Source organism: Cupriavidus sp. F041, from assembly GCF_057814235.1.
Genome location: NZ_JBVASY010000001.1, coordinates 3,343,462 through 3,398,111 on the forward strand (window position 1 = coordinate 3,343,462; position 54,650 = coordinate 3,398,111).

The 54,650-nt window shown below is 63.7% G+C and carries 52 protein-coding genes and 4 pseudogenes (2 of these 56 only partly in view); 26 read left to right on the plus strand and 30 right to left on the minus strand.

What is annotated here, in order from left to right; translation table 11 throughout:
- From ACZY0R_RS15355 to ACZY0R_RS15375, 5 genes are all read right to left on the minus strand, one after another.
- Positions 1–204: the 5' portion of a ferredoxin gene (locus ACZY0R_RS15355; protein WP_488859202.1), read on the minus strand. 120 nt of this gene lie to the left of the window's left edge; only the first 204 of its 324 coding nucleotides appear in the window; the start codon lies at positions 202–204; its stop codon lies beyond the left edge, outside the window.
- A gap of 27 nt (positions 205–231) precedes the next feature.
- On the minus strand, positions 232–597 hold the full coding sequence (locus ACZY0R_RS15360) for a 2Fe-2S iron-sulfur cluster-binding protein (protein ID WP_488859203.1): 366 nt from the start codon (positions 595–597) through the stop codon (positions 232–234).
- 83 nt (positions 598–680) lie between these two features.
- Positions 681–1,412, minus strand: coding sequence for an iron-containing redox enzyme family protein (locus ACZY0R_RS15365; protein ID WP_045243251.1), 732 nt, complete (start codon positions 1,410–1,412; stop codon positions 681–683).
- A gap of 186 nt (positions 1,413–1,598) precedes the next feature.
- Positions 1,599–2,531 carry an ornithine cyclodeaminase family protein gene (locus ACZY0R_RS15370; RefSeq protein WP_488859204.1) on the minus strand — a complete coding sequence of 311 codons (933 nt, stop codon included), beginning with the start codon at positions 2,529–2,531 and terminating at the stop codon, positions 1,599–1,601.
- 52 nt (positions 2,532–2,583) lie between these two features.
- The gene (locus ACZY0R_RS15375; protein ID WP_488859205.1) at positions 2,584–3,336 is read right to left on the minus strand and encodes a sulfite exporter TauE/SafE family protein; all 753 of its coding nucleotides are present in this window, start codon (positions 3,334–3,336) and stop codon (positions 2,584–2,586) included.
- Between the two features lie 322 nt (positions 3,337–3,658).
- Between ACZY0R_RS15375 and ACZY0R_RS15380 the strand changes: the two genes are divergently transcribed.
- The 6 genes from ACZY0R_RS15380 (at position 3,659) to ACZY0R_RS15405 (ending at position 10,220) form a co-directional block, all read left to right on the plus strand.
- Complete coding sequence (locus ACZY0R_RS15380) at positions 3,659–5,197, plus strand: hypothetical protein (RefSeq protein WP_488859206.1); 1,539 nt, start codon at positions 3,659–3,661, stop codon at positions 5,195–5,197.
- A gap of 215 nt (positions 5,198–5,412) precedes the next feature.
- Positions 5,413–6,144 carry an iron-containing redox enzyme family protein gene (locus ACZY0R_RS15385; RefSeq protein WP_045243251.1) on the plus strand — a complete coding sequence of 244 codons (732 nt, stop codon included), beginning with the start codon at positions 5,413–5,415 and terminating at the stop codon, positions 6,142–6,144.
- A gap of 83 nt (positions 6,145–6,227) precedes the next feature.
- On the plus strand, positions 6,228–7,688 hold the full coding sequence (locus ACZY0R_RS15390; protein ID WP_488859207.1) for an aldehyde dehydrogenase family protein: 1,461 nt from the start codon (positions 6,228–6,230) through the stop codon (positions 7,686–7,688).
- Positions 7,689–7,751: 63 nt separating this feature from the next.
- Entirely contained in the window at positions 7,752–8,231 is a 480-nt protein-coding gene (locus tag ACZY0R_RS15395; RefSeq protein WP_035867076.1) for a GlcG/HbpS family heme-binding protein, read from the plus strand.
- A gap of 234 nt (positions 8,232–8,465) precedes the next feature.
- A complete protein-coding gene (locus ACZY0R_RS15400) occupies positions 8,466–9,464 on the plus strand; it encodes a 2Fe-2S iron-sulfur cluster-binding protein (protein ID WP_488859208.1) in 999 nt (332 codons plus the stop codon).
- A 57-nt stretch (positions 9,465–9,521) separates the two neighbouring features.
- A complete protein-coding gene (locus ACZY0R_RS15405) occupies positions 9,522–10,220 on the plus strand; it encodes a GntR family transcriptional regulator (protein ID WP_488859209.1) in 699 nt (232 codons plus the stop codon).
- A gap of 8 nt (positions 10,221–10,228) precedes the next feature.
- On the opposite strand, the gene ACZY0R_RS15410 is transcribed toward ACZY0R_RS15405, so the two are convergent.
- Together ACZY0R_RS15410 and ACZY0R_RS15415 are read right to left on the minus strand one after the other, a co-directional pair.
- Complete coding sequence (locus ACZY0R_RS15410) at positions 10,229–10,750, minus strand: DsbA family protein (RefSeq protein ID WP_488859210.1); 522 nt, start codon at positions 10,748–10,750, stop codon at positions 10,229–10,231.
- Positions 10,751–10,852: 102 nt separating this feature from the next.
- Positions 10,853–11,113 carry a UBP-type zinc finger domain-containing protein gene (locus ACZY0R_RS15415; RefSeq protein WP_035859954.1) on the minus strand — a complete coding sequence of 87 codons (261 nt, stop codon included), beginning with the start codon at positions 11,111–11,113 and terminating at the stop codon, positions 10,853–10,855.
- A 263-nt stretch (positions 11,114–11,376) separates the two neighbouring features.
- Here ACZY0R_RS15415 and wrbA point away from each other — a divergent pair, with 263 nt between their 5' ends.
- Complete coding sequence (gene wrbA, locus ACZY0R_RS15420; RefSeq protein ID WP_488859211.1) at positions 11,377–11,997, plus strand: NAD(P)H:quinone oxidoreductase; 621 nt, start codon at positions 11,377–11,379, stop codon at positions 11,995–11,997.
- Between the two features lie 146 nt (positions 11,998–12,143).
- On the plus strand, positions 12,144–12,650 hold the full coding sequence (locus tag ACZY0R_RS15425) for a phasin family protein (RefSeq protein ID WP_488859212.1): 507 nt from the start codon (positions 12,144–12,146) through the stop codon (positions 12,648–12,650).
- A 203-nt stretch (positions 12,651–12,853) separates the two neighbouring features.
- Here ACZY0R_RS15425 and ACZY0R_RS15430 read toward each other — a convergent pair whose 3' ends face one another.
- Entirely contained in the window at positions 12,854–14,107 is a 1,254-nt protein-coding gene (locus ACZY0R_RS15430) for an NADH:flavin oxidoreductase/NADH oxidase family protein (RefSeq protein ID WP_488859213.1), read from the minus strand.
- A 155-nt stretch (positions 14,108–14,262) separates the two neighbouring features.
- Here ACZY0R_RS15430 and ACZY0R_RS15435 point away from each other — a divergent pair, with 155 nt between their 5' ends.
- A complete protein-coding gene (locus ACZY0R_RS15435; protein WP_488859214.1) occupies positions 14,263–14,931 on the plus strand; it encodes a TetR/AcrR family transcriptional regulator in 669 nt (222 codons plus the stop codon).
- Positions 14,932–15,049: 118 nt separating this feature from the next.
- Here ACZY0R_RS15435 and ACZY0R_RS15440 read toward each other — a convergent pair whose 3' ends face one another.
- Both ACZY0R_RS15440 and ACZY0R_RS15445 read right to left on the minus strand, forming a co-directional pair.
- Positions 15,050–15,889 carry an anti-sigma factor family protein gene (locus tag ACZY0R_RS15440; RefSeq protein ID WP_488859215.1) on the minus strand — a complete coding sequence of 280 codons (840 nt, stop codon included), beginning with the start codon at positions 15,887–15,889 and terminating at the stop codon, positions 15,050–15,052.
- The gene (locus ACZY0R_RS15445; protein WP_488859216.1) at positions 15,886–16,404 is read right to left on the minus strand and encodes an RNA polymerase sigma factor; all 519 of its coding nucleotides are present in this window, start codon (positions 16,402–16,404) and stop codon (positions 15,886–15,888) included. Before ACZY0R_RS15445 ends, ACZY0R_RS15440 begins: the two co-directional genes overlap by 4 nt.
- A 590-nt stretch (positions 16,405–16,994) precedes the next feature.
- On the opposite strand from ACZY0R_RS15445, the gene ACZY0R_RS15450 reads away from it, so the two are divergent.
- Complete coding sequence (locus ACZY0R_RS15450; protein WP_488859217.1) at positions 16,995–17,477, plus strand: DUF305 domain-containing protein; 483 nt, start codon at positions 16,995–16,997, stop codon at positions 17,475–17,477.
- Between the two features lie 11 nt (positions 17,478–17,488).
- Entirely contained in the window at positions 17,489–18,967 is a 1,479-nt protein-coding gene (locus tag ACZY0R_RS15455) for a YncE family protein (protein ID WP_488859721.1), read from the plus strand.
- Positions 18,968–19,166: 199 nt separating this feature from the next.
- Here the strand turns inward: ACZY0R_RS15455 and ACZY0R_RS15460 are convergent.
- The 4 genes and pseudogenes from ACZY0R_RS15460 to ACZY0R_RS15475 all read right to left on the minus strand — a co-directional run bounded on the left by ACZY0R_RS15460 (position 19,167) and on the right by ACZY0R_RS15475 (position 23,686).
- Positions 19,167–19,782, minus strand: a pseudogene (locus ACZY0R_RS15460) (uracil-DNA glycosylase family protein).
- Positions 19,783–20,018: 236 nt separating this feature from the next.
- Positions 20,019–21,094: pseudogene (locus tag ACZY0R_RS15465) on the minus strand (porin).
- Between the two features lie 375 nt (positions 21,095–21,469).
- Positions 21,470–22,393 carry a LysR family transcriptional regulator gene (locus tag ACZY0R_RS15470; protein ID WP_488859218.1) on the minus strand — a complete coding sequence of 308 codons (924 nt, stop codon included), beginning with the start codon at positions 22,391–22,393 and terminating at the stop codon, positions 21,470–21,472.
- 207 nt (positions 22,394–22,600) lie between these two features.
- Positions 22,601–23,686: a calcium:cation antiporter gene (locus tag ACZY0R_RS15475; protein WP_488859219.1), complete on the minus strand. Its 1,086-nt coding sequence runs from the start codon at positions 23,684–23,686 to the stop codon at positions 22,601–22,603.
- Between the two features lie 426 nt (positions 23,687–24,112).
- Between ACZY0R_RS15475 and ACZY0R_RS15480 the strand changes: the two genes are divergently transcribed.
- Together ACZY0R_RS15480 and ACZY0R_RS15485 are read left to right on the plus strand one after the other, a co-directional pair.
- Positions 24,113–24,538, plus strand: coding sequence for an OsmC family protein (locus ACZY0R_RS15480; protein WP_488859220.1), 426 nt, complete (start codon positions 24,113–24,115; stop codon positions 24,536–24,538).
- 188 nt (positions 24,539–24,726) lie between these two features.
- Positions 24,727–25,458, plus strand: a complete 732-nt coding sequence (locus ACZY0R_RS15485) for a BON domain-containing protein (protein WP_488859221.1) — start codon at positions 24,727–24,729, stop codon at positions 25,456–25,458.
- 79 nt (positions 25,459–25,537) lie between these two features.
- Here ACZY0R_RS15485 and ACZY0R_RS15490 read toward each other — a convergent pair whose 3' ends face one another.
- A complete protein-coding gene (locus tag ACZY0R_RS15490; RefSeq protein ID WP_488859723.1) occupies positions 25,538–26,548 on the minus strand; it encodes a GlxA family transcriptional regulator in 1,011 nt (336 codons plus the stop codon).
- Positions 26,549–26,790: 242 nt separating this feature from the next.
- On the opposite strand from ACZY0R_RS15490, the gene ACZY0R_RS15495 reads away from it, so the two are divergent.
- Together ACZY0R_RS15495 and ACZY0R_RS15500 are read left to right on the plus strand one after the other, a co-directional pair.
- Positions 26,791–28,050 (plus strand): glutamate carboxypeptidase, encoded by a 1,260-nt coding sequence (locus tag ACZY0R_RS15495; RefSeq protein WP_488859222.1) that lies wholly within the window; start codon positions 26,791–26,793, stop codon positions 28,048–28,050.
- A gap of 104 nt (positions 28,051–28,154) precedes the next feature.
- Positions 28,155–29,408, plus strand: coding sequence for a M20/M25/M40 family metallo-hydrolase (locus ACZY0R_RS15500; RefSeq protein ID WP_488859223.1), 1,254 nt, complete (start codon positions 28,155–28,157; stop codon positions 29,406–29,408).
- Between the two features lie 148 nt (positions 29,409–29,556).
- Here the strand turns inward: ACZY0R_RS15500 and ACZY0R_RS15505 are convergent, their stop codons facing one another.
- Both ACZY0R_RS15505 and ACZY0R_RS15510 read right to left on the minus strand, forming a co-directional pair.
- Positions 29,557–30,045, minus strand: a complete 489-nt coding sequence (locus tag ACZY0R_RS15505; protein WP_488859224.1) for a YybH family protein — start codon at positions 30,043–30,045, stop codon at positions 29,557–29,559.
- A gap of 26 nt (positions 30,046–30,071) precedes the next feature.
- Positions 30,072–31,058, minus strand: coding sequence for a zinc-binding dehydrogenase (locus ACZY0R_RS15510; protein ID WP_488859225.1), 987 nt, complete (start codon positions 31,056–31,058; stop codon positions 30,072–30,074).
- A gap of 194 nt (positions 31,059–31,252) precedes the next feature.
- Here ACZY0R_RS15510 and ACZY0R_RS15515 point away from each other — a divergent pair, with 194 nt between their 5' ends.
- From ACZY0R_RS15515 to ACZY0R_RS15530, 4 genes and pseudogenes are all read left to right on the plus strand, one after another.
- Entirely contained in the window at positions 31,253–32,125 is an 873-nt protein-coding gene (locus ACZY0R_RS15515; protein ID WP_488859226.1) for a LysR family transcriptional regulator, read from the plus strand.
- A 643-nt stretch (positions 32,126–32,768) separates the two neighbouring features.
- Positions 32,769–32,921: pseudogene (locus ACZY0R_RS15520) on the plus strand (LrgB family protein); the annotation flags it as partial.
- Between the two features lie 294 nt (positions 32,922–33,215).
- Positions 33,216–34,373, plus strand: a complete 1,158-nt coding sequence (locus tag ACZY0R_RS15525; RefSeq protein WP_488859227.1) for an MFS transporter — start codon at positions 33,216–33,218, stop codon at positions 34,371–34,373.
- A 250-nt stretch (positions 34,374–34,623) separates the two neighbouring features.
- Positions 34,624–35,538 carry a glutaminase gene (locus ACZY0R_RS15530; protein ID WP_488859228.1) on the plus strand — a complete coding sequence of 305 codons (915 nt, stop codon included), beginning with the start codon at positions 34,624–34,626 and terminating at the stop codon, positions 35,536–35,538.
- Between the two features lie 13 nt (positions 35,539–35,551).
- On the opposite strand, the gene ACZY0R_RS15535 is transcribed toward ACZY0R_RS15530, so the two are convergent.
- The gene (locus ACZY0R_RS15535; protein ID WP_488859229.1) at positions 35,552–36,190 is read right to left on the minus strand and encodes a LysE family translocator; all 639 of its coding nucleotides are present in this window, start codon (positions 36,188–36,190) and stop codon (positions 35,552–35,554) included.
- Positions 36,191–36,381: 191 nt separating this feature from the next.
- Here ACZY0R_RS15535 and ACZY0R_RS15540 point away from each other — a divergent pair, with 191 nt between their 5' ends.
- Positions 36,382–36,624, plus strand: a complete 243-nt coding sequence (locus tag ACZY0R_RS15540; RefSeq protein WP_488859230.1) for a hypothetical protein — start codon at positions 36,382–36,384, stop codon at positions 36,622–36,624.
- Positions 36,625–37,074: 450 nt separating this feature from the next.
- Positions 37,075–37,365 carry a hypothetical protein gene (locus ACZY0R_RS15545; RefSeq protein ID WP_488859231.1) on the plus strand — a complete coding sequence of 97 codons (291 nt, stop codon included), beginning with the start codon at positions 37,075–37,077 and terminating at the stop codon, positions 37,363–37,365.
- Positions 37,366–37,635: 270 nt separating this feature from the next.
- On the opposite strand, the gene ACZY0R_RS15550 is transcribed toward ACZY0R_RS15545, so the two are convergent.
- Complete coding sequence (locus tag ACZY0R_RS15550; protein WP_488859232.1) at positions 37,636–37,872, minus strand: type II toxin-antitoxin system Phd/YefM family antitoxin; 237 nt, start codon at positions 37,870–37,872, stop codon at positions 37,636–37,638.
- A gap of 66 nt (positions 37,873–37,938) precedes the next feature.
- Entirely contained in the window at positions 37,939–38,703 is a 765-nt protein-coding gene (locus ACZY0R_RS15555) for an SDR family oxidoreductase (RefSeq protein ID WP_045240158.1), read from the minus strand.
- A 197-nt stretch (positions 38,704–38,900) separates the two neighbouring features.
- On the opposite strand from ACZY0R_RS15555, the gene ACZY0R_RS15560 reads away from it, so the two are divergent.
- The gene (locus tag ACZY0R_RS15560; protein ID WP_488859233.1) at positions 38,901–39,818 is read left to right on the plus strand and encodes a LysR family transcriptional regulator; all 918 of its coding nucleotides are present in this window, start codon (positions 38,901–38,903) and stop codon (positions 39,816–39,818) included.
- A 378-nt stretch (positions 39,819–40,196) separates the two neighbouring features.
- Here the strand turns inward: ACZY0R_RS15560 and ACZY0R_RS15565 are convergent, their stop codons facing one another.
- Positions 40,197–41,228, minus strand: a complete 1,032-nt coding sequence (locus tag ACZY0R_RS15565) for an NAD(P)H-quinone oxidoreductase (RefSeq protein WP_488859234.1) — start codon at positions 41,226–41,228, stop codon at positions 40,197–40,199.
- A gap of 151 nt (positions 41,229–41,379) precedes the next feature.
- Here ACZY0R_RS15565 and ACZY0R_RS15570 point away from each other — a divergent pair, with 151 nt between their 5' ends.
- Positions 41,380–42,264 carry a LysR family transcriptional regulator gene (locus ACZY0R_RS15570; RefSeq protein ID WP_488859725.1) on the plus strand — a complete coding sequence of 295 codons (885 nt, stop codon included), beginning with the start codon at positions 41,380–41,382 and terminating at the stop codon, positions 42,262–42,264.
- Between the two features lie 196 nt (positions 42,265–42,460).
- On the opposite strand, the gene ACZY0R_RS15575 is transcribed toward ACZY0R_RS15570, so the two are convergent.
- The 3 genes from ACZY0R_RS15575 to ACZY0R_RS15585 all read right to left on the minus strand — a co-directional run bounded on the left by ACZY0R_RS15575 (position 42,461) and on the right by ACZY0R_RS15585 (position 44,953).
- On the minus strand, positions 42,461–42,994 hold the full coding sequence (locus ACZY0R_RS15575) for a cupin domain-containing protein (protein ID WP_488859235.1): 534 nt from the start codon (positions 42,992–42,994) through the stop codon (positions 42,461–42,463).
- Between the two features lie 511 nt (positions 42,995–43,505).
- Entirely contained in the window at positions 43,506–44,486 is a 981-nt protein-coding gene (locus tag ACZY0R_RS15580) for a Bug family tripartite tricarboxylate transporter substrate binding protein (protein ID WP_488859236.1), read from the minus strand.
- A gap of 8 nt (positions 44,487–44,494) precedes the next feature.
- The gene (locus ACZY0R_RS15585; RefSeq protein ID WP_488859237.1) at positions 44,495–44,953 is read right to left on the minus strand and encodes a hypothetical protein; all 459 of its coding nucleotides are present in this window, start codon (positions 44,951–44,953) and stop codon (positions 44,495–44,497) included.
- A 190-nt stretch (positions 44,954–45,143) separates the two neighbouring features.
- Between ACZY0R_RS15585 and ACZY0R_RS15590 the strand changes: the two genes are divergently transcribed.
- Positions 45,144–46,124, plus strand: coding sequence for a LysR family transcriptional regulator (locus ACZY0R_RS15590; RefSeq protein ID WP_488859238.1), 981 nt, complete (start codon positions 45,144–45,146; stop codon positions 46,122–46,124).
- Between the two features lie 525 nt (positions 46,125–46,649).
- Here the strand turns inward: ACZY0R_RS15590 and ACZY0R_RS15595 are convergent.
- The 5 genes and pseudogenes from ACZY0R_RS15595 to ACZY0R_RS15615 form a co-directional block, all read right to left on the minus strand.
- Positions 46,650–47,207 (minus strand): annotated as a pseudogene (locus ACZY0R_RS15595) (IS630 family transposase); the annotation flags it as partial.
- Between the two features lie 166 nt (positions 47,208–47,373).
- A complete protein-coding gene (gene ltrA / locus ACZY0R_RS15600; protein WP_488857409.1) occupies positions 47,374–49,158 on the minus strand; it encodes a group II intron reverse transcriptase/maturase in 1,785 nt (594 codons plus the stop codon).
- A 271-nt stretch (positions 49,159–49,429) separates the two neighbouring features.
- The gene (locus tag ACZY0R_RS15605; protein ID WP_488859239.1) at positions 49,430–49,846 is read right to left on the minus strand and encodes a helix-turn-helix domain-containing protein; all 417 of its coding nucleotides are present in this window, start codon (positions 49,844–49,846) and stop codon (positions 49,430–49,432) included.
- Between the two features lie 119 nt (positions 49,847–49,965).
- Positions 49,966–50,730, minus strand: a complete 765-nt coding sequence (locus ACZY0R_RS15610; RefSeq protein ID WP_488859240.1) for an NYN domain-containing protein — start codon at positions 50,728–50,730, stop codon at positions 49,966–49,968.
- A 19-nt stretch (positions 50,731–50,749) separates the two neighbouring features.
- Positions 50,750–52,471 carry an IS1634 family transposase gene (locus ACZY0R_RS15615; RefSeq protein ID WP_488859241.1) on the minus strand — a complete coding sequence of 574 codons (1,722 nt, stop codon included), beginning with the start codon at positions 52,469–52,471 and terminating at the stop codon, positions 50,750–50,752.
- Positions 52,472–52,513: 42 nt separating this feature from the next.
- Here ACZY0R_RS15615 and ACZY0R_RS15620 point away from each other — a divergent pair, with 42 nt between their 5' ends.
- Positions 52,514–52,864, plus strand: coding sequence for a DUF6788 family protein (locus ACZY0R_RS15620; protein WP_488857120.1), 351 nt, complete (start codon positions 52,514–52,516; stop codon positions 52,862–52,864).
- A 332-nt stretch (positions 52,865–53,196) separates the two neighbouring features.
- Here ACZY0R_RS15620 and ACZY0R_RS15625 read toward each other — a convergent pair whose 3' ends face one another.
- Entirely contained in the window at positions 53,197–53,739 is a 543-nt protein-coding gene (locus tag ACZY0R_RS15625) for a DUF2726 domain-containing protein (protein ID WP_488859242.1), read from the minus strand.
- Between the two features lie 338 nt (positions 53,740–54,077).
- Here ACZY0R_RS15625 and ACZY0R_RS15630 point away from each other — a divergent pair, with 338 nt between their 5' ends.
- Positions 54,078–54,650 carry the 5' portion of a hydrolase gene (locus tag ACZY0R_RS15630; protein WP_488859243.1) on the plus strand. Its footprint extends 114 nt past the window's final position, so the window shows 573 of its 687 coding nt (coding positions 1–573); its start codon is at positions 54,078–54,080; its stop codon lies off the right edge, out of view.

A 54,650-nucleotide genomic window follows, 5' to 3' on the forward strand; every position in this document is an offset into this window, starting at 1 on the left:
GGCCGGCGCCTGCCGGCTGGCGGCATCGGCATCCTGGCTGGATTCCTCGATCACCTTCACCTTGACCGGGTACGCCATTTCGGCGATGACGAAGTGCGCGGTCTTGCGGCCGTAGAAGAGATAGTCGTATGCCTCGACGGCCACCAGCCCCTCGACCAGTTCGGTCCTGAATTGCCCCGGTTTGCTGCTGAGTATCACGTACATGACTGCGCTGCCTGGTGGTTGCTGGTGTTACTGCGGACTGGCCGCGATGCTGGCTTGCGCAACGTTCGCTACGCTGCTCGCCGTGGCGTTCTCCACTGGCAACTCGTCCTGGCTGAGTTCGATGTCGTGCTCCAGCCAGATCTGGCAGGTCAGGCGATAGCCCTGTTCCAGCCGCTCGCCTAGTTGCTTCTTTTCCTTCCAGTTCGGCGGCGGCAGGTGCTCGCCGCCGGCGATCACGCGGCAGGCGCACTTGGAGCATTTGCCCATGCCGCACTCGTAGCGCAGGTTCGGATAGGGAAACTGCTTGATCCCCGCGCGCACCACCAGGTTGGTGCTGGGCTTGACCTCGTCCTCGAAGGTCTGGCCGTTCTTGTGAAATACGACTTTCGGCATACAACGTTTCCGCAAGCGGTCTGTGAGGGGGCGGCCGGTGCAATGGGCCCGGCCGCGCTTTATTGCGCGCTCTGGCGGCCGCCTCAGGCGGCCATGCCGAGTTCAGGCAGGGAGATCTCCTGGGCGACGTAGTCGTGATAGAGCGCGGTGGTGTAGAGCAGGCGCATCTGTGCGCCGATCTCGCAGATTTTCAGGCAGCGCTGCTGCAGTTCGGGCGTGTCGGCGTGTTCCAGCACGATCTGGTAGCCGCGTTCGCCGTGGATTTCATCGGAGACGATGTGCAGGTCGAAGAATTCGACTTCCTCGTCGGTGAAGCCGTATTTGTCGCGCAGGGTCGGGGTCTGCTTGCGGTAGATCGACGGCACCTGGGACTCCAGGCCGACCACCAGGCCGGCGACGGCGACGATCGGGTCTTCGCGCATGGCCACGGCGTAGCACCAGCTTTGCAGGCCACGGGTGGTGGCGGACATATTGTCGGGGTCGATCACACGCTCGCGGGTGGTGCCGCAGGCTTCAGCAAAGCGGATCAGCAGGTCGGTATGGCGGTCGCCGCCGATTTCTTCCTCATACATATTGGCCAGCAGGAAGTCCTTGGCTTCGGTGAAGCGGTCGGGGGTGCGGGCGTAGATGTAGGCGAGGTAGTCGGCGAAGGGGCCGACGTAGTGGTAATGGTTCTCGGCCCAGCGCGCGAGGTGGTCGCGGGAGAGCTTGCCGCTGGCCCAGGCCACGCTGAAGGGGGCCTTGTTGGCGCTCTTGCCCTTGATGGCGTTTTCAAGGGCGGCACGGAAATCATCACGGTTCATCAGTTCGGCCATTTTGGGGGGGCTCCTGTGGGCAACGAGTTCAAGGTTTGGGGACTGCGTGGCGTGGTCCGGGGGTCAGGGCCGCAGAAACCAGCCGCATCCGGAATCTCTGTGAATATTGTATACTATCTACAGTTCTGCGAAAGGGGTTTTGAGCCAAACTTGCCAAGGCGAGCATTCGCGCACCCGGCCTTGCGCTCACGCGGCTCTGGCTTCACCCGCCGCGGCGATCTGCCTGTAGGCGAAGCCCGCCAGCGCCACGTCTTCCAGCCCGACCCCCACCGACTTGTAGATCAGGATGTCGGCGTTGCTGCCGCGCGGCTGTACGCGGCCGGTGACCACATCGGCCAGTTCGACGACCTTGTCGTCGGGTAGCGCGGCCGGATCGGCCAGCACGATATCGCCGGCTTCGCGCATCGATTGCGGGCGCCATTCCACCACTAGCTTGCTGGCGCGCGAGAGCGCCACATCGTCCAGTTCGCGAGTGTGCGGCAGGCTCGATCCGATCGCCGCGACAAAGGCGCCGGGCTTGAGTGCTTGGCCGGAGAACAGCGGCGTAGTGGAGCGTGACGCGGTGACCACGATGTCGGCTTGCGCCACAGCCTGGTCCGGTTCGGCGAAGGCGACGGGGATGCCGCACCACTGCGCCAGGCGTTCGGGCGTGGCGGCGTCCGCATACGGGTCGGACAGCAGGATGCGCTTGAGTGGCAGGGTGGCGGCCAGTTGGCGGGCATGTTGCACGCCTTGCGTGCCGGCGCCGAACAGTGCGAGCACTTCCGCGTCCGGCCGGGCCAGGTGGCGGGCGGCCAACACCGAGCAGGCCGCGGTGCGCAGCCGGGTAATGGCGCCCGCATCGAAGGAGGCCAGCGGCCGGCCGTCCTCCGTCGAGAAAATCAGGATGACAAAGGAAAACTGCCCCTTGATGGTGGTGTAGACCTTGGCGCCCGCCACCTGCTGCTCGGGAATCACCGCCCCGAGCGTGGACAGCTTGACGCCGCCCGCCTCGGTGCGGATGCGCTCCTGCATGGCAGCCTTGCCTTCGCCAAAGCTGCGGAAGGCGTCCAGCATCACTTGCTGGGCGTCGGCGGCGCTGACGTGGCGGTCGATCATCTCGTCGGTGATATGCAACATGGTGTGTTTCCTGGATTAGCGGGAACGGAGGGGAGATTCCGGGTGCGGGGTTTCAGGCGGGCAGGGCAAGCTTGACCAGCACGCCGATCGCGCCGGCGGTGCACAGCGCCAGCAGCAGCTTGCGCACGGCCTTGGCCGAGTAGCGGTTCTTGAGGCGGTTCGAGACGGCAAAGCCGATCAGCAGCATGGGCGACAGGCTCAGGCTGAGCCAGAGGTCGCTCAGCCCAAAGCGGCCGGCGGCGGACAGCATGGCCAGCGAGAAGGCCGCACCGGCGCAAAGGATGCAGCCAATGGTGGCGCGCAACTGCGGCGGCGGCAGATGCTGCATGACGATGGCAAAGGGCGGGGCGCCAGCCGAAGTGACAGTGCCCATGAAGCCTGAAGCCGCGCCGGCGACGGCCATGTTCAGCCCGGAAGCCTGCACCCGCCAGCCCCGCAGGCTGAGCGCCACCGCGGCCAGGATCGACAGCGCGAACACCAGCGCCAGCAGTTCCGCCGGCAATTGCGTCATCGCAGCGACTGCCACCACCGTGCCGGCGGCGCGGCCCAGAAGGGCATTGGCCGCCGTGCGCCAGGCAATGGCACGGAACTCGCGTAGCGCACCAAGCAAGGAGACGAGGCCACCCATGGCGAGCAAGGGGCCGGGTGCCAGTTGCGGGAAGAACAGCACCGCGACCGGCGCCGACACCATGGAGAAGCCGATCCCGCCTACGCCCTGCAGGCAGGCGCCCACCAGGATCAGGGCGCCCATCATGCCGAATTGCCAGGCCGTTACGCCGGCGGGAAGGAGGATGGAAATCGTCATGTATGTCTTGTGTGACGCCTGCGGAATGGATCGGTTGGGAGCGTCTGCACGCCGCTGCCCGCGAATTTATTGGTATACAGTCTACATAAATTAAGGCAAAAAGGCATCCATTGCGGATTTCCTGTCAACACCGGCTCCCAAAAGGTGCCTGAAATCCCGCTTATGGCGCTGAAATATAAGGGTTTGCACCGGTTTGGGGGGATTCCCTACCCCAATAAGATTCTGCTTGTTTTGATCTAAGTTAAGAATATAGTATACGTTAATGGGGCAGCCATAGCCCCAGACACGATGGTCTCTACAGATAAAGATCCAAGGGGAATTCATGCAACAGGAAGTGGTGATTGGCGCGGCACACTGGATCTACCTATTGGGCGTGGCGGTGATCGTCCTGACCATGATCCTGCGGGCCAACGTGGTCGTACCGTCGATTCTTGGTACGTTCCTGGTGGTGTTCGCACTGACCGGCAGCCCGGTCTCTGCACTGGGAGGGGTTTTTTCGGCAAGCCTGGTGGCGGCCAAGGAGTTGTTCAACATCTTCCTGGTCATCGCCTTCATGACAGCGCTGCTCAATTCGCTGAAGACGCTGCGCTCGGATATCCGGATGGTCGAGCCGTTCCGGCTAGTGATGAAGAACGGCCATTCCGCCTTCTTTATCCTGGCTGGCATTACCTATGTGATTTCGCTGTTTTTCTGGCCCACGCCGGCGGTGCCGCTGGTTTCCGCCATCCTGCTGCCGGCCGCGATCGCCGCCGGACTGCCGCCGCTGGCGGGCGCCATGGCCATTGCCATAGCCGGGCAGGGCATGGCGCTGTCGTCGGATTATGTGATCGGCGTGGCGCCGGGCATCAGCGCCAAAGCCGCCGGCGCGGCGGTCAGTGCGGTGGTGGTGGCCGACCGTGCGCTGGTGCTGTCGATCATTACCGGCGTCATCGCGCTGACGCTGGCGTACCTGTCGATGCGCAAGCACATCGTGCCGGCCAGCGGCAGCCTGCTGACCAACTGGCAAGCCCGCGCAAGTGGCGCCAACGAGCGCTTCGAGCAGTCCGGCACCTTCGACAAGGCTGAGATCGCGCGCGGCACCGAACACGACGAGCCGTTGGCCACCGATTCCAATATCGAGCGAAGCCTGGCCATGGTGGCGTTGCGCCGGGTCAAGTGGTCGAAGTGCTTTGCCGTGGTGACGCCGCTCGCGTTCCTGGCGGTGGTAGCGGTGATGGTGGTGCCCAAGATGGGCAGCGGCCTGCCGGAACTCAAGGGCGGCGATGCTGCCGCGCTGGTTGGCGGGGTCGCGGCGGTGCTGATGATGCTGGCCACGCTGGCCGCCGAAGGCCCCCGCAAGATGCTCGACGTATGCCCGGAGCACATCACGGACGGCTTCGTCTTCGCCTTCAAGGCGATGGGCTCGGTGTTGCCGATTGCCGGCTTCTTCTTCGTCGGCGCCGGCGAGACCGCGGCGCAGATCCTGGGTGTCGGCGCCGGCAAGGCGCCCAGCCTGCTGTTCGAGCTGATCCAGGCGTACCAGCACATGATCCCGGACAACCACGTGCTGGTCGCCTTCGGTGTGCTGCTGGTGGGCATGATCACCGGCATCGACGGCTCCGGCTTCGCTGGCCTGCCGCTGACCGGCACGCTGGCCGGCGCGCTGGGTCCGGTGGTGGGCTTCGATTCCGCCACCCTGGCGGCAATCGGGCAGATGGGCGCGGTGTGGACGGGCGGCGGCACGCTGATCGCCTGGTCCTCGCTGATCGCGGTGGCCGGCTTTGCCCGCGTGCCGGTGCTCGACGCGGTGCGCGCCTTGCTGGTGCCGGTGCTGATCGGGCTGGGCGTATCCACCGTTTGCGCCATGTTCCTCTGGCGGTAGCGCCACCGCGCACGACGAAAAACGAGGCCTCCCAAAGCCTCGTTTTTTTATTCCCGAAAGAGTTGTATACCGTCCACACAAAAGCGGTAGATAGTATACAATAAGATTCAAGGTATCGGACTTACCGGGTTGGGCTGTCTAGCCCGCTCACCTCTCCGGACCACGCCACGCAGTCCCCAAACCTTGAACTCGTTGCCCACAGGAGCCCCCCCAAAATGGCCGAACTGATGAACCGTGATGATTTCCGTGCCGCCCTTGAAAACGCCATCAAGGGCAAGAGCGCCAACAAGGCCCCCTTCAGCGTGGCCTGGGCCAGCGGCAAGCTCTCCCGCGACCACCTCGCGCGCTGGGCCGAGAACCATTACCACTACGTCGGCCCCTTCGCCGACTACCTCGCCTACATCTACGCCCGCACCCCCGACCGCTTCACCGAAGCCAAGGACTTCCTGCTGGCCAATATGTATGAGGAAGAAATCGGCGGCGACCGCCATACCGACCTGCTGATCCGCTTTGCTGAAGCCTGCGGCACCACCCGCGAGCGTGTGATCGACCCCGACAATATGTCCGCCACCACCCGTGGCCTGCAAAGCTGGTGCTACGCCGTGGCCATGCGCGAAGACCCGATCGTCGCCGTCGCCGGCCTGGTGGTCGGCCTGGAGTCCCAGGTGCCGTCGATCTACCGCAAGCAGACCCCGACCCTGCGCGACAAATACGGCTTCACCGACGAGGAAGTCGAATTCTTCGACCTGCACATCGTCTCCGATGAAATCCACGGCGAACGCGGCTACCAGATCGTGCTGGAACACGCCGACACGCCCGAACTGCAGCAGCGCTGCCTGAAAATCTGCGAGATCGGCGCACAGATGCGCCTGCTCTACACCACCGCGCTCTATCACGACTACGTCGCCCAGGAGATCTCCCTGCCTGAACTCGGCATGGCCGCCTGATCCCGCCCCTGGACGGAAAAGCAGCATCGCATTGGCATTGGACGGTCCCGCCCGGGGCCCGACCGGATAAAGGCTTCGACATCATGGCAGTGGCAAAGACAGACGAATTCACCAACTACATCAACGGCGAGTGGTCGAAGAGCGCCAGCGGCCGCACCTTCGACAACGTCAACCCGGCCGACACCGGCGACATCGTGGGCCGCTTCCAGGCCTCGACGGCGCAAGACGCGCAGGCCGCCGTGGCCGCCGCCGCGGCCGCGTTCGACGCGTGGAAGAAGACGCCGATCACCAGGCGCGCCAGGATCCTCAATGGCGCCGCCGATTATCTCGAAGCACACGCCGACCAGATTGCCGAGGAACTTACGCGCGAAGAGGGCAAGGCGCTCAACCTGAGCAAGGACGAAGTCCTGCGCTCGGCGCAGACTATCCGCTTCTACGCGGTGGAGGGGCTGTCGTTCTCAGGTGAGACCTATCCCCAGGACGATCCCGACATGATCGTCTACAGCCAGCGCGAGCCGCTGGGCGTGGTGACGGTGATCTCGCCGTGGAATTTCCCGGTCTCGATTCCGGCGCGCAAGATTGCCCCGGCACTGATTGCCGGCAACACGGTGGTGTTCAAGCCCTCGTCGGATGCGCCGCTGAGCGGCTATCGGCTGGCGCAGGCTTTTGTCGAAGCCGGCATCCCCAAGGGCGTGCTCAACTTCATCACTGGCCGTGCCGGCGACGTGGGGGCGGCGATCACCGAAGCACCGGCGGTGCGGGCGATTTCCTTTACAGGCTCCACCGCGGCCGGCCAGCACATCCATCGCTCGGTGTCGCTGAGCACGCGCACGCAGATGGAGCTCGGCGGCAAGAACCCGCTGATCGTGATGGAAGACGCCGACCTGGACCGCGCCGTGGATCTCACCATCAAGGGCGGCCTGTCGCTGAGCGGACAAGCCTGCACCGGAACCAGCCGCGTGCTGGTGATGGCATCGGTCAAGGCAGCCTTTACCGAGAAGCTGCTGGCCAAGGTCAGGACGCTGAAGATCGGCAGCGGCATGACGCCGGGCATGGACGTCGGCCCGCTCGCCACGCGCAAGCAGCTCGAGACCGTGCTCGGCTTTGTCGAGGCCGGCAAGGCCGAAGCCACGCACCTGTGCGGCGGCGACCGTCTGGGCGGCGAGCAATACGACAAGGGCTTCTATGTCTCGCCGGCGATCTTCACGGACGTCACGCAGCAGATGCGCATTGCCCGCGAGGAAATCTTTGGGCCGGTGATCGCCATCATCGAAGCCAGCAGCTACGCCGACGCCATTACCAAGGCAAACGACACCGAATACGGTTTGTCGGCCGCCATCGTGACCAGCAACCCGCGTTATGCGCACGACTTCGCGCATGACATCCAGTCGGGCACGGTCAAGATCAACCGCACCACTACCGGCAACCTGATCAACGCGCCGTTCGGCGGGCTCAAGCAATCCAGCACCTCCACCTTCCGCGAGTCGGGCCGGGCAGGGCTGGAGTTCTACACGCAAATCAAGACCGTCTACCGCGGCTGCTGAACCAGCGCGCCCGCAAACCAACCGGCATTCACGCAGCATTCACGCATCAAGCAGGAGCAGGACATGAGAAAAGCCATCAAGCTGGAACTGAAGGAAGCCCGTCACATGGTGGCGGCAGCCATCCGCAAGTCCGAGGAAATCGGCGTGCTGGAATCAATCTGCGTGGTCGACGACGGCGGCTACCCGCTGGTGCTGGAGCGTATGGACGGCGCACGCATCACCGGCCCGCAGATTGCCTGGAACAAGGCCTTCACGGCCGCCGGCCACAAGCGCTCGACCCACCTGTTCAACCAGGCGCCGAACGGCCCCGCGCTGCCGGGCAATGAGGCCTTCGGCATCCAGTGGAGCTTCGAGGGCAAGTTCGCGGTGTTCGTGGGTGGCTTCCCGATCGTGGTCAACGGCGAAGTGATCGGCGGCATCGGCCTGAGCGGCGGCAATGGCGAGCAGGATACCGCCGCTGGCGTGGCAGCGCTGCAGGCCCTGCAGGAACTGCTTGCCGGCGACGACCTGAAGGTGCTGGCCGAAGCCGATATCAAGAAGTAAATCCAGAATCCAGCGACAGCCGGCAAATCACGCGACGCGAAGCGAGCCGTCAAGGTGTACCAGGCCGGATCCCGAGGGGGTGTCGCCCCATCCGGCGCGCCTTCTTTGCCTACTTTCTTGGCAAGCAAGACAAGAAAGTAGGTCGCCCCCCGCAGGGGGGGTGAAACTGCCTTTGACATTAGGTTTTAGGTTTTAGGTTTCGAAGTCCATATCCCCACGCATTCCGAGTCAGCCATGTCCTACCGCATCCATCTCCTCGAATCCCAGCAATCGTTCGAAGCCGGCGCCGGCGAAACGGTGCTGGACGGCGCCCTGCGCGCCAATGTGCAGATGGCGCACGACTGCCGCTTCGGCGGCTGCGCCACGTGCCGCGTCAGGCTGGTCGAAGGCGCGGTGGCCTATGACGAGTACCCCATGGGCCTGACCCCGGAAGAAGAGGCCGAAGGCTTTGCGCTGGCATGCCAGGCCCGGCCCACCAGCGACCTGGTGATCAGCACAGCGCGGCCTGGCGAGCCATGCGCCGAGCCCGCGCGGCACACCGCCGTGATCCGCAATATCGCGCCGCTCAGCGCCGACGTGGTGCACCTGACGTTGGAACTGCCGCAGGCGGAAACGCTCGACTACCGCCCCGGCCAGTACCTGAAGATCTTCACCGGCGACGGCATCGCGCGCAGCTTCTCGATGGCGTCGGTGCCCAGGGACCGCACGGTGGACCTGCACGTGCGCCGCATTCCCGGCGGCTACTTTACCGAACGCCTGCTGGCCAGCTTGCGCTCGGACGACCAGCTCGACGTGGAATTGCCTCTGGGCGGCTTCTATTTCCGCAAGGACGACTATCGTCCGCTGGTGATGGTGGCCACCGGCACCGGCCTCGCCCCGATCAAGAGCATCCTCGAATCGCTGATGGACGATCCGGACTGCCCGCCGGTCTCGCTGTACTGGGGCATGCGCACCGCGGCGGATCTCTACATGCACGAGCAGATCCAGGAGTGGGGCGCGCGTCTCTACGATTTCCAGTATGTACCGGTGCTGTCGCGCGCGGACGATGCATGGAGCGGACGGCGCGGCCACGTGCAGCACGCCGTCGCCGCCGATCTGCCGGACCTGTCCGAACATGCGATCTACCTGTGCGGCTCGCCGGACATGATCCGCGACGCGCGCGAGACTTTCCTCGCGCTCGGTGCCAGCGGCGCGCATATCTACGCGGACAGCTTCACCTTCCAACGCAGCTGAACCCTTGCGCGCATGGCGGGCCAGGCGCTCGCCATGCCGCGCGGCCATATGACGAACATGTCCGACCAATCCGGCAGTGTTCCACCGGGCGCCAATCCGGCGTTCTCCGGCAATAACCTCGGCGCGCGCCATTCACCACTGTTCGCGCAGGTAACCGACACGCTGCGCCAGCGCATCGTCGGCGGCGTCTACCGCCAGGGCGACCGGCTGGTGGAGCACACACTGTCGGCCGAGCTGGGCGTGTCGCGCGTGCCGGTGCGCGAAGCGCTGCGCGCGCTGGCGGCCGAAGGGCTGGTCAGCATCGAGCCGCGCCGCGGCGCCTCGGTGGCTTGCCTGTCGGAGCATGTCGCCAGGGAAATGGTCGAAGTGCGCGCCACCCTAGAGGGCCTCAACGCCAGGCTGGCCGCGCAGCGGCGCGACCCGCGGCTGGTCGCCGAGTTGCAGGAGGTCCTGCGCCAGGGCAGCGCGGCCGCCAGCGAGGACGAGGCCGAGCGCCTGCTCGCGCTCAACTTCCGTTTTCATGAAGTGCTGGGCACCATCGCCGCCAACAGCGTGCTGCAAGATATGATGCGCTCGTTGCGTGAGCGCACCGGGCTGGTATTTGCGCCGGCCCACCACCTGCGCGCCCAGCAGAACTGGGACGAGCACGCGCAGATCCTAAGGGCAGTGATTGCCGGCGATGCCGATCTTGCATCGCTGCTGGCCACGCGGCACGTCTATAGCGCCGCGGAGTCGGCGACGCCCGCCGGCGGCTAGTCAGCCCCTCAGCCGTGCAGCGCGGCGGCGATGGCGTGGTCGAGATGCTCCATTCCGAAGGTCACGTCCTGTATCACCCCGTTGACGAAGAAGGCCGGCGTGCCGCGCACATGGCTGGCGATGCCGCTCTGTTGGTGCTCGCGGACGCGCTGGAGGTAGGAGTGGGACTTCATGTCGTAGTCATAGCGCTCAAGATCCAGTTCCAGCGCGGCGGCGTACTGCCGCAAGGCCGCGGGCTTGAGTCCGTGATGCTGCTCGAACATTTGCTGGTGCATAGGCCAGAACTTGTGCTGGGCCCCGGCCGCCTCGGCCGCTTCGGCGGCGCTCTCGGCCTGCGGGTGCCAGGCGGCCAGCGGGAAATGGCGGTACACAAAGCGAACGCGGTCGTGGTAACGGCTGAGCAGGATCTTCACGCCGCCATAGGCCAGGTGGCAATACTGGCATTCGAAGTCACCGTACTCGACCACCGTGACGTGGGCCGCTGCGCGCCCCAGTACGTGATCGGTCTGGTTAACGGGAGTCGACAGCATGGGATTCTCCTTCCGGGATTGGCGTGTCTGGACTGGCTTGCGGCAGCGCCTTCATTGCCTTCATCGCCTTCAGCGGCGTTGCCGCGCGTTGGCCGACGCTCTTCAAGGGATGAACAGCTTGTCGATATAGCACCATCGCCAGGATTCGCCCGGCTCGAACGACTGGATCACCGGATGCTCGGTGGCGAGGAAATGCCGGGTGGCATGCCGGTTGGGGGAATCGTCGCAGCAGCCGACGTGGCCGCAGCACAGGCACAGGCGCAAGTGCACCCATTCGTCGCCGCTGCGCAGGCATTCCTCGCAGCCGCTTGCGCTCGGAGTGACAGGGTGGCTCAGCGCAAGATGCGGACACGCCGTCGTCATCGCGAATCTCCCTCGTTGACGCAGGCCCGGCAAGCCCGTGCCGCGCGGCACGGGGACATCCCAGGGTCTTTCATTGTAGGCGGCGCGGGTGCGAAGGGAAGGGCGGCGCCGTCGCGCGGCGCGCTGTCGTCGCCTAGACTCAAGCGGATGGGCGGCACGCATACCGTCTGTGCGCGCCCCGCGCCGGCGATGATCGGTGCCGGCTACTTCTGTTGCGGACGTCCTCGGGGCGCCTGCCCCTTCCTACATTCAGGAGCATTGTCATGACCTGCAAGATTCAAGTGGTCTTCTACAGCATGTACGGACACGTCTACAAGATGGCCGAAGCCGTGGCGGCAGGCGCGCGCGAAGTTGACGGCGCCGAGGTGGCGCTGCTGCAAGTGCCGGAACTGGTGCCAGACGCCGTGCTGGAAAAGAGTGGCGCCAAGGCCGCCCGCGCGGCCTTCGCCCATGTGCCGATGGCCGTGCCGGAAAAACTGGCCGATGCCGATGCCATCTTGTTCGGCACGCCCACGCGCTTTGGCAATATGTGCGCGCAGATGCGCAACTTTCTCGACCAGACCGGCGGGCTGTGGATGAGCGGCGGGCTGGTTGGCAAGGTGGGGAGTGTCTTTACCAGCACGGCGACCCAGCATGGCGGGCAGGAAACCACCATCACCAGCTTCCACACCACGCTGTTGCACCAGGGGATGGTGATCGTGGGCGTGCCGTACATCGAGGCCCGCCTGCTTGACATGAGCCAGATCACCGGCGGCACGCCTTATGGCGCGTCTACCCTGACCGCGGCCGATGGCTCGCGCCAGCCCAGCGAGAACGAACTGGCGATCGCGCGTTACCAGGGAAGGCATGTGGCTGGCATTGCCGCGAAACTGATGGCGCGCTAAGCGCGGCTGCCGGAAACGTCTTTCTAAATTTGCTTGACTCCTGAGCCAATGAGCCTAAGATGTGCTCGATTGCTGCAATGCAGCAAAGATGATGCCGCCTACGGAAAACTCTTCGAAAGCGTTGGATCATCCTCAGGAGTTATTACATGGCACATCCCTCGCAAGCCCAGTCCCAAGCCCAATTCTTCGGTTTCCAGCAAGCAAACCTGGACCTGTTTGTCGCGCTGGTCGGCCCCCTGGCCCGCGGCGCCGAAAAAATCACCGAGCTGAACATGCAGGCAGCCAAGGCAAGCCTGGTGGACGGCGCGGAATACGTGCGCGAAGCCAGTCAGCAATCCGTTGGCGGCGTGTCTGGCTTCAAGCCGGAACTGGCCAATGTGTTTGGCCAGAAACTGAGCGCCTACGCCGGGCACGTGAACGAAATCTTCACCGCCACCGGCACCGAGTTCGCCCAGGTAGCCCAGCGCCAGATGAGCGCCTACGCTGCGCAGACCCAGGAAGCATTGGCATCGCTTGGCCAGAACTTCGTGTCGAATGCGAACGGTTCGTTCCCCGCCGGCGCCGGTGCCCAGGGTTGGGTCGCAGCCTGCGAGACCGCGCTCAAGCCGATGCGCGAGGCCATGGAATCCGTCACCGCTTTGGCCACGAAGTAAGGCGGCGGCGCGGGGCACTGCCCGGCCGCCGCGCGGTACAAGACTGTTGATGAAGGAATCTGCGCCCGAGTGGCGCATTTTCTTTTGTTTATCGCCGATTTCCGGTGAAGGCGGGCGCGTCGTGGTCCTTGTGCTTGCGATACGGGTACCGGAGGCGCAAAGGTGCCACCCGGGGGTCAAAGTCTTTCAGCAAGCCCAAGCTCTCATGCTGCCTTCCTGTTTCTGTTCTCCAAAAGATCCGTGAGGATCCGCTTCTCGACCACTTCGAAGTGCGCAACAGCATCGGCGCCATCGAGCGAGAGTTCCGGTTCGAGTCCATTGCCCAAGCGTTCCAATTGCATGTTGTTCCACGGAAGGAGGTGAAACAGGTTCAGCGTTTCCTCGGGCGCAGGCGCGCGTTCCATCTTGCCGGACAAGATGCGCTTTGGCGTGTCGGGATCGGCGATGAGCGGGCGGCCGAGCCCGACGACGTCCAACTCGCCGCGTTCAAGCGCTTCAATCATCGCCGCGGTTGTACGGAAGCCGCCGACAACCATCACCGGCATTTTTGCAACGGCGCGCACGGCGCCCGTGAACTCCACGAAATAGGCTTCGCGCTTGACGGTGCTCTCACGCGGCTTGTCCTCGCCTTCATCCTTCAGGGTAACGCCGACAACTTTGGGTTGCTCGAGCGAGCCACCGGACAGTTCCAGGAGGTCCAGGCTTGTCTCGTTGAGTCGCTTCACCAGTTCAATACACTCGGCATTGGTAAATCCACCCTTCTGGAAGTCAGACGAATTGAGTTTGATGCCGATCGGAAACTCCACCCCAACTGCCGCGCGGACCGCGGCAAGGACGTCGACAAGGAACCGTGAGCGATTCTCGAGCGACCCACCCCAGCGATCTGTGCGTCTGTTGGACAGGGGGCTAAGGAACTGCGAAATGAGGTAGCCATGTGCCGCGTGCAGTTCGACGCCGGTAAAGCCAGCGTCCTTTACCTTCCTGGCGGTGAAGGCGAACTGGTCAATGGCGTGCTGAATGTCCTGTTCCGTCATTTCGCGCGGCGGCGCGAACGAAAGGCCCGCGCCGCGAACGACATCGAGTTCCACGCACGACGGAGCGAGTGGTGCCGGATTAATTGCGCTGTCGACCTGTCGGCCGGTGTGACTGATCTGCGCCCAGAAATGCGCTCCTTCAGCCCGTCCCGCTGCTGCAAGGCGTGCCAGTTCGACTTGCCCGCTGTCGTCATCCACCACAACGTTGCCCGGTCGCTCCAGGTGCCAGCGGTCAACCTGAATGTTTCCAGAGAGCAGAAGGCCCGCGCCCGAACGGGCCCAGCGCCCATACAGCTTCTCGAGCCGGGGCGTGGATCGATTGTTGGCATCGGCCATGCCTTCGCTCATGGCCGCCTTGCAGAGGCGGTTGGAAAGAATCGCGCCGCAAGGCAGGCGCAGGGGTAGAGAGAGCGGATTTGTCATAGTGTCTGTTCAGGAAGTGGTGTCGATTGAGGCAGCGGGTCCTTCGCAAGGAGGCAATCAGACCTCACTGCCATCAAACGACAGCGATCGCTGTCGTTTGATGTATAGTGGTCGCTGTCGTATGCTCTGTCAAGGAAAATAGAAAGAGGTCTTCAATGGTCAAGACATGGTCCGACGACAATCCCAAGGCGGGCCTTATGGCGCGTAAGCGAGCGGTCATTGTCGACACCGCGCTAAGGATTTTTCTCGAGAACGGCTATGCGGAAAGCTCAGTCAATCGCATCGCAACGGAGGCCGGGGTGTCTATCAAGACGCTCTATCGCCACTTTGAAAACAAGGATGATTTGTTCAGCGCTGTCATGCATGCAGCCTGCTCGACTTCCAACGCTGCATCGGGTGGTCAACTGGGAGGGGCTTCGGAATCAGGCGAGCCGCCCTGGTTCAGCGATCCACCCTCCGTCGCGCTACCATTTGCGGGCCAGGAATATCTACGCCATGTGCTTTCGGACGAGCAGTTGGCGCTCTATCGCGTAGTGACCCGTGATGCTCACCGATTCCCGGAGCTAGGTCGCCGTTATAGGGAGGAAGTCACCGGCAGGCGAGATGAGGTGTTCGCAAACTACCTTGATCAGTGGTTGCCATCCACGGGTTGGACGGTGGTGGACAAGCGCCGGGCAGCCGTAACCTTCGCGGCGCTGCTGAAGGCCGAATTCTTCGACGACGCATTGCACGGATTCAGCAAGCCTGAGCTAGACGAAATCATCCGGCGTGCACACGAGGCAAGCGCCCAGATGTTGACGCTGCTGGAAGCCGGAAGGCTTTAGAGGCATTAGTGGCTATAGAGGCTATCTGAAGCTGCAATTCGGCCAGCCTGACGGCTGCCGCCGACTTGCCTCCCTCCCGAGCCTCACGGCCCTGGGAGGGGACATGTGTCGGCAAGGCTCAGTCAGCTTTCGAAGGTGTGAGTTGCGCATATACGTCATGCGAGAGCTGCAACAGTATCTTGCGATCAATGCCGCCCGAGACGGCGTAGCCGAAATCCCCATCCATCCAGTAGAAGACATTCACTGAACCGTCTTGATAAAGCTTGAACGCTGTCCTGTTTGTAGGCACCTTCCTGTGCGAGATGTACAGCGTGATGCGTTCCCCTTTCGCATCGCGATACATGAATTGTGCAACGCCGCCGTCGGCATCCGGAAGAAGACGCCCTCCCACCAGCTCGAAGCCAAGACTAGTCAGGACGGGAGGATGCACGTTCGTGCCGAGCCGGTTTGCCAGCCATTGCACGAAATCCTGCTCGCGATCGGCACCCAGATTGGCGGGACGCACAACGTCGGGCATGTACACCACGTGCGCGAGCGCGGCCTGGTAGGCGAACCGTTCCGGATCTCCAGCGCTTACGACCACGGTATCCGGCTTGCCCGCCGGCAGCCCGGGGGCGCGCGTGGCTGTCTGGAACCCCGCGCCAATGCCAATGCCAATGCCGATCACGAGCGTCGCCGCCATGCCGGCCAACTGGGGCCAATTGGCAGCTTCCCGCCACCTCCGGCGATGCTCGGGTGGAGGCTGGGGCTGCAAACGCTTCGGCACCGGCTCGCCCAGCACTGGATCGTAGCGGCCGTGAAGCAAGCGGTTCATGGCGAAGTAGTCCGTGACCCGCGCGGCAAGTTCTGGATTCTGCTCAAGCGCGAGTTCCACCTGCATGCGGCGCGCCTCGGGCAGCATCCCGTCGACATACGCATGGAGGTCTTCCTCGCTGATTGAGGTTTGTTGCTCTTTCATCGGACCACCCTTAGTTTCGAGGCAGGTTGCGCACCGGCCATCAATGCGCGCAGCCTTTCCCGACCGCGAGATAGTCTCGACATGACCGTACCGATGGGAACGTTAAGTTCGAGCGCCACGTCGGCGTAGCTCATCTCTTCCAGCCCGACAAGCAGCACCACTTCGCGTTGCTCCGCGGGCAGGCGCTGCAACGCATAATCGAGATCGCGCATCTCCAGCGAGCGCGTCTGATCTACCGGCGCGGCGAACTCGAGTTCTGCGATGCTCTCATCGTCAACCGGCACGTGGACGGCCCTGGTTGACGCTCTTCGCATCTGGTTGGCAAAGAGGTTATGCATGATGGTGAAGAGCCAGGCGCGTAGATCGGACCCGGCTCGGAACTGTTCCGTGCGGCCCAGCGCTCGCTCAAGCGTGTCCTGCACAAGATCGTCGGCCAGGTCCCGGTTGTTGAGCAGCGCTCTCGCATACCGACGCAGCCGTGGAACGTGCTCCATCAACTCATCGCGTACGCTCATGGATCGCCCCGCCCGGTTGCCGGACGCGTTCCCGCGGGGGCAGGGAGGCATCGAAGTGTCGGCCGCTCATGCATCTGGGTCTACGCCAAGGCCGGCTCCGCTCAGGGCGCAACGGCACACCATCGGCGTACGCCTGTATATCCACTTCGGACAGCGGTTCCTGGAACGGGGGATCGGTTGGCACCGTGGCTTCCTGAAAGTCTCGACTGATGTGGTGAACACCGCGAGCCCGCGGTTTATTCCATTGCGCGGAGAAATTCTGGCGGATCTGGGCGTCGAGTGATCTGACGGCAACTTTTTGCGGGCAGCCAGCGACATGGCGTCAGGGTGGCGCCCGGGATGAGCCAGCGCAGCACTAGCCGGGCGGCAGTCCTGGTCGCCTGGCAGACGCTGCATCGTTGCCGGGAGCCATATTCCTGGAATTGAGGCGTCTATGCGTGCAAACACCGCGAGGCCCTGAGTATTCCATGCCGTCCCGAGAGCCCCCTCGTTCGTACCCGAAAAAAAATGCGGGACTAGCGGAATAAACAATCTGCCGCGCTGTTCACCTTGTTAACGCCTGCTCAGGCAAACAACCGGGGGAGCCCGTCATGTCTTCGATCCCTGCTTCCATCCGGCGCCTGTCGCTGGTGGCCGCGGCTGCCGCTGCATTTTTTCTGTACCTTGGTGGTCCGGCCTTCGCCGCAGATGCGCCGCCTGCCACCACTGAAGAAGATGCCTTCCTCGCGGAGAACGATGCGGCGATGACAAAGATGATGGACGACATGGCGATCAAGCCGAGTGGCGATATCGCCCGCGACTTCGTCGCGATGATGGCGCCACATCATCAAGGCGCTATCGATATGGCGAAAGCCTATCTTCGCTATGGCCAGAACGAGCAACTGCGCCGCGTGGCGCAGGAGATTATTGTCGGGCAGCAACAGGAAATCATCGCGATGCGGATGGCGGTCGGCTTGCCGTTGCCACCGTCGTCCCCTGTCTCTACACAGCAGACTGGTTCCAGTCCCGGCGCCGCGCATGCCGCCCACGCCGCCCAGCACAGCATGCCCATGACCAGCCCCGCCAACCCATAACGGAAGCCATGATGAAACGCATATCTCACTATGCCGTGATACTAGCGATGACGGCGCTCGCCGCCAGCCAGCCTGCATGGGCCGGACAAGCGCCTGCCGCGCTCTCCGCACCGGATATCCCGGTAAGCCACCACGACCGCGTGTATGCGGCCGAGCAATTCTCGAACACGGTTTCCGTGACGGATCCCGCCGACAATCGCTTGCTGGGCGTGATCCGGCTCGGCGATCCGTCGCCAGGCAACTTCAGCCCGCTATATCGCGGCCAGGTGCTCGTCCACGGCATGGGCTTCTCGCCGGATCACCGGACACTCGCAGTGGTGTCCATCGGTTCGAACTCAGTGTCGTTCATCGACACACAGACAAATACGGTCAAGCACACGACCTATGTGGGCCGCTCGCCGCACGAGGCGTTCTACACGCCGGATGGCAAGGAAGTCTGGGTGACTGTACGCGGCGAGAACTACGTGGCGGTGCTCGACGCCAGGACGTTCGAAGAAAAGGCCCGCATCACGGTGCCGGCCGGTCCCGGCATGCAGATCTTCTCGCCAGATGGCAAGTATGGATATGTGTGCTCGTCGTTCAATCCCGAAACCGACGTGATTTCCGTCGCGGACCACAAGATCGTCGGCAAGATCAAGCAGGACTCGCCGTTCTGCCCGAATATTGCTGCCACGCCAGATGGCAAGCAGGTCTGGTTCACGCTCAAGGATGTGGGGCGGGTGCAGGTCTTCGATGCACGTCCTCCATTTGCGCCAATCAAGAGTTTCGAGACCGGCCCGATCACCAACCACGTCAACTTTGCCGGCAATGCCAAGGGCTCGTTCGCCTACGTGACCGTCGGCGGCCTGAACCAGGTGAAAGTGTTCCGCACGGACGACTTCTCGCAAGTCGCGACCATCCCGGTTGGTAAGCTGCCCCACGGTCTGTGGCCGTCAGGGGACGGCACGCGTCTGTACGTTGGCCTCGAGAACGACGACGCGCTGGCGGTGATTGATACCTTGACAAACAAGGTCATCGCTAACGTGCCGATCGGGCAGGCACCCCAGGCCCTTGCCTATGTGCCAAATGCTGTGCCGGAAGGTAATGGGGCGCAGAACCTGCAGCCGCTCGGTGTGGCGGGACAGGCCAGCCGCCTGGCACTGATGCCGCTGGGTGATGGCAAGGCATCGGGTGCGGCCACAGCGCCTACCAGCGTTGCCTTGTTCGATCAAGGACTGGTGCAAGTGTTGCAGGCATCGGTGACGGGCCTGCAGCCCAAGCAGCCGTATGTTCTTGCTCTCTCGGACAAATCCGACGGTAGCGGCCCCGTGGAGGTGCTTGCGTCCTTCATGACCAATCCCGCCGGCGCCGCGATCGTGAACGCCATCGGCCAGATCCGCCAGATTGTCGCGCCGGATGCCAGTAGGGCGGAAGACAAGCGTCGTTACCTGGTAGTGGCCCCGCAGGTGTCAGGCAAGCCGGGCGCGCCCGTCCAGGTCCAGGCTCCCTAGGCATCCGTCGCATTGTGCCTGTACACCGCTGATCCTGGCCCGTCGCCTTTCTCCGCATGCCGGGGGAATCGTAGCGCTTTGCTGATTTGCTCCGGAGCGGCCGAAGGCCGCCTCGGCTCTCCCGTCCCGGAAATCGGCGATGAGCGAGCAAAGGCTGCGGATGGTTGCGGCGCATCTGGGCGACGCCTGAGAACCCAGGCTAGTCGCGCCGACGCGCCAGGACGGCGGCAACCTGCTGGCGCAGTACCGGCAGCAATTCCCTGGCGAACCAGTCATTGTGCTTGAACCACCCCTGGTTTGCGTGGCGACGGGTGCGGCAAGGGCAGATAGCGTGGTCCATGCGCGGCAAAGCCCGCTACCGTCGGCGTCACGCCACCGCGCGCAGCGGCGCCAAGAAACCGCCGCTGCGCGTATTGCCCGACCAGCAGTGTCAGTTCAATATCCGGCAGGCACGCCAGCAACGCGTCCATCCACAGCGGCGCGCACTCTTTGCGCGGCGGCAGGTCGCCGCTGGCGCCGCGGCCCGGATAGCACAGGCCCATCGGGATGATGGCGATGCGCGCGGGATCGTAGAAGACTGCCTTATCAATCCCCATCCACTCACGCAGGCGGTCGCCGCTGGGATCGTCCCAGGGGATGCCGCTGGCATGCACACGCGTGCCGGGCGCCTGCCCGACGATCAGGATGCGCGCCGGGGTGGCGGCTTGTACTACGGGGCGGGGGCCAAGCGGCAAGTGCGTTTCGCAGGCGCGGCAGGCGCGCACGCTCGCCAGCAGGGCATCGAGGTCCGGCAGGCTGGCGGCTTGCGGAACCATTGCGTGGATGTGGGAAAGGGGGCTTCATGCTTTGCTACGGCCCATTACGGGGGGGACGCCAGACCATAGCATAGCGCGCGCTGCGATCGGCCATCTGCCTTCGTCCCTGGAAAGAGGCATGCCGGATGGCGTCCGGCAAGCGCGCAGTGGCGTTTGTCGCCATGAAAGGAAACGGCCGGTCAGCAATGACCGGCCGTTATGTATGTGCACGATTGCGCTGTGCGCCTTGCGCCGGATCAGAACCGGTGCCGTACACCCCACCCCAAAGCTGTCGGCATGCGACTGGTCGCTCAGCTTGTCGTAGAAGTATGCAGCATAGATATCGGTGCGCTTGGACAGGTTGTAGTCGTAAGCCAGCCCAACCGTATTGCGCTTGAAGTCCGCGACATCGTTCTTGGTCTTGTCGTAGGCGTACGAGACCAGCACGTTGCCGTTGCCCAGCGGCACCGAGGCGCCGACCTGGCCGTTGGTGTGTTTGATGTCGCCGGTGGCGTTGTTGACGCTGCTCTTGATGTACTGGCCCTGTGCGAACAGCTTGACCACCTTGAAGTCGTAGCTCACGCCCACTTGCACGGCGTTCTGCTTGTCGAAGCCGGACAGTGCCGCGGGCGAGGTCACGTCGCCCGGCACGCTGTTGAACTTGACCTGCTGGAAGGCCACCGTGGCGCCGAAGTTGCCGTTGAAGTAGAGCACGTTGCCGCCCCACTTGTTCTTGCCGACGCTTCCCGCCTGCTCGCCGAAGGCGTAGATGGCATTGGCGGTGAGGCCGCCGAAGTTCGGCGTGGAGGTACACCAGCGAGTTGCTCCAGCCCGAGTCGCCGATGATGCCCGGGTCGTACACGCGGCCGTTGCTGGCCGAGAAGTACGTATGGAAGATCGCAGGCGAGAACACATAGGAGTCGATCAGCGGGTTGAAGAGGATGGTCGAGAGGAAGTAGGGGGTGGTATTGCGCCCCATCTTGACCGTGCCCAGCGTGGCGCTCTGCAGCCCGACGTAAGCATTGCGGGGTGAACAGCGCATCGCCGTCGAAGCGGCCCTGCTTGCCGGTGTCCGGACGCAGGAAGCCGTTGAGGTCGAAGATCGCCTTGAGGCCGGTGCCAAGATCCTCGGTACCCTTGATGCCCCAGTATGAGGTTTGCATGCCGCCGCTATTGACGCCCCAGGCGCGGTCCGCGCCGCCTGCCTGGTGGCGCCCACGTAGGCGTCAACCATCCCGTAAAGCGTGACGCTGGATTGCGCCATCGCATGGCCGCAGAGCAAGGCTGCGGCCATGACCGCCAGTTTCACGACCGGCTTGAACTTGTGTTGCATAAAGACCTCCATGGTTGACCCCGTTCTCTTTCGTTGCTGGCTCTGTCGAATTCTCCGGGCACGACAACGCCCCCGCGGGGACAGGCCCCGGCTATTTAAAACGTGCGTGATCTGGAAATGGCTGGCGCGGGAATGCGCCGGTGGCTAGCGGCGCTGGCTCATGCTTGTTGCGGGATTCTCATCTTGCTGTCGTTGCTTTCGTAGGTGTCCGGGCCGGGCCGGTGGCGCCTGGCTTGACTGTACTGAATGTGCGATGGATGCAGTTTGCGGCAATTCGATTGCATACAACCAGCACTTATTTCTTCTCATGGCGCACGCAAATTGTGTGCACCCGCCGGCGCGCGTGGCGGGCCGCGGCGCCGGTCAGGCCGCGCATCAGGCCGCCTCGGCAAACGGCCGGTGCAGGCCCGTCAGCGCTGCCTTCAGGTGCTCGGCAAATGCCGCCGCCGGCGGAGGCAAGTTGCGGCCCTTGCGGGCACCCAGCACCAGCCGGCCGCCGCACAGTTCGGGGTCGGACAGCGGCACGGCGACCAGCGTGCCCTGGCGCGCCTCGCGCAGCGTGCCGGCCTGGAACTGGAAGCAGATCGCGCCGGTCTGGCGCGCAAAGCTCATCAGCATCTCCACAGTGGTCGCCTCCAGCATGACCCGAAGCGACAGGCGGTTGCGCGCGCAGATCGCCTCGATCAGCCGCCGGCTGCCGAAGCTCTCGGGCCCGAGCGCGACCGGATAGGGCTGGCAGTCGGACAGCCGCAGCGAGCGCCGGCCAGCCAGCGGATGGTCCGGGCGCATCATTGCGCAGAAGGGTTGCGCGGATACCGTCAGCTCATGCAGGCAGGCGGTGGGAGGGGGATCGTGCGCCAGCAGCAGGTCGGCCTCGTCCTCCCTGAGCGCGGCCAGCAGGTCGCCGGTGTTGCCCACCGACACGCGAAACTGGACGCCGCGATGGGTGGACTGGTAGCGGCCGATGACTCCGGGCAGGAAATCCGTGGCGACTGACTCGACCGTCGCAATGCGCACCATGCCGCGCACGAGCCCGCGCAACTGCTCCATCTGCGCGGTGGCGGAGTCCAGGTCGGCCAGGCTGCGGCGCACGGTGGCGATCAGCACTTCGCCGGCGGCGGTCAGCCGCACCCCGCGCGGCAGGCGCTCGAACAGCGGAGTACCGACCTCTTGCTCCACCTCAAGGATTTTCCGGTTCAGCGCGGTGGAGGCTACGTGGAGTTGCTCGGCGGCTTTGCGAATCGAGCCGTGGCGGGCCACGGCATCCAGGTAGAGATAGAGGCGAGGCGGGTGGAGCATGGTGGCTGCGCTCGGGCGCTAGTGAGATCGATCCGCTCTCACTAGCAAGGATCGTGCGCAGGCACTTGCCGGCCGTCGCCGGACCGTTTGCGGCGGAGACGCCGCCCTAGGCGGACCGGTAGGCGCCCCATACGGCCTGGTACACCTTGACTGCTCGCTTCGCATCGCGAGGCAGGTGGCCCGCTGGCGGGCCACAGTCAGCGGCGCTCAGGGCACGACGGACAGGAACAGGTAGGCCGCCAGGATGACCAGGTGCACTACACCTTGCAGCATGGTGGTGCGGCCGGAATGCAGCGTGAGCGTGCTGACCAGCAAGGTCAGCGCGAGCAGCACGGTTTCGGTCGGGCCCAGGCCCAGCATCAGCGGCTTGCCGACCACGATGAAGACCATGGCCACGGTCGGGATGGTCAGCCCGATGCTGGCCAACGCGGAGCCCAGCGCCAGGTTCATGCTGGTCTGCAACCGGTCGGCGCGCGCGGCGCGCAAGGCGGCCAGGCCTTCCGGCAACAGCACCAGCGCGGCAATCACGATGCCGACCACGGCCGGCGGCGCGCCGGCGCTGGCCACCGCGGCTTCCACCGTGGGCGAGAGCAGCTTGGCCAGGCCCACCACCGCCACCAGGCAAACCAGCAGCATGCCGCCGCTGGCAAGCGCGATCTTCGCGGGCGGCGGCGGGGCGTGCACGCTCTCGTCCGAGGTGGCGTCGACAAGGAAGTAGTCCCGATGGCGCACCGTCTGCACGAACACAAAGCTGCCGTAGAGGACCAGCGAGGCGATGCCCGCGAAGGCCAGTTGCGACTGCGACAGCATGGGTCCGGGGATGGCGCTGGTGTAGTTCGGCAGCACCATCGTGAGTACCGCCAGGGCGGCCAGCACCGCCAGCGCGGCGGTGGCGCCCGGTGCCTGGAAAGCCTGTTCGCGATGGCGCAGACCACCGACCAGAAGGCAGATCCCCACGATGCCGTTGCATACCAGCATGGCCGCGGCGAACACGGTATCGCGCGCCAGCCCGGCTTTCTCGGGGCCGGAGGACAGCATCACCGAGACGATCAGCGCCACCTCAATCACGGTCACCGCAATCGCCAGCACCAGCGTGCCGAACGGCTCGCCCACTTTATGCGCTACCACCTCGGCATGGTGGACGGCCGCGAATACCGAGCCCGCGAGGGCCAGGCCGGCCAGCACCAGCAGCAGCGCCTGGCCAGGCGCCGCCATGCCCGCCCCGAGGATGGCCCAGGCTGCCAGTGGCAGCCACAAGGTCCAGGCAGGCAATTTATTGGAAGTCAATGACATCCGTTCTCCCTTTGTTGTGATTGGATTGCGGTCAATTGTGATGGGTACTGCGCGTTCGCTGCGGACCGCCAGGCGGCTCGCAGCGAGGCTGCTGGCCGTTTTCCGGATTGCGTCCTATTGTGATTCATCTTGGCCCGGCGGCAATCCGCCGATGCCGCGCCGCGGAAGTAAGGCAGCCGAAGGAGGGTTCGGTTCCCGGTAATTGCGATAAATTGAGAGAAATTGGCAGTTAATTTGATGAAATTAGTCGTTAATTCAGGAAGTTTGCCTTCTGGCGGAAGATATTTCCCGGCTGGCGGCAGTGAACTCAGGCGGCCATACCTGCGGCACTAACGCTGCATCGAAGTATACGGACGGGCACTTACCGTCTCATCCCCGGCGCGGCGAAGGTTGCGCCACATTGCTTTTCGACCATGGAGAACACTCATGCAAAAGTACGGATCGGCTAAATGGCAGGGCGGCATCAAGGACGGCCAGGGCAGTATCTCGGCGGAGAGCGGAGTGCTCAAAGACGCGCCATACGGCTTCAAGGCCCGCTTCGAGGGAGGGCCGGGCACCAATCCCGAAGAACTCGTCGGGGCGGCCCATGCCGGCTGTTTCTCCATGGCGCTGTCGCTGTTCCTGGGCGAAGCCAAGATGGTCGCCGAGAGCATCGCGACCAAGGCCACCGTCACCCTGGACAAGGATGATTCTGGCTTCACCATCACCGCCGTGCACCTGGACGTGAAGGTGCGCGTCCCCGGTGCCGACAAGGCCGCGGTCGAGAAGGCACTGCAAACGGCCAAGGCGGGCTGCCCGGTCTCGAAGCTGCTCAAGGCCGAGATCACCATGGACGCCACGGTAGAGACCTGAGCGGCGTTTCGCCCGGGCTGGCTTGCGTCCGTCACTCCGCCCTGGCAACAGGTCGGGCGTAGCCAGCCTGGCTACCTATAATGAAGATTCGCCGCTTCGCGCCGTAGTATCGGCGTGGCGCCGCGAGGGCGTTCGCCGGACGGAACGCCGTCTCCTATATCCAGACCTTCAAAGATAAGGCAGACATCATGTATAGCAGTGAAGCAGTCCTGACCCAGGCTAGGGCGGCCATCGCCCACGTGCCCTTTCACAGCCATTCCATCCATCCCACCATCCACCTGCGCCTGAGCGACGGCGCGCTGATTCTCGAAGGCGAAGTGCCCGATATTGTCGACAAGAGCCGCGTCGCCGCCTCGGTGCGCCGTGTCGACGGTGTGTCGGCGGTAATTGATCACCTGCGCGTGACCGACGGCGGCGCGGCGGTTGGCGACGGCGAACTGCGCAATGCGATCTGCGTGCGCCTGCTGCAGGCGATCGATTTCCGCAATTGCCGGATCTGCGCGCACACCAAGGGGCGCATCGAACCGGTGCGCGAGGCCGTTGGCGAGTCCAGCGGCGAGATCGAGATCGAAGTCGTCGACGGCGTCGTGACGCTGCGGGGGCATGTGATCAGCCTGTCGCACATGCGGCTGGCCGGCGTGCTGGCCTGGTGGTCGCGCGGTTGCCGCTGCGTAGTCAACGAACTGGTGGTGGCCCCGGCGGAAGCCGACCGCGATGACGAAGTCACGGAAGCGCTCAAACTGGTCCTGGAGACAGACCAGTTCGTCGATGCCGACCGCATCCAGGTACGTACGGAAAACCGGGTGGTCACGCTTGAAGGCTATGCCACCACTGAAGCCGCGAAACGCCAGGCCGAGCGGGATGCCTGGTACGTGCATGGCGTGGAGGATGTGGTCAATCGCATTGTGCTGAGCAATTAAGCAGACGTTTGCAACCTGATAGCCTGGACGGTGGGGCCGCGCACGGCCGGCGGCCCCTGTCTTGGTGCGCGCGATGCGCTCATGCGCCGCCGGCCGTGCGCGGCATGTCCTCCACGCGCCAGTAGCGCCGCTGCGAGCGCAGCGCGAAGCGCGCCCGATAGCTCGACAGCGACATCCCCGTAGCCCGCTGGAACAGCCGGCGGAATGCCGCCGCATCGCTGTAGCCGCAGGCTTCCGCCACGGCTTGCGAGCCGTGCAGCGTCACCTCCAGCAAGGTCTTGGCGCGCTCCACGCGCAGCCCGTGCAGATACGCCAGCGGCGTCGTGCCGGTGACTTGCCGGAAATGCCGCAGCAAGGTGCGCTCGCTCGTGGCGGCCGCCTGCGCCACCAGGGCCAGCCGGTACGGCGCATCGACATTCGCCTGCAGCCAGCGCATGGCGCGATAGACCGGGCTGTCGGCGGTCTTGCTGAGCCAGCGTTGTGACGCAAGTTCCGGCGTGAGCTGCTGGCGCTCGGCCTGGTACAGCAGCATGCGCGAACAGGTCTGCGCCAGGTCGGGGTCGTGCAGGTGGCCCAGCACGCGCAACATGAACTCCGTTTGCAGCGCCGGCGCGACGCAGCCGAACACGCGCTGATGCACGCTCATGGGTTCGCTCGCGGAGAAATCGCAGCGGGGATAGCGCTTGGTCATCCAGCTCTGGAAGGTCCAGGGCGCGCCCATGCGCGCGCCATCGAGCAGGCCAAGTTCGGCGGGGAAGGCGATGCCGCTTGCCCCGGCGGCAATCCAGCCGCCCGCCTGCGCGTGGCGCTCCAGCAAGCGCAGCGCCTGGGTCGCGCCGCTGACGATTTCGCCCAGGTGCGGGGCGTTGCGTGCCAGCAGGCCCGGTATGACCACCAGCGCATTGCCATCCGCCGCGGCGCGCCGGCGCCGCCGCGCGGGCTCCAGGCCCAGGGCAGGCAGGGCGAGCGCGCGGCCCGACGGGCCGATCACGCTCCAGCTCAGGTCGCGGTCCGCATCCGGGCGTTGCAGCCGGGCCACCCCGGCCGCCGCGCGCAGCACGTCCAGCGCCCCGAACAGCATGCCCGGCATGGCTTCCGGCAGCCATAGCAGGCGCACGTGCAGCGGCACGGGGCGGCCAGCGCCGCTGGCGGCGGGGTTGTCGGAACCGGCGGGCGGCGCGGGGAGGGCAGAGGGGTCAGCGTCAGGCATGGCGGGATCGGCATTCCAATTGGCGGGATTGATCCTACCTTGCCGCGCGCGCAAGGGCTAGCATCGTCGCTCGGCGGGCAACCCGCCTGACCACAATAACGATGCAAGCAACAGGAGACTTCATGCAGCCATCCCTGCGCCGACTTACCCAGACCGCTGTCGCCGCGCTCACGCTGGCCCTCGGTGCCGCCGGCAGCGCCCGCGCCGCCGATGCGCAACTGCTGGACGCGGCCAGCGCGGCCGAGCCCGCGCTGATCCAGTCGCTCAAGGACATGGTGTCGATCGAGTCCGGCAGCGCCAACGCGGCGGGCCTGGCGCAGATGGCCAGCTTCACAGAAGGCCGGCTCAAGGCGCTGGGCGCCAGCACCGAGCGCGTCCCCGTCACCAAAGGCCCGGGCACTATGGTCAAGGGCACGTTCACCGGCACGGGCAAGCGCCGCATCATGCTGATCGCCCACATGGATACGGTTTACGGGCCGAACACGCTGGCGACGCAGCCCATAAGGCTGGATGGCAACCGCCTGTACGGTCCCGGCATCGCCGACGACAAGGGCGGCATCGCGGTGATCCTGCATTCGCTGGCGATTCTCAAGGCGGCCGGTTGGAAGGACTACGCCGAGCTGACGGTGCTGTTGAACCCGGATGAGGAAGTGGGCTCGCCCGGTTCCGGCGACACCATCGCCAGGCTGGCCGAACAGCATGACGTGGTGCTCTCCTGCGAACCCTCGGCCGGCTCGGTGGTGATGAAAGGCCAACCCCTGCTGCTGGCCTCCGCCGGCGTCGCCACCGCCACACTGGATGTCAAAGGCCGTGCCGCGCATGCCGGCGCCGCACCGGAGCTGGGCCGCAATGCGCTTTACGAACTGTCATACCAGGTGCTCCAGACGCGCGATGTGGCCAAGGACGTGCCGGGCGCGGCGCTGGTCTGGACCCGCGCGAGCGCCAACGGCCCGCTGAACCAGATCACCGAGAAGGCCGAGGCCGTGGGCGATGTCCGCCTGACCCAGCCCGGCGCGCTGGAAAAACTGCAGGCGGCGCTGCAAGCCAAGCTTGGCTCCAGCAAGCTGGTTCCGGACACCGAAACCACGCTCAACCTCACGCCTGGCCATCCGCCGTACGTGGCCGACCAGCGCAGCCGCGCGCTGGCAGCGCGGGCGCAGGCCATCTACAAGGAGATCGACCGTGACCTGACGCTGGTGCCGCAGACCGGCGGCGGCACCGACGCGGGCTACGCCGCCCGCTCGGGCAAGCCCACGGTGCTGGAGAGCTTCGGCCTGGCGGGCTTCGGCTACCACGCGCGCGACGAGTACATCGAAATCGATTCGATCGTGCCGCGGCTCTACCTGATGTCGCGCATCCTGCAGGAGATCGGGCGCAACTGACGCGCACCTGCCGATGACTGGCGGCGGCGCGTTTGCGTTGCCGCCGCCAGCACAAACTGACAAGTACGAATCCACAAGTACAAACATCCTCAACGGGAGATTTCATGCATTCATCCTTGCGCCGGCTTACTCATGCCGCCATGGCCGTCCTTGCCCTCGCCACCGGCAGCGCCTGCGCCGCCGATGCCCAGTTGCTGGACGCGGCGCGCACCGCGGAGCCGTCGGTGATCCAGTCGCTCAAGGAGATGGTGTCGATCGAGTCCGGCAGCGCCAACGCCGCGGGACTGGCACAGATGGCCAGCTATACCGAAGGCCGCCTGAAAGCGCTCGGCGCCGGCACCGAACGCATCGCCGTGACAAAAGGCCCCGGCACCATGGTCAAGGGCACGCTCACCGGCACGGGCAAGCGTCGCATCATGCTGATCGCCCACATGGACACGGTTTATCCGGCCAATACGCTGGCGACGCAGCCGATCAGGCAGGAAGGCAACCGCCTTTACGGCCCCGGCATCGCCGACGACAAGGGCGGCATCGCGGTGATCCTGCATTCGCTAGCCATCCTCAAGGCGGCCGGCTGGCAGGATTACGCGCAACTGACCGTCCTGTTCAACCCGGACGAGGAAGTGGGCTCGATCAGTTCCGGCGAGACCATCGCCAGCCTGGCCGACCAGCATGACGTAGTGCTGTCGTTCGAGCCGACGGCCGCCAAGGCGGTGGTCAAGGCCGAAGCCCTGTTGATGGGCGCCAGCGGCACCGCCACCGCCATCATGCAGGTCAAGGGCCGCGCCTCGCACGCCGGCGCCGCGCCGGAGCTGGGCCGCAATGCGCTGATCGAGCTGGCCTACCAGTTGCAGCAGACGCGCGACGAGGCCAAATCGGTGCCGGGCACCCAGCTCAACTGGACCACCGCCCAGGCCGGCGAGGTACGCAACCAGATTCCCGAGCGCGCCACCGCCATCGGCGACGTGCGCATGACAGTCAAGGACGGTCCGGCGAAGCTGCAAGCCGCGCTGCAGAAGAAGGTCGAGGAAGGCAAGCTCGTCCCCGACACGCAGACCACGGTGACCATGGAAGCAGGCCGCCCGCCGTTTGTCGCCAACGCACGCGGCCGCGAACTGGCGCAGCGCGCGCAAGCCATCTACGCCGAACTCGACGGCCGCCAGCTGGCGCTGGCCGAAGGCACCGGCGGCGGCACAGACGCGGGCTTCGCCGGGCGTTCCGGCAAGGCCGTGGTGGTGGAGAGCTTTGGCCTCGCGGGCTTCGGCTACCACGCGCGCGACGAGTACATCGAGATCGATTCGATCGTGCCGCGGTTGTACCTGCTGACGCGCATTCTTCAGGAGATCGGGCGCAGCTGATCCTATCCCGCAGGGGGGCGTTCGGCGGGTTTGCAGGCAGGGTGGAAGTCCTGCCTGCAGCCTGCCCGCAGGGCAGGATCTCTTTCGTTAGGACGGGGCCGTCTCAACGCCTCCAGCCGCCGGGTCGGGCTCAGGTGGCCATGGTCGTTCAGTCCGGGGAGTTGGTGGTAGAGAAGATGTAGCGGGCGAATCGCCACTGACCATCGGCTTCGCGACGCAGCAGGAACAATTCCTGGTTGGCTTCGGGCCCGGGCGGGACTGCATTGCCCAGCCGCGTCACCGTGCCGCGTGAGCGGGTACGTGCATAGGCCCACTCATCCGATAGCAGGCGGATCTCATCGATCTCGAAGCGCACATTGAGCTTGATCGAGTCGAAGACATGCCCATAAGCGCGCCGGACCGCCTCGCGGCCCACGGCCGGCGAACCGTTTTGCGGCATGAATACCGGGTCGCGGGCATAGAGCGACATGATCCGCTCGATGTCGGCACTGTTCAGCGCCTGCTCGTAGCGAGCGAGCTGTCCGGATATGGCCGTACTCACTGCGGCTTCCGATGCCGGCGTGGCTCCCTGGGCAGCAGGCTGGAACAGCATGGACGCGGCAACCGCAGCCACCGGGACATGAAGTATGTTACGCATGATGCAGTCCTCGGAATCGGTCCCGACTAAAGTCGCACGACGAGCTTGCCGAGGGCCCGGTTGCTCTCCATCAGGCTGTGGGCCTGGCGGACTTCATCGAAATCGAACGTCCTGGCATGCGTCGATGGAATGAGACCTTTGGCGAGATCCTGCGCAATCCATGGCAGCGGTGATTCCGACAGCGGCAAAGCGGCAGTGCCCAGCAGGCCGCTCGGGAAAAAATTGAGGCGCACCGCGGCGGGAAGGTCTTGCATCAGGTGAAACGACTCCAGGGCAGGCGGCCCCCCTAACAAGCCGATAACACTGACCGCCCCGAACGGCCGCAGGGTCTTGACCGTATCACGCAGCGTCGTGGCGCCGACGACTTCCAGCGCCGCATCCACGCCTTCCGGTGCGAGCTGGCGGACATCGGCTGCGATTTCGCCGGTGTCGATGACCACTTTGTCAGCGCCGGCTTCCCGCAGGCGCCCTGCATTCGTCTGCGAGCGGGTGGTGGCAATGACATTCAGGCCGAGCGCCTTGGCGTAGGTGAGCGCTGCGAGGCCGACGGACGACGTGGCGCCGCGTATCAGCAACGTTTGACCACGTTCGACAGCAAGGCTCTTCTCCAGCGCACCCCATGCGGTCAGATAGGCTTCGGGTAGTGCTGCAAGCTCCTCCCATGTCAGGGAGATGTTGTCCAGGGCAATGACATTGCTGCGCAACACGGTTATCTGTTCGGCGTAGCTGCCACCTCGCGTGAATTGCATGCCGCCCATGGCCGTGGCGACGCGCTGGCCGGTGCGAAACACGCCCGCGGGATCGTCGACGATCTCGCCGACGGCTTCGATGCCTGGCACGCGTGGCGCGGTGATCGGACCCATTTTCCCGGCCCGCAGATAGGCTTCGGCGCGATTCAAACCAAATGCGCGCACGCGAATCCGAACTTCGTCCGCGGTTGGCTCCGGGGATGCAATCTCACGCATTTGCAGGACTTCGGGGCCGCCTGCTTGTTCGATGACATAGGCTTTCATGGCTGGTCTCTCTTCAGTGGCGGGGTGATGGGCTGGTAAGACGGGAATGCCGGATCTTTGACATGTGCGTAACTCCTGATTCAGTTGAAGATGCTGGCCAGGGAGCCAGCGCCTGGAAGTAACTTTCGCCTATTCAATGTCGGAAGAAAACCGTTGATTTTGGTAATATTCCTCTCATTTTTGAGAGGTAAGGCATGGACCTCAATGCCGTGGAGATGTTTGTAGAAGTGGTGCAGGCCGGGAGTCTCTCCGCCGCTGCAAGTCGCATGGGCGTACCGCTGCCAACACTAAGCCGGCGGCTTCGGGAACTGGAGCGGCAATTGAACGTGCAGTTGTTGGAGCGTTCAGTGCGTGGAACCAGGCTCACGGACGCTGGGGCGCGCCTCTATGAGCACGCCAGTCGTGGCATCGAGGCCCTGCTGGAGGCGGAGCAGGCCGTCGTGAGCGACCAGACACGCCTCAAGGGACGGCTGAGGCTATCGCTACCGCCGTCATTCGAACCCTGGTGGGGCCTGCTTGCGGCGTTTCAACGCCAGTGTCCCGATATCCGCCTGCATATTTTCACGACCGACAGGCGTGTCGATCTCGTCGAGGATGGCATCGACGTTGCGCTGCGCGTTGGGACAATTGCTCACGAGACCATGGTCGCGCGGCGCGTCCTGTCCTATCGTCATGTCCTGGTCGCAAGTCCGGCCCTCGTCGAGCGTCTTGGCATGCCGGAGACGCCCGAGGCTTTGCATCGCTTTCCCTGCGCGGTATGGAACCAGGGCTCGAATGCTCCAACTGTCTGGCGCCTGGGTTCGTCCGAACATAGTCCCGCGGCGGTACTGTCCGCAAATGACTATGCGCACCTGCGCAGCCGGGCGCTTGCCGGTGAGGTCGTCACAGAACTGCCCCCATTCATGGCTGCCAGCGCCATTCGGGAGAAGAACCTTGTGAGCCTGCTGCCAGAACACCCCTTGCCTGTGCAGGAACTCAACTTGCTATATCCCTCGCATCGTCATCCATCTGCAATCGTCCGGTCCTATCTGGACTTTTGCCAGGCGCAGTTGCCATCCTTCCTCTAGGTCCAGGCATCGGCACGTCCCACAGAGTACCAGTCGGCAGGACGAACAAAATGCTGTTGCGTAGCCCGGTTGTCCAATCTGGGTCGACCACTATTGTGCGATGGCACCGCGACTGGTAGCAGCGGCGGCAGCACCATCCACACTTCGTTATTGATGTTCTTCCGCGCCGTGCCACCGACAGCGCTCACGCGCTGCACCCAATGACATGGATCAGGTGCGGGCGGCGCTCCTGCTGTGGAGAAGCCCGCTGCCACCGATCGCGGCAGCGTTACCGCACCGTTTGTCAAGTCAGCATTGGCCCGCTATGTCTGGAACGGCGTTGCGATGACGGTGATAACAACATTAGCCTGATCGGCGAACGCGCAACGCTCGATATCAACGGCGATGCGCGGCTATGCGCAGGGTCGCTGGACCAAGGGGGTGGTAACCAGGGGTACCATCACCACGCTGGACGGCGTGCCGAACGCTGCCTGTCACTACATCCTGGCCAACAACCTCGACAGCCTGCCCGCCAGCGGCACCTATGCCTGCGGTGCGAGCAGGTTTACCGCGCCCATCTTCATTGGCGGCAGGAACGTGGACGCGGCGGCCTTCGCCGGTGCCACAAGCGGGGCAGCAACGCAGTCTTTCACCGCCGATGGAGGGCGCCATCTTCGGCGCCGCCGCGCACGGCGCCGGCACGGCCAGGGCGCGCCAGCTTGGCGAAGTGCAGGGCGTGGTGGCATCGCTGGTGATGATGATCGCCGGGCTGGTCAGCGTGTTGGCGGCACCGCTGATCCGCAGCGTGTTCTTTTGAGACGGCTTTGCGTAGTACTGCGCGGTCGACAGAAATGCACGGGCGAATCCGCTGAGTAGTACTGCGTAGCCAGTCGCCTTGTGACCGCTTCGGGCACAAGGTTTTTAGCGGGGCGGCCAACGTCCCGCGCGAAATTGGCGCAGAATGCCGGACTTGCGCAATCGTGCCGGCGTGCCGCAAAGCGCCTTTCACATGCACGCGGCGTGCTGTCCTTCTCGCCGCGGCGTGCGCAACGTCCATCTTCGCCAGGCGCGCAAGCTTCGCCGATCTCTCTCGTCCTTCAATAACAACATCATGCGATTACCGCTACTCGCGCTGGCTGCCGCGGCCTTTGGCATTGGCACCACCGAATTCGTCATCATGGGGCTGTTGCCCGATGTCGCCGCCGATCTCGGCGTCTCCGCGCCCGCTGCCGGCATGCTGGTTTCCGGCTATGCCATCGGCGTGGCCGTGGGCGCGCCCATCCTCGCCATCCTCACCGCCAGGTGGCCGCGCAAGACCGCGCTGGTCGGGTTGATGGGCTTGTTCATCCTCGGCAATGCGTTGTGCGCGCTGGCGCCCAACTATGCACTGCTGATGGCCGCGCGCGTGGTCACGGCGTTCTGCCATGCCGCCTTTTTCGGCATTGGCGCGGTGGTGGCCGCCGAACTGGTCCCGCGCGAGAAGCGCGCGCAGGCTGTCGCGCTGATGTTCACCGGCCTGACGGTGGCCAATGTGCTGGGCGTGCCGTTTGGCACCGCCTTCGGCCACCTGATGGGCTGGCGCTCCACGTTCTGGGCTGTCACCGTGATCGGCGTGGCCGCTGCCACGGCGCTGGTGGCATGGCTGCCAAAGGCCATCCCGATGCAGGCCGGCAGCATCCTGCGCGAATTCCGCTCGATCGGCGCGGCCCAGGTCCAGCTTGCATTGCTGATCAGCACGCTGGCTTCGGTCAGCATGTTCACGGTGTTTACGTATATCGCCTACATCCTGCGCGACGTGACCGGCTTCACCGCGCAGCAGGAGAGCATGGTGCTGCTGCTGTTCGGCGCAGGCATCACGGTGGGCGGTCTGGCCGGCGGCAAGCTGGCCGACTGGAAGCTGATGCCGGCACTCGCCAGCCTGCTGGCTGCGGTGGCGGTGGTGCAACTGGTGTTCTCGTGGGCCAGCCATTTCCCGGTGCCGACGCTGTTCACGCTGTTTGTCTGGGGCATGGTGAGCTTTGCGGTGGTTCCCGCCACGCAGGTGCGCGTGCTCGACAAGGCCAAGGGCGCGCCCAACCTGGCTTCCACGCTGAACCAGGGCGCCTTCAACCTGGGTAACGCCACCGGCGCGTGGCTGGGCGGGTTGATGATCAGCGCGGGCCTGCCGCTGACTCAACTGCCCTGGCTGGGTGCGGCGGTGGCCGCGCTGGCATTGCTGGCGGTTGGTGTGTCGGCCTCGCTGGACCGGGGCCAGCGGGTGGCGGCGTAAGGCCGCTGCAAGGCCGTGGGTTGGGGGGGCAGCGGCGCCCATCGCGCGAAACATCCGGCCAGCTTGCGCAGGTATTTGCTCGGTGCCGATCCGGCACAGGCGCTGCGGGCGGTGCAAGCCAGGACCTGCAACGATGCCACCGGGGCACCGCGCCGGGCCATGTCTCGTTGTACGATACGCGGAACCCGCTGGCGGCCCGGATGTTGTCCGGCCGCGGCGGCCCGGAACAGAGCGGCTCGGCGACCCCGGCATGGACTACGCACACATCCTCCAACGCATCCACCGCGACATCGCGCCCCTGCTGGGCCAGGGGCGGGTGGCGGACTACATCCCCGAACTGAGCAAGGTGCCCGCCACGCGTTTCGGCATGGCGCTGGTGTTTGCCGATGGCCGCAGCCATTGCGTGGGCGACGCTGCGGTGCCGTTTTCGATCCAGAGCATTTCCAAGCTGTTCGCCTGCACGCTGGCTTTCCAGTTGCTGGGGGAGGAGCTGTGGCAGCGGGTAGGGCGAGAACCTTCGGGCAATGCCTTTAACTCGCTGGTGCAGCTGGAGTACGAGCAAGGCAAGCCGCGCAACCCCTTCATCAACGCCGGCGCGCTGGTGGTGACGGATGTACTGTGCAGCCGCTTCGTCCAGGCGGAGACCGCGCTGGTGCAGTTCATCCGCCGGCTCTGCAACAACCCGGGCATCGACTATGACCCGAAGGTGGCGCAGTCCGAGCGCGAACACGCGGACCGCAATCGCGCCATGGCTTACTTCATGAAGGATTTTGGCCGGCTGGATATGCCGGTGGACAAAGTCATCGACGCCTATTGCCGCCAGTGCGCCATTGCCATGACCTGCGAAGACCTGGCGCGCGCGGCGCTGTTCCTTGCGCACGGCGGCGTGGTGCCATGGAGCGGCGAGCGCGTGCTCGGCGCCAGCCCTGCCAAGCGGCTTTCGGCCCTGATGCTCACCTGCGGCACCTACGATGCCGCGGGCGATTTTGTCTACCGGGTGGGTTTGCCGGCCAAGAGCGGCGTGGGCGGCGGCATCGTGGCGGTGCTGCCGGGGCGCTGGGCGGTGTGCGTGTGGTCGCCGGGGCTGGACCATAGCGGCAACTCGCTGGCGGGTGTGCAGGCGCTGGAGTGGCTGACTACTCTAAGCGGGCATTCGATTTTCTGAGCCCGGCCGGGCCTCAGTTCTGTGTGCGGCGGAACAGCGCCAGTCCGCCCGCCAGTGCCATCAGCGTGCCGCCGGATACGCGATTCAGCCAGCGCAACCCGTCGCCGTGGAAGGCGTGCACGATCCTGGCGCCAAGGGCCGCGTACACCAGCATGGCGAGCAGGTTCAGCAAGCATTGCGCGACCGTCAAAACGGCGTACTGTGAGAGCAAGGACGCGCTGGTGTCGATGAACTGCGGCAGGAACGCCGAAATAAACAGCAACGCCTTCGGGTTGGTGACGGCTACCAGGAAGCTGCGTGAAAACAACACATGTGCCCGGCCACTATCCACGGCCGCCGCGAATTCCGCCGGTGCCGTGGCCGGTACATTGCCGGAGCGCAGCAGTTTCCATCCCACATAGGCCAGGTAGGCTGCGCCGAACCATTTGATCAACTCGAAGGCCATCTCGGACGCTGCGATTATTGCGCCGAGCCCGGCCGCAACGGTGGCGATCAGGATGATATCTGCAGCGATCGCGCCCGCCATGCCCCACGATGCCTTGCGCACGCCATAGCGCGATCCGTTATTCAGGGCGAGCAGGACGGTGGGGCCGGGCGTGGCGATGGTCACGGCGGAAGCAAAGAGAAACAGGAGCAGGGTGGCGAGTGTCATGGTCTGATCTGGCGTGCGGCAGGGCGGTGACATTGCCTGGCATCATAGAGCAGACATACCAACTTTTGATACGATGGCGGATAGATTCCAACGATAGCCCGCAGGCGCCATCGCGCTTGTGACGGGCACGATTCAACGAATGGCGTGCCCTTGGCGACGTTGCGATTCTCCAATAAGAATCGGAGACAGCGATGATCAAAGAGATTGCATGGAAGAAGCGGGTTTTTGAGACACACGAAGTACAGGTGCAGGTACGGGCCAGAACGCCCAACGTCTGGGAATACACGGTCCGGGTCTGCCGCCCCGGCACGAATATCCGGGCTGCGGGGACCTTGCTGGAGTCATCGAAGGTGACGGACCTGTTCCCGACGGCGGAGGCGGCCGAGGTGGCTGGCTTTGCCCATGGTGCGGAGCTGGCCAAGCGGCTGGCGTAGGTTGCCGTTGAAAGGCTGGCAGCATCGATATGGTGCTGGTGGCGCTTTGATGGCGTAGCGGGTGTGACGTTTTGTAGCGGCCGGGTTGGGCCGTATTGCCCCGCGCTATACTTCGCACGTCGCTGCAACCACAGTGACCGGGTTTAGCAGCCCGTGGAAAAGGCGGACAACCGCCGCCAGGCGGCATTTTTTTGTCCGTCACGCCTTTGCACGTCCCTACGGGCGGGCCTGGGCGGGGGAGCCTTCGGGCTCGCCGGTTCCTTTTCCCCGGTCTGCTAACCCCGCCTTGCGCCCGCCCACCCCGATTAGCAGCGGGGAGCGGTATCGAAGCCGCGTGAAAAGGAGGCACTCCCATGCCCCAGTCTTCGCTCGCCCATTCCGGGCGATTTGCAGCTCCCAAACCGACCGTCATCTGCCAGCGCCCGCGCGCGTTCCAACGGAGGGCGCACGATGTATAACTACCCGCGCTACAACATCACCGCCCAACGCGCAGGCCGCGACACGTTCCTGACCGCGCATGCCGCATCCGAAAGCCCGCTAAGCCTCGCAGCTGAGAAAACCGCGCAACTCAACGCGCTATTGTCGGTGGCCGTCGAGAACGCGGCGGGCGGCACCTTCAGCAACCTTACCGACGAGACCCAGAGTCATCTGCTCTCACTTGCGGCCGTGCTTGCGCACGAAACGCTGGTGTTGGGCGAACTCGCAGCGATGGAGGATAAGGAGCAGGCCAGCGACGGATGAACTGCGCCGGAGGGGCGGTGCAAGCGGCTGGCACAGGTCGTGATTGAAGACTTTGCTGCATGCTTCGGGCACTGAGGCCGGCTTGCTTGTGCGGGTGTGACATTTTGTTGCGCCTACACGGTGCCGAGGCGTCCCGCGCTATGCTTTGCAAGCGGGCCAAGGCGGGGAGCCTTCGGGCTAGCCGTTGTCTTCGTCCGGTCTGTCAACCTCGCCTTGCGCCCGCCCCCTGATGGGCAGTGGGGAGCGGTAAGCCGCTAGCCGGAATGCGCTTCAATGGCGTTCGAACGTAGCGATCACGTCATCGTGCAGCGGTGCGTCAAAGTCGTCCGCGATATGGACCTGGCCTTTCAATGCACCAAAGCGGCGCGCCGGTTTGATCCGTTCCATCGGAACCAGCCTCGCGGCTGGCAATCCGTCCTTGGTGATGACGATCTCCTCGCCTCGAGAAGCGCCATCAACCAGCCAAGAAAGGTTTGCTTGCGCCTCTTCGAGGTTAACGATCTGCATAGCCGCTCCCGTTCAATTACGCCAATGTTAGTCCAATGCGTCGGTTCAGTATGTGCATGCCTTCGCTCAAGTCCGCGTAATCGACGCACCCCCATCGACCAGCGAAGCCGTACCGGTCACGAAGGCCGAGTCGTCCGACGCCAGGTACAGTACCGACCGTGCCAGTTCCTCGGGCTTTGCCACGCGCTTGAGTGCGTGGAGGTTGGTGATGAAGCTCTGCGATTCGGCGGTGTCGTTCATCGTGCGGTACATCTCCGTATCCACCGCGCCCGGCAGGATCGCATTGACGCGCACCCCTTGCGGGCCGAACTCGGCCGCCAGCGCCTGCGTCAGCCCGATCAGGCCGGACTTGCTGGCCGCGTAGGCTGCCACCCCCGGAAAGGCGAAGGTGTAGCCAACGAAGGTGGACGTGAAGATTACCGAGCCGCCACCATTCCTGAGCATCTGCGCGATCTGGTGCTTGGCGCCCAGGAAGGCGCCAGTCAGGTTGATGGCAATGGCGTCGCTCCAGCCCGTCTCCGACACCTCGGTGCTGGGGCCGCCTTCGCCCAAGGTTCCCGCATTGTTGAAGGCGATATCCAGCCGCCCGTAGCGCTCGACGGCCAGCGCTACCAGCGCCCTGGCATAGTCCTCCGAGCGTACGTCGCCGGCCAGCGCCGCCGCTTCGCCTCCGGCCGCGTGGATTTCCGAGACCAGTTGGTCCAGTTCGCTCGCGCGGCGCGCGCCAACCACAACCCTGGCGCCCTCGGCGGCGAACAACAGCGCCGTGGCGCGGCCGATGCCGGAACTGGCTCCGGTGACAATGGCGGTTTTTCCGGACAAGCGTCCCATTTCGATCTCCTGGTTCGCGCCTGGCGACAACGTCGCATGGGGGCACATTAATACATAGGGGTTTGCGTTTCGAATAATCAGCATAGTGAGTCGCGGCAACGCCGGATCACCTTTTGCTTTCGATACCCAGTATGGTTCGCCGTGGCTGTTCGCGGTAGAGTGCGAATCACGGAACTGCTTTTCGGGAAAACCGGACAATGTTGAAACTTGAGGGCGTCGCCAGCTTCGTGGCCATCGCGGAGTCAGGGTCGATCAGCGAAGCGGCGCGCCGCCTGCAATTGTCGAAATCCGTTGTCAGCGAGCGGTTGGCCGATATCGAGCGGCAGCTGGGCACCACCCTGGTGCACCGGACTACCCGCAAGCTCAGCCTGACCGAAGACGGCCTGGCATTCCTGGCGCGGGCGGCACGCATCATGCGCGAGGTCGAGGAGGCCACCTCCGACATGGCCGAGCGGCGCGGCAGCCTGGCCGGCCCCTTGCGGATCTCCGCGCCGGTGACGTTTGGCCGCATGCATCTCGGCCCCGCGCTCTATCCCTTCCTTGCCAGGCACCCGAAGCTGGAACTGACGCTGGACCTGGATGACCGCCGCGTGGACGCGGCCGCCGAGGGCTACGATGCCGTGGTCAGGCACGGCGCGCTGGAGGATTCGCGGCTGGTGGCGTGGCAGCTTGCCCCGAGCCGGCGCGTCCTGGTTGCGTCGCCGGCCTATCTGGCACGGCAGGGCACGCCTCGCGCCATCGAGGACTTGCAGCAGCACCGTGGCATCTTCTACGTCAACCGGGGCGTGGCCGACTGGCGCCTCGCGGGCCCGGATGGCGCGCTGTCGGTTCGCACGCACGTTGCGTTGCGCGTCAATAATGGCGACATGATGCACGACGCCGCCCTGGCGGGCCTGGGCATCGCGTTGCTCCCAACGTTCATCGTCGGCGCATCGATCCGTTCCGGTGCGCTGCAGGTGATCGACGCGGGCGTTCAGGCGGCGGCGGAATCCATCTACGTGGCGCACCCCGAGGGCCAGCGTGCTTCGGCCAAGCTGCGCGCCTTTGCGCAATGCATACGGGAGGCTATCGGCGACCCGCCGTACTGGGATGCAGGGGGCCGTCCAGCGGAATGACCGCCTGCGGCGCGATAACATTCGTGCCAGGCGGTGGCGTGACTTTGCACCGCGTCTTCCCGTGCCGCGGCCCGTAGACTTTTGGGAGTAGACCAGGGCGGTATCACAGGCCGGACAAAAAGGACCAAGTACCGGTTGGATGAGCGCGTGGCAATTGGTGACCGGCTCTTCCTGTCCGATCACGCACCAAACGCCGCTGCCAGCTTGCGTGACCTGCCGGACTTGTTGCCTAAACAGTCTGAGCCATTCAGGCGCGATCCACCTCCGTCCGCTTTCGAACCGACTTTGGCCGATCGTCGAGCAGATCGTGAGACGGTCCGCGACCTTTAAAAGTAACGCTTTTTCCTCACGTCCATCACGAAACCGGCAAGCCAAACTTCAGCCAATGAGATCGGCACCTGTCGTAAGGACAATCTTTCCAAAGTGTGTGCCGGAATCGATCAGTTCGTGGGCGCCGCGAGCGTCGACAAGCGCAAAGGCCTTGTAGACAACCGGCTTGATCTTGCCGCTCTCGATGTGCGGCCAGACCTGCCGCTCCAGTTCATTGATGATGGTCGCCTTGTCCGCGGATGTGCGCGATCGCAATGTCGAGCCCATATGCGTCAGACGTTTCGTCAACATCGGCAAGACGTTGAGATCCTTCGCCGGCCCCTTGATCACGCCCACCTGGAGGATCCGTCCGTCCATGGCTGCAGCGTCATAGTTTCTGGCCACGTAGTCGCCGGCAATGATGTCGAGGATCACGTCGGCGCCTCTTCCATCGGTAGACCGCTTCGTTTCGGCGACGAAATCTTCCTCGCGGTAATCTATCGCGAGGTCTGCGCCTAGCGCCAGGCTGGCCTCCCGATGCGCCTGCGAGCCAACCGTCGTGATGATTTTCGCAGCGCCGAATGCCTTCGCCAGCATGGTCGCGGTAGTACCGATACCTGACGCGCCGCCATGGATCAACACTGATTCGCCGGCAACCAGCTTGCCGCGCTGGAACAGGTTCAGCCATACCGTCATAAACGTTTCGGGCATGGCCCCCGCTTCCACCAACGTCAGGCCTTTGGGGATATGCATCGTGTTGCAGGCGTGCGCGACTGCATATTCCGCGTAGCCACCACCGGGAATCAATGCACACACCAGTTCGCCGATCCGGAATTGGGACACGTCGGAGCCAACGGCGACCACTTGACCTGCCACTTCCAGCCCCGGAATGTCCGAAGCGCCGGGGGGCGGATCGTACAGCCCTTTGCGCTGGAAAACGTCTGGACCGTTCACGGCAGCCGCGTGGATGCGGATCAGAACCTGATCGGCGGCCGGCATCGGCACCGCGCGCGTAGTCGGCACCAGGACCTCAGGACCACCGGGCTGTTTGATCTCAATGGCCGTCATGGACGAGGGCACACGATAAGTTGAAGCAGACATGGATACCATTCCTTCTACAGATGAGGCTCGATTGATCCGGGCGGATCATTGAACGAGGAACTCTTGCGTTCAGTTTAGGCCTCGACGTTGATGAATATGTGCAGCATTATTCATGCTGCCGGATGCAAATTTGCATCAGGAGGGCGGCACGATGAACTGGGATGACGCGCGAGTGTTTCTCGCGGTGGAGCGTGAAAAAACGCTCCGTGGAGCGGCCAGGACGCTCAATCTCGATCAGGCGACGGTCGGCAGACGGATCGCGGCACTAGAGCACGCCCTACGTGCAACGCTCTTCCTGCGCACCTCTGAGGGTTACGCGTTGACCGCCGCAGGCGAGGCCGCGTTGAGATCCGCGGAGAAAATGGAACACTCCGCACACGAACTCGTCAGACGAACTCAAGGCACGGATACACGGCTTGCGGGGGACGTAAGAGTCACCAGCACCGACTCGATTGCGCTCGAATTCCTGCTTCCGGCCATCGAACGCCTGCATGCTGCGCATCCCGAAGTGCGCGTCCTGCTGGACACGTCGACGCGCGTGCTGAATCTGGCAAAGCGTGAAGCGGATATCGCGGTCCGGTCAGTCAGGCCGGATAATCCCGATCTTGTCGCGCGGCGCCTGGCTCGCTGGCCCATGGCGCTCTTTGCATCGAATGCTTATCTCGAACAGCACGGCAAGCCCGCCGCTGGCTCCGCCTTCGTGGGCCACGATCTTGTCGTCTATCAGGGAAACTGGACCGGTCATCGATCACCGACTCTTGCTGGCGAACCGATACACGCGGGGCGCATCGTATCGACTTTCAATTCCAGCCTCATGCTGCGTACCGCGGTAAAGGCCGGCCTCGGCATCGGTGAGCTTCCGATACATCTGGCTGAACACGACGGCCTCGTGCAGATATGGCCGGAACCCGCACGTGGGGCGGTCTACGAAATCTGGCTCGTCACGCATCAAGACCTTCGGCATACCGCGCGCATCGTAGCAATGATTGACGGCATCGTCTCCGCGTTCGAAGATCACACAACCCACACAAAATAGGCACGCACGACTTAGTTTCGGCTGCTGCGTGTCGCGTTACATGCCCGAGCGCCCGATTTATGCAGAATGTCTGCCGTTCAATGCGACATCGCGACCGTCGCCTCATGGCCGGCATGGGACCTCGGCGCGCCGCTACCCGGTCGTCTCTTCCCGACCCGGCTGCCTTTCGGCGAAGCGGAAAGCTGCCATTCAACGCTTAGGTCAAGGGGCGTCCTTGTGACGTGGGCACATCCTCTTCAACCGATCGTTGGGCGACCGCTGGAATCGGGGCGCTAGGAACGAGCCCGTAGCTGGACATGACTGCCAACAACTTCTGGCGGTCTGGCGGCCCGCCGGCATTCACAACTCCCTGTACATCCAGAAAGTATTGCGCACCCAGGTCAGGGGTAAGGACGATTAGTGCCTTGGCAGTGGCTTGATGAGGGTTGCTGAACGCATGGACGGAGCCCTTGGGTGTATGCATCCACTGACCCGGCACCAGATCCCTGACAACACCGTCAACGGAATAGCGGATGAGCCCCTCCAAGGCGTATATGCATTCTTCATTGTGGGTGTGACTATGTGGTGGCGGAACGTTTGCTCCCGGCGCGATCGTCAACTCGAAGACGCCCATGCCCTTCGTGGCCGATCCGTCTATGAGATAGCGCACTGTCAGGCCACCAATTGCGATTGGCTCAAGAGTGGATGCGTCTGTGGTCATCGCGAATACTCCGAACAGGAAAGGTGTCATCAGCGGAGTCGCCGGGGCAACAAATCTGAGATGTGTGGCTAGCTACCAGTCTTGGCGCAGACGGCTGGCTCGATAATGCAAACATACTGCATGCAGCCGAGGGCCGCCACGGAAAAGCTGATTGAATGCGCAATGGCTGTTTATGGCCGAACCCGGAAGTTCGTCGCCGGCCAGCGCTCGATCGCCCCGACTCAGCTCCGAACTTCCGTAGTCGACCCCAACCGGTCGTTCGGGTCTGGTTCATCGCGACGACCGCTTCCGAGGTGCAGCCGCCATTGCGGCTCTTTATTTTCGGCTCGGCGCGGTAGAGCAGGTCCAGAAGCGATCGGGGTTAGTCAGTGAATGCTCAGGCAGCCATTGCGACTGCCTTAGTCGTTCGGCTAGTGGTCTGGCCCGTTCGACATGCGGGACTGCGGCAACACACAGCGCGGGAAGTACGCCCGATACCCACTGAGCAGCGCGTGGTCAGGCAAGAGTCAGGGCCGTACCACTTGTGCCACCCCGCGTCGTCTCAGTTCGAAGCGATCCCGGCCTGCCGGACCACCTCGCGCCAGCGTGGGACCTCCTGCCGGATCGCCGAAGTCATCGCTTCCGGGGTGCCAGGCTCGATCACCCTGCCTACCTGCTCGTAGCTGCTGCGAATGTCGGCGGACTCCATGACCGCGGCCAGTTCCTTGTTCAGCCGGTTGACAATGGGCGCGGGCAAGTCCCGCGGCGCCACCACGCCGATCCAGACCGCGTCAAAGCCCTGCCAGCCGAGTTCGGCCAGGGTTGGCGTGTCCGGCAGCACGGCCAGCCGCCGGGTACCGGTGATCGCCAGCGGCCGGAGCTTGCCGGCGCGGATCTGCGGCAACAAGGGCGCCACGCCTTCCAGCAGGACATCGACCTCTCCGCTCATGACGGCCATGGTGGCGGCAGGGCCCTTGTATGGAATGTGCTGGATATCCACACCGGTGGCCGCCTTCAGTTGTTCCATATAGACGTGCGTAGGGGTGCCGTTGCCCGGGGAACTGTAGCGCAGTTGTCCTGGATTGGCCCGGGCGGCGGCGATGAGTTCCTGCATCGACCTGACCGGCAGCGACGGGCGTACCACCAGAACCTGGGGCCCGCGGAACAGGATGCCGATATGCGAGAAGTCCTGTACCGGGTCGTAGGACAGGTTCGGGAAGAGGCTCGGGCCGACACTCATCTGCACGGAATGGACCATGCTCAGGGTATAGCCATCCGGCGGGCTTTTCTTCACGATGTCCAGGGCCGCGATGCCGCCCGCGGAGGGGTGGTTTTCGACGATGACCGGTTGCTGTAACGCAGCCGCCAGCTTGTCGGCCACCTGACGCGTGACGACGTCGATGACACTGCCGGGGGCGCTGCCATTGACGAAGCGGACCGGCCTGGAGGGATAGGGCTGGGCGACTGCCAGGCAGGCAGCGACACTCGCCAGGATGGCCAGAAGGCAGCGGGCAATGCGGGCAACGGCAAGCTGGGGGATCATGGTGAGTCTCATGGTGTCTGGCACAGCGCCTTGTACTCTATACGGAAGGCATGGAAGGGCCTGGTATTGACATTGTGGATGGCGTGTTCCGCTTGCGAAACCGGCAACCTGACCGCGACCGGCACCTCCGGGTTGCCCTGGATGGCTGGAGGGATCGCTTTGCCGCTCAGGTCGAAGTTGATGTACTTCGGCCGGCTGTCCACGATCAGGACACTTGGCCACTGGTGGTGGTGCAGGTTCTCGCGCTCGCCCGGTGCCACCGTGACTTCCAGCACGCGGATCTGGTCGTTTTCATAGATCACGCGATGATTCGCAGGTGCGGCCACGACTGCATCATGCTCCATGGCCCACTCGGCTGATTCTTCCATTGCCGTGCACAAGGCCGGAGTCTGCGCCGGAGACCGCCCGGGCAAGGCGCCGGCGAGCGTCGAGGCCAACAGCATTGCGCACTTGCCTTTCTGATTCATGGTATCACTCCAAAACCGTTGTCCCGACCGGCCCGGCGCAGCCGCGGCTGAGGGGCAGACTGTCCGTGAGGCGTCTCAAATCTAGGCGCCGGAAGGAACGGCGTCGATAACCACGCCGGCATTTCGCCTGTGCGAGAATTTCACGAATCGTTGAAGTTCTGGCGCCCACCTGGCTGGACTGGAGCTCCGTATGGACCGGATTCGCCGCTTCGAGATGTTCGTGCGGACTGCCGATGCCGGCAGCTTCGTGGCGGCCGCACACTCGATGGATCTCACCCCCTCGGCGGTGAGCCGGGCGGTCGGCGAACTGGAGAAGGTGCTGGGCGTCACGCTCTTCAACCGCAACACGCGCCACCTTGAACTGACCGAGGACGGCCAGCGCCTGCATCGCCAGGCGACGGACCTGCTGGACAGGTTGCGGGCCCTGGAAGTCAGCGTGATGCCGAGCGCGGGCAGGGTCGATGGCACCGTCCGCATCGGCTTGTCGGCCGCGCTGAACCGACACGTGGTCATGCCGCGGCTGGCGCCCTTCCTCGACAGCCATCCTGCCCTGCGCCTTGAGTTGCGGATGACCCAGGATGCACGGGCATTGCGCGCGGAGAATATCGACGTGCTGCTGCATGTCGGCGAGCCACCGCCGTCGAACCTGGTGGCCGTGCGCCTCGGGCAGGGGCGTCCCCACGTCTACGGCTCGCCCGCCTACCTGGAGCGGGCCGGCATGCCGACTGACCCGGACGACCTGGTCCGCCACCGCTGCCTGGTGTTCAGGCCGCCCTGGCTGCTGCAGCCGATCCAGACCTGGACGTTCGAGCGCAATGGCCTGCGCAAGTCGGTTCAGGTGGAACCCGCGCTGGTCTCCGACGATCGGGAGGGGCTACTGGTCGGCGCGATCGCCGGCGCCGGACTGGTGTACCTTGGCGCTTTCGATCCCATGCTGCTTGCCACCGGGCAATTGCGCCGCGCCGTGCCGGATTGGTCGTGCGTGAACAGCTTCAGTATCTACGCCATGTATCGCCGCGGGTCCGGCCGGGTACCGCGCATCGCCGCGTCCCTGCAGTTCCTGCGCGACGCCTTCCAGCAGTTCGATCCGAAGGAGGTCACGATTGCGCATGCCTCGCCGACCAACGGTACAGTGGCGCCAGAGGGCGGGCGGGTTGCAGGCACATCATAAAAATCCATAAATGGGTTTCAAGCACGCCACCATAATGAGAACCCGTCCATCGCAGCAGAAGCACGCGGCATTCGGCGAAGTGTCGCTACGGTACGGCGCCCTCCGCCGCTTGCAGGAGGCAGGTCCAAAAATTGGCTGATGACGGCCTGGCAAGGCTGAAGATCGACTGCACGCCGGCGCCGTCTGGCTCTCCTGTCGGCTGGGCCGGCACGACTGGGTCAATGTTCAGTATCACGTCGGAATGGACATCGGGCTGGGCGAGGACCAGTGTTCGCCCAGCCGTGCGAAGAGACAGTAACGGACCTGAGGCAATCGAGTTCGGACGCAGGGATCTCCAACTGGGACGACGCCGTCAGTAATGTCGGCGCGGGCCCGGTCGGCGCCTCCCGACTCTTCTGAGCAATTCGACAGCGGCCGCGCCGACGCGCCGTACCAGCCGATAAGCCGACGACTAAAAATTGATGGCGGGTGACGCCTTCGGAAGCGATGCCGCCCGCTGAATGACATGGCCTCAGCGATAAGCTTTCAACAAAAAGTGAATCTGTAGTCTGCCCCAAATCCCTGAAGGATTACATCGACATCAGCTTCAAGGGTTTTGGTGTCGCGGGCCTTGAAGGCCAGCCACTCGTATTTCATCTTGTGCCAGAGCTTCTCGATGCGATTGAGCTCCGGGCTGTACGGTGGCAGGAAATACAACGTCAAGCCTTTCGTTTGTAGCAGCCGGAGATAAGGCCGCAGTGCGCGGGCCGTGTGGACCGAAGCATTGTCGAGAATCACGGTCAGCGGCTTGCCGACGTGTTCGACCAGCAGGCCGAGAAATCCAGCGAACAGCATCGAGGTCATCGTCTCCCACAACTTCGCTGCAAACAGTTCTCCCGAGGACAGCAGTGCTCCGACCACGTTCAGACGCTTACCACGCCGGGCTTCAATCATGTGTTGCTCCCCGACAGGTGTCCACGCACTTCGATTCGGCTGCGCTTGCGCGAAGCCAACTTCGTCTACGTAGGCGAGTTCGATTTCGCCACGCTGGGCTTGCTGGACCAACTCCCCAATTTCGGATTGGGCTTGTCGGAACCGCTGTTCGTCCCGCTTTTTTTTAAGCTATGCCGGGTTCGCTTCCATACCAGCCCCGCCCGTTTGAGAATCCCTGTCAGCGTATTGCGGTCGGGTAGCAGCGACGCATTACTACGTCGCCGCCCCCTAAGAACCGGACGTGCGAGTCGCCCCGCATCCGGCTCAAGCCATTCGTTCAGCACCATTGTGTGGCACCGGGCAGACCAGCGGAACGTTTCGCGGTTCGACGGCGGGCAAAGTAGGCGGCCCATGCCGGGTCAAACGGATTGGCCAGTCCCCGGATTTTGACGTGTCGCTGGATCGCGACGGTCGTTGCGCGGAAGAGTTGCAGGCCGCAGGTGTCACCCTCGGTTGAACCCTCTGTTGCAAAATCCCAGGACCGGTATCCGTCGCGCCGGAAGTACCGTTGCCGGACCCATCGGGCTCCTTTCATGGGGTGACGACGCTTCGCCCATCTCCAGAGCCGTTGCCAGATGTGGGAGTCGATTGAGGAGAAGATCGCTTTCGACACGACGTGACGGTGATACTGGGCCCATCCCCGGATCACAGGGTTGAGCTGTCGTATCAACGCCTCCTGCGTGGCGCTCGCGTTTTCCTTGATGATTCCCCTGACCTTGTCAAGCAGCGACTTGATGCTCTTGTTCGCTGGCTTGATCAGCAACTTGCCGTCGTACTTGCGCACGTTCTGGCCAAGGAAATCGAAACCCGCCGCTATGTTCGTGATCCGGGTTTTCTCTTCCGAGAGCTCCAGACCCCGAGCCGCCATGAACTGCCTGACTGCCGGAAGTACCCGGGATTCCAGCACATCTTTCGATACGCCAGTCACCACAAAGTCATCGGCATAGCGGACGACGTTGAGCTGCGCCTTTCTGCACTCAAGTGTGGATGTGCCCACACTTGCATGAACTGCTGCTTCAAGTCCGTCCAACGCCATATTCGCGATCACAGGCGAGATCACACCCCCTTGGGGTGTGCCCGCTTGTGACTCGAACAAGGTTCCTTCATCGATATATCCGGCTCGAAGCCACTTGCGCAGAACCTCCTTATCCATCGGTACGTTCTCCAGAAACCAGGAATGACTGAAGTTGTCGAAACAGCCCCGAATGTCACCCTCCAGAATCCATTCTGACGAGGCACGCTTGGCCAGAACGTTGAAGCACTGTTCGATGGCATCGGCGGTCGAGCGCTCGGGCCGAAAGCCGTAGGAATTGGCGTCTGCAAGGGTCTCCGCGACGGGTTCCAGAGCGAGCTTCCATAAGGCCTGCATCGCCCTGCACCGCATACACGGGATTCCTAACGGACGCTTCTTCCCATTACTCTTGGGAATGTAGACACGCCGCAACGGCATCGCACGATAGCCGCGATGTCGTAGCGACAGCATTCCGTTCCATCTGGCCGCCGGGGATGACCATATCTTGCCGTCCACCCCCGGCGTTCTCTTACCGCGATTCTCCGTCACACGCTTGACGGCGAGCATCTTGCCGCCATGCGAGCGGGTTAGCAGACGTTGCAATGCTTTCACCTTGCCCCATCGGCCTTCCTGAGCGGCCTTGGCGATACGCATCTGAAGTCGCTTCACCTCTGCTTCGATGTGCGACCAGTTTGCATGGTCCCACATCTGCGCAGCGCTCGAGAGTGCACCAGCGTCAGGAGCTTTCGCGTCCGTTGCCGTCATCTGCTTTCCCCCGTATAACGATTGTTCAAGGTTATCTCGCCATGAATGACCACGCGGAAGTCTGCCCGCTTTCGCGTCGGGCGATGTCTCAGCCCGTATCCCGTCCATTACAGCCGGGCGTTCGCTTTCTCCGCATTCCTTTACCCACCGCGCCAACAGCGTTCCTCGCGGTTCGCCTGCCGTTGCCGGCGCCGCGATGGGCTTACCCTGTTCCGCATGAATTTCCGAGCGGGGCGGACCCTTCCTCTTCGCCGGCGGCTTGTCGTCCATGGTGGCCCAGTTCACGAAGGCCACTCCACACCGCGTACCGTTTTGGTCCAAGCCTGTCAGCACGTTTGGCTTGTTGATTCTGACGACGTTTATCGGAAGTTCACATATGTTGATCGTACCCACTCATCCCTTGCTCCTCTCCGCCTCTGTGCTGGCAGATTCCGCCTTACCTCGCGGCTCGGCGTACCGGTTATCCGGCGGCTACGTTGTCCCCAGAGCTTCACACCGAGCTGTTACCGGCTCCGCATGCCCGGGTAGGGAACGGTTGATGGAACAACCGGTTTCATCAGGTAATACCTGCTCCAGTGAAACAGAAACTCAAGCGACTTTCAGGTCGCACATGAACTCGAATCCCGAACTTCTCTTCGAGTCGTGCCAGCAGTTCCGCGGCCGTCAGCGCCTCCTGCGTCGCCCACATCTTCAACTGCTCAACCTGCGCCGGCGACAGCTTCGACGGCGCACCGCTACGCGGCTCGTCCGACAGCCCCGCCATGCCTTTGTCCAACCAACGATAGCGCCTCTCGTACACCGCCTCCAACGTCAACTCCTGCCGCCTGGCTATCTCCTTGGCTGGCACGCCGTTGCTAAACATCAGAATCGTCCGAGACCTGTCTCGTGTTCTCCAATCACGGCGGCTTCTCGCCAGAACCTCAAGCTCGGTACGTTCTTCCTTCGTCAGTTCCAGCGGCTTCAATACGGCCATCGTCTATGTCGCGGTTCTTGTTCGGCCCGACATTATAGAGATACTTCTTGTGAGGCGCTTAGCGAACGTCGCCTACTGGCCGGTTGCGGTCATATTCCCTGTGTGCATTCCTATTCAATTCAAGTTTCCCCTCCATCTCCCTTCGGTTTGACACTTACCCAAATCCCGGTCCCATTTGGCTGATCCATAAGGAGATCAGGATACGTCCGCACCATGTCCGACAATGCCGCATGCCCAAATGCCTTGGGTGAAAATGCAGGATCAGTCCGTTTAAGATACTGTCCCAACGCCCCCAGTCCAACCCGTCCATCAGGCGTGCCCCCAGCCAGTAGTGCGACCGCATTGATCACTGCCTTCGGACGGCGCTTTACGGGTGGTTTGGGCGCAACAGCTATCTTCGGCTTGGCGGGATCTGCCGGTTCGCCTGCCGGCTCGGGCGGAACCCATTCGAAAAACTGGTCGCTGGCATTGCGAAGCGCGTCGGGAGTCTTTGCTTCCCCCACGATATGCACCGTAGCACCACGCTCCCGCAGCTTCCGGCACAGGTATGCAAAGTCCGAATCGCTGGTGACCAGGCAGAAAGTATCGGCGCGGGAATCGAACATGGCTTCCATCGCGTCGAGTGCCAAGGCAATGTCGGCTGTATTCTTCCCGGCTGCATACTGGTATTGCAGGCAAGGCGTGAAGGCCAGACGCACGAGCGCATCCTGCCATTTGTTAGCCAGCGTGGCATGGTTGCCATAGCCTCTGCGCAGCACTACGCGGCCAAACTGCGCGACTACGCGCAGGGCGTGTCCGAGAATCTCAGGCGTCGTATTGTCGCAGTCCACTAGCACCGCGACACGCACTTCCCCCGTCTTACATTCCGCACGTCGAGGACACAATTTGACGCGAATTTCGTTGCTAGCCTGGCGTCCGAAAGGCGTGCTCTGAGACGCCGAGTAACGTGAGCACCTGACGCTGCAGATCCGTGAGCGGCACGTCAAAGACTTGCACGGTGTGCGCACCTTCGATCAACTTGTGGCGCTCAGCGAGACTGAATAAACGTAAGATTTGTTCGGTAGTGGGGCGTCTGCACTGACGCTGCTCCGGGTACAGAGGAAGTTCATCGATGTGCTCGCGCTTCATAGCAAGACGTAGCTCGCGCTCGATGAGCGCCTGCACGAGTAGCGCGAGGAAGTAGAGGGTGAAGAGCGCCTCGATTCTGCCCTCGTCCTTCAGGAACACGGGCGCGATCTCGTGCACGGTCTTGACCTGTTCGAAGCGCTTTTCGATCATGGGCTGGCCCTTGTGGGCTTCCAGCACCTGGGCCGGTGACAGGCTGCGATCGTTGGTCATCAGCGGGTACATGCCATCGCTTTTGTGGTCATAGGCGATCGCCTCATCGTCCGTGGTCCACTCGATGTCAAAGCGCCGCTTGGTGATCTTGCGGTAAGCGGTCTCGGGTCCGGGGCGACCCCGCTGCGTCTGCTTGTACTGATGTTCTTCGCGCACGGTGCGGCGGACTTTCAGGTAGCGGCCGACGTGGTGCTTCTCGAGAATCCCCTTGATCTGCAGATCGATCTCGGCGGCGCCCCGCAGTCTCGTCTTCGCGCCGGCGAGCCGCGCGCGTAACTGTTGGAGCGCTTCAATGGCCGCGGCAATGTTTCTGCGCCGCCGGGCCTCCTGGCGTAGCGTGAGTAGCGGGCTCCAGACCCACACGACTGGCCAGGCTTCGGCAGACGGTAACGGCGCCCGATAGACATACCAGCAGTCGCGCGGCCCGTCGCTGTGGCGTCGATTAGGGCGGTCGCACACACAGGTCCAATCAGGGGTGTTGGTCTGGATCCAGTGGCGGAACTCGCTGTCTTCCAACCGGTTGCGGGGCATCACGGTAACAAAGCGCCCGCCCGCGCGATCAATGTAGTCCGTGTTTTCTCGCGAACACAGTTTTGAATCGGCCACATAGAGAAAGTCGCTGCGCCCTGCCACGGCGCGCAGCGTATTCCAGGTCTCGATGTGGGTACGCGAGTCGCTCGCGTTGCCGTCGGCACAGCGAAACGCGATGGGGATGTTGCCGTCGGCGGTCATGGTGAGGATGAACAGCAACTGCTTCAGATCGGGGCGATGGTCCTTTGAGTGGCCATAGGTGATCACCGGTGCGGTTCGCCCGCGAATCTTGCGGCCTGAGGCGCCACGATAGCTGCCGCAGAAGCGGATCGAAGTGCTGTCGTTATGGCACTCGTCGAAGTTCACGCCGAAACGCTCCCCGACTGCCAACGCCACCTCGGTCAACAAGGCCGCCCGGTCGGCGTCAAACAGCCGATCCAGCGCGCGTCCGAGCCGATCATCGCCGAGGTGCGCCATCTCCTCCGCATGGATGCCGAACATCCCACTGGCGAAGCCGTGCACGGTGTCGTGTTGGCGGTAAATCGGCTCGCGTTCGACGATGATCGAGCGCAGCAGGACGCCCAGGGCTCTGGCGTGAGGAACCGCACAGCGTGCGTCCGAGGGGACGTGTCGATCGAGCACGTCCTCCAGGCCAATGCGTTGAATGAAGTGATTGATGAGGGGTAAAGGACCCAATCGCTCGCTGTGAAGGATGAAGCGAGCCTTGTGCGGAGAAGGTTCTTGCGTGCCTTTCATTCTGTCGCTAAGCTTAGCGACAGACGCCTAAAAGTCAAGTTTATGCCACGCCGTCCCGAAACCATCATCAAGCAAGCTCGCGAGCGGATCGAGCGCATCCGGGAGAGGCTAAATGCGATCGACTATCTGTGTTCCGGGACGCTACTGGAACGCATGAAGGTCTGCGGCAAGCCGGGCTGCCGCTGCGCGCAGGATCCCGACGCACGCCACGGCCCGTACTATGAGTGGGGGCACATGAAAGACGGCAAGCTTGTCCATCGGACGGTCTCACCCGAGCAAGCCGCCGTGTTACGGCGTGCCATCGCCAACTACCGGCAGGCGAAGAGGCTGATGCAGGCCTGGGAGGACGAAACCGAACGCCTGATAGACGCCGAAGCGCCCCGCAAACCCTGACCTACCGGCGCCCGGGAAATTACGCGGAAATTCAATCGGCGACCTGCGGAAAGTAAGCCCCGTGGTTACTTGATTCGCCATTTGTCTCTCTCACTTTTCGTCGCTCACCAGCCAGCCTGAAGGCGGACGCAGCAAGTTTGTTCCTGGAAGGAAGGGAGCATGTTTTGGCCGAAAGCCGGTTTTCGGCCTGGTAATTTCCGCACCCATGGCGGCATGAATATGATTTTCGGTCGCCAGGCTCCGCTCAGCGGCGGCTCCAAAGTGGGGTGCCACGGACAATATCTGTGAATTGGTGTTGGGCGTCCCCTCTTGTGCCTTGCGCAAGGTAGCGCCTAGCGCTGTTGAGCGATCCTGCCAGGAGTCACAGCGACAGTATCTGGAGGCAGTGCAGGGCTAATCACCGAAACATAGTCCCCAAGAATGACCGTGAAATCGACATCCTTGGATGTATACCGCTTGATAGGAATCCCCGCCGACGCCAGCACCTGATCCTTCTGCGCATCACGCTTGCGAGCCTTAGCGGACCCATGAGAAGCCCCATCAAGCTCAATGACATACAGCGGCCGCATTGTCTTACGTTCGCAGACAAGATAGTCCACATACTTTTGCGAAAACATGTTCCGTGTAGCCTGCGCCTTGCCCTTATGCTGAACAAAGGCCGACATGGACACCTGAGGAAAGACATGTGCGTTTCTCAGCGCCATAACGAGTCTGTCATATAACTCGATCTCATCATTACGCATGAACGGCGCTCTCCGGGCAAACAGATATCCCGAAGATGCTGTGGCAGGGGCACCACCCCGTTTCACCTTGAGTAGTGCGAGAAGAAACAGCCCGACCGCGACCAGTATCGCGACAGCGAACAGCGCTTTCATTTGACCCCCGGACTTTTTCTTATTCGGGAGATATTAACCCAGAAAGCTGGCAATGCCGCTATGGCCTGGGTGCAAGCGAAGGACCGCTCCTGCCCGAACTCAGCCGTCGGACCGACCCCTGAACTATACCGTTACCCCGGCCGCCTCGGCTCTCCCGTCTCGCTATGCGGCGAAGAGCAAAAAAAGCTGGTCCGCCCGAGAAGACTTCCTATATTAGTTAGGCTCCGCGCGCGAGGCGAACTGCACGCGGCTTCCCGCGAGCGCACATGGCGCGCAATCCGAAACACTGATCCCGGCGAGGCTGCCTCGCCTGAAACCTGCTGTCCCCGGAGAACATCGTGACGAATCCCAAGCTCGAAGTACTGACCCCACAGAACTGCCAGCTGATCTTCATCGATCACCAGCCGCAGATGGCATTCGGGGTGCAGTCCATGGACCGCCAGGCGTTGAAGAACAACACAGTCGGGCTGGCCAAGGCCGCGAAGATCTTCAATATCCCGACCACCATCACAACGGTGGAGACCGAGAGTTTCTCCGGCTTCACGTATCCGGAATTGCTGGATGTATTCCCTGGCCAGAAGCTGCTCGAACGCACATCGATGAACTCCTGGGACGACCAGAAGGTGCGCGACGCGCTCGCGGCAAACGGACGCAAGAAGGTGGTTGTCTCCGGGCTGTGGACCGAAGTCTGCAACAACAGCTTTGCCTTGTGCGCCATGGCGGAGGGCAACTACGAGATCTACATGGTGGCCGACGCCTCGGGCGGTACGTCGAAGGAAGCGCACGATTACGCGATGCTGCGCATGATCCAGGCGGGCGTCGTCCCGGTGACGTGGCAACAGGTCATGCTCGAATGGCAGCGCGACTGGGCGCACCGCGATACCTACGATGCCGTGATGAAGCTGGTGAAG

Excerpts from the sequence above, each read along its gene's own strand:
- ACZY0R_RS15555 (WP_045240158.1), bottom strand. The coding sequence starts at position 38,703 with ATGGGACGCTTGTCCGGAAAAACCGCCATTGTCACCGGAGCCAGTTCC.
- ACZY0R_RS15455 (WP_488859721.1), top strand. The coding sequence starts at position 17,489 with ATGAAACGCATATCTCACTATGCCGTGATACTAGCGATGACGGCGCTC.
- ACZY0R_RS15515 (WP_488859226.1), top strand. The coding sequence starts at position 31,253 with ATGGACCTCAATGCCGTGGAGATGTTTGTAGAAGTGGTGCAGGCCGGG.
- ACZY0R_RS15385 (WP_045243251.1), top strand. The coding sequence starts at position 5,413 with ATGGCCGAACTGATGAACCGTGATGATTTCCGTGCCGCCCTTGAAAAC.
- ACZY0R_RS15475 (WP_488859219.1), bottom strand. The coding sequence starts at position 23,686 with ATGTCATTGACTTCCAATAAATTGCCTGCCTGGACCTTGTGGCTGCCA.
- ACZY0R_RS15580 (WP_488859236.1), bottom strand. The coding sequence starts at position 44,486 with ATGATCCCCCAGCTTGCCGTTGCCCGCATTGCCCGCTGCCTTCTGGCC.
- wrbA (WP_488859211.1), top strand. The coding sequence starts at position 11,377 with ATGACCTGCAAGATTCAAGTGGTCTTCTACAGCATGTACGGACACGTC.
- ACZY0R_RS15565 (WP_488859234.1), bottom strand. The coding sequence starts at position 41,228 with ATGTCTGCTTCAACTTATCGTGTGCCCTCGTCCATGACGGCCATTGAG.
- ACZY0R_RS15545 (WP_488859231.1), top strand. The coding sequence starts at position 37,075 with ATGTATAACTACCCGCGCTACAACATCACCGCCCAACGCGCAGGCCGC.
- ACZY0R_RS15585 (WP_488859237.1), bottom strand. The coding sequence starts at position 44,953 with ATGAATCAGAAAGGCAAGTGCGCAATGCTGTTGGCCTCGACGCTCGCC.
- ACZY0R_RS15590 (WP_488859238.1), top strand. The coding sequence starts at position 45,144 with ATGGACCGGATTCGCCGCTTCGAGATGTTCGTGCGGACTGCCGATGCC.
- ACZY0R_RS15535 (WP_488859229.1), bottom strand. The coding sequence starts at position 36,190 with ATGACACTCGCCACCCTGCTCCTGTTTCTCTTTGCTTCCGCCGTGACC.
- ACZY0R_RS15415 (WP_035859954.1), bottom strand. The coding sequence starts at position 11,113 with ATGACGACGGCGTGTCCGCATCTTGCGCTGAGCCACCCTGTCACTCCG.
- ACZY0R_RS15365 (WP_045243251.1), bottom strand. The coding sequence starts at position 1,412 with ATGGCCGAACTGATGAACCGTGATGATTTCCGTGCCGCCCTTGAAAAC.
- ACZY0R_RS15440 (WP_488859215.1), bottom strand. The coding sequence starts at position 15,889 with ATGAAAGAGCAACAAACCTCAATCAGCGAGGAAGACCTCCATGCGTAT.
- ACZY0R_RS15560 (WP_488859233.1), top strand. The coding sequence starts at position 38,901 with ATGTTGAAACTTGAGGGCGTCGCCAGCTTCGTGGCCATCGCGGAGTCA.
- ACZY0R_RS15400 (WP_488859208.1), top strand. The coding sequence starts at position 8,466 with ATGTCCTACCGCATCCATCTCCTCGAATCCCAGCAATCGTTCGAAGCC.
- ACZY0R_RS15625 (WP_488859242.1), bottom strand. The coding sequence starts at position 53,739 with ATGAAAGCGCTGTTCGCTGTCGCGATACTGGTCGCGGTCGGGCTGTTT.
- ACZY0R_RS15550 (WP_488859232.1), bottom strand. The coding sequence starts at position 37,872 with ATGCAGATCGTTAACCTCGAAGAGGCGCAAGCAAACCTTTCTTGGCTG.
- ACZY0R_RS15405 (WP_488859209.1), top strand. The coding sequence starts at position 9,522 with ATGTCCGACCAATCCGGCAGTGTTCCACCGGGCGCCAATCCGGCGTTC.
- ACZY0R_RS15380 (WP_488859206.1), top strand. The coding sequence starts at position 3,659 with ATGCAACAGGAAGTGGTGATTGGCGCGGCACACTGGATCTACCTATTG.
- ACZY0R_RS15445 (WP_488859216.1), bottom strand. The coding sequence starts at position 16,404 with ATGAGCGTACGCGATGAGTTGATGGAGCACGTTCCACGGCTGCGTCGG.
- ACZY0R_RS15525 (WP_488859227.1), top strand. The coding sequence starts at position 33,216 with ATGCGATTACCGCTACTCGCGCTGGCTGCCGCGGCCTTTGGCATTGGC.
- ACZY0R_RS15370 (WP_488859204.1), bottom strand. The coding sequence starts at position 2,531 with ATGTTGCATATCACCGACGAGATGATCGACCGCCACGTCAGCGCCGCC.
- ACZY0R_RS15620 (WP_488857120.1), top strand. The coding sequence starts at position 52,514 with ATGCCACGCCGTCCCGAAACCATCATCAAGCAAGCTCGCGAGCGGATC.
- ACZY0R_RS15495 (WP_488859222.1), top strand. The coding sequence starts at position 26,791 with ATGCAGCCATCCCTGCGCCGACTTACCCAGACCGCTGTCGCCGCGCTC.
- ACZY0R_RS15375 (WP_488859205.1), bottom strand. The coding sequence starts at position 3,336 with ATGACGATTTCCATCCTCCTTCCCGCCGGCGTAACGGCCTGGCAATTC.
- ACZY0R_RS15395 (WP_035867076.1), top strand. The coding sequence starts at position 7,752 with ATGAGAAAAGCCATCAAGCTGGAACTGAAGGAAGCCCGTCACATGGTG.
- ACZY0R_RS15490 (WP_488859723.1), bottom strand. The coding sequence starts at position 26,548 with ATGCCGGGCATGCTGTTCGGGGCGCTGGACGTGCTGCGCGCGGCGGCC.
- ACZY0R_RS15435 (WP_488859214.1), top strand. The coding sequence starts at position 14,263 with ATGGTCAAGACATGGTCCGACGACAATCCCAAGGCGGGCCTTATGGCG.
- ACZY0R_RS15605 (WP_488859239.1), bottom strand. The coding sequence starts at position 49,846 with ATGGCCGTATTGAAGCCGCTGGAACTGACGAAGGAAGAACGTACCGAG.
- ACZY0R_RS15360 (WP_488859203.1), bottom strand. The coding sequence starts at position 597 with ATGCCGAAAGTCGTATTTCACAAGAACGGCCAGACCTTCGAGGACGAG.
- ACZY0R_RS15505 (WP_488859224.1), bottom strand. The coding sequence starts at position 30,045 with ATGCGTAACATACTTCATGTCCCGGTGGCTGCGGTTGCCGCGTCCATG.
- ACZY0R_RS15390 (WP_488859207.1), top strand. The coding sequence starts at position 6,228 with ATGGCAGTGGCAAAGACAGACGAATTCACCAACTACATCAACGGCGAG.
- ACZY0R_RS15500 (WP_488859223.1), top strand. The coding sequence starts at position 28,155 with ATGCATTCATCCTTGCGCCGGCTTACTCATGCCGCCATGGCCGTCCTT.
- ACZY0R_RS15430 (WP_488859213.1), bottom strand. The coding sequence starts at position 14,107 with ATGACAAATCCGCTCTCTCTACCCCTGCGCCTGCCTTGCGGCGCGATT.
- ACZY0R_RS15480 (WP_488859220.1), top strand. The coding sequence starts at position 24,113 with ATGCAAAAGTACGGATCGGCTAAATGGCAGGGCGGCATCAAGGACGGC.
- ACZY0R_RS15540 (WP_488859230.1), top strand. The coding sequence starts at position 36,382 with ATGATCAAAGAGATTGCATGGAAGAAGCGGGTTTTTGAGACACACGAA.
- ACZY0R_RS15615 (WP_488859241.1), bottom strand. The coding sequence starts at position 52,471 with ATGAAAGGCACGCAAGAACCTTCTCCGCACAAGGCTCGCTTCATCCTT.
- ACZY0R_RS15530 (WP_488859228.1), top strand. The coding sequence starts at position 34,624 with ATGGACTACGCACACATCCTCCAACGCATCCACCGCGACATCGCGCCC.
- ACZY0R_RS15510 (WP_488859225.1), bottom strand. The coding sequence starts at position 31,058 with ATGAAAGCCTATGTCATCGAACAAGCAGGCGGCCCCGAAGTCCTGCAA.
- ACZY0R_RS15470 (WP_488859218.1), bottom strand. The coding sequence starts at position 22,393 with ATGCTCCACCCGCCTCGCCTCTATCTCTACCTGGATGCCGTGGCCCGC.
- ACZY0R_RS15575 (WP_488859235.1), bottom strand. The coding sequence starts at position 42,994 with ATGACACCTTTCCTGTTCGGAGTATTCGCGATGACCACAGACGCATCC.
- ACZY0R_RS15570 (WP_488859725.1), top strand. The coding sequence starts at position 41,380 with ATGAACTGGGATGACGCGCGAGTGTTTCTCGCGGTGGAGCGTGAAAAA.
- ACZY0R_RS15410 (WP_488859210.1), bottom strand. The coding sequence starts at position 10,750 with ATGCTGTCGACTCCCGTTAACCAGACCGATCACGTACTGGGGCGCGCA.
- ACZY0R_RS15485 (WP_488859221.1), top strand. The coding sequence starts at position 24,727 with ATGTATAGCAGTGAAGCAGTCCTGACCCAGGCTAGGGCGGCCATCGCC.
- ACZY0R_RS15450 (WP_488859217.1), top strand. The coding sequence starts at position 16,995 with ATGTCTTCGATCCCTGCTTCCATCCGGCGCCTGTCGCTGGTGGCCGCG.
- ACZY0R_RS15425 (WP_488859212.1), top strand. The coding sequence starts at position 12,144 with ATGGCACATCCCTCGCAAGCCCAGTCCCAAGCCCAATTCTTCGGTTTC.